At 56.7% G+C, this 57671-nt stretch carries 54 protein-coding genes and 1 tRNA gene (2 of these 55 running past the window's edge); 32 read left to right on the top strand and 23 right to left on the bottom strand.

Going from position 1 to position 57671, the window contains the following annotated elements; genetic code table 11:
* On the bottom strand, positions 1 to 492 hold the 5' end (the start) of the coding sequence (locus CJF39_RS07540; protein ID WP_094992842.1) for an aminoglycoside phosphotransferase family protein. 534 nt of this gene lie to the left of the window's left edge; only the first 492 of its 1026 coding nucleotides appear in the window; its start codon is at positions 490 to 492; its stop codon lies beyond the left edge, outside the window.
* A 130-nt stretch (positions 493 to 622) separates the two neighbouring features.
* Here CJF39_RS07540 and CJF39_RS07535 point away from each other — a divergent pair, with 130 nt between their 5' ends.
* The 11 genes from CJF39_RS07535 (at position 623) to CJF39_RS07485 (ending at position 14739) form a co-directional block, all read left to right on the top strand.
* The gene (locus CJF39_RS07535) at positions 623 to 3412 is read left to right on the top strand and encodes an LPS-assembly protein LptD (protein WP_094992841.1); all 2790 of its coding nucleotides are present in this window, start codon (positions 623 to 625) and stop codon (positions 3410 to 3412) included.
* On the top strand, positions 3387 to 4727 hold the full coding sequence (gene surA, locus CJF39_RS07530) for a peptidylprolyl isomerase SurA (protein ID WP_170942650.1): 1341 nt from the start codon (positions 3387 to 3389) through the stop codon (positions 4725 to 4727). The genes CJF39_RS07535 and surA overlap by 26 nt, the downstream gene beginning before the upstream one ends.
* Before the next feature lie 17 nt (positions 4728 to 4744).
* The gene (gene pdxA / locus CJF39_RS07525; RefSeq protein WP_170942651.1) at positions 4745 to 5713 is read left to right on the top strand and encodes a 4-hydroxythreonine-4-phosphate dehydrogenase PdxA; all 969 of its coding nucleotides are present in this window, start codon (positions 4745 to 4747) and stop codon (positions 5711 to 5713) included.
* A complete protein-coding gene (gene rsmA / locus CJF39_RS07520; RefSeq protein ID WP_094992839.1) occupies positions 5710 to 6528 on the top strand; it encodes a 16S rRNA (adenine(1518)-N(6)/adenine(1519)-N(6))-dimethyltransferase RsmA in 819 nt (272 codons plus the stop codon). The genes pdxA and rsmA overlap by 4 nt, the downstream gene beginning before the upstream one ends.
* Positions 6529 to 6643: 115 nt before the next feature.
* Positions 6644 to 7024 carry a Co2+/Mg2+ efflux protein ApaG gene (gene apaG, locus CJF39_RS07515; RefSeq protein WP_094992838.1) on the top strand — a complete coding sequence of 127 codons (381 nt, stop codon included), beginning with the start codon at positions 6644 to 6646 and terminating at the stop codon, positions 7022 to 7024.
* Positions 7024 to 7908, top strand: coding sequence for a symmetrical bis(5'-nucleosyl)-tetraphosphatase (locus CJF39_RS07510; protein WP_094992837.1), 885 nt, complete (start codon positions 7024 to 7026; stop codon positions 7906 to 7908). The genes apaG and CJF39_RS07510 overlap by 1 nt, the downstream gene beginning before the upstream one ends.
* 20 nt (positions 7909 to 7928) lie before the next feature.
* Positions 7929 to 8258: a thiosulfate sulfurtransferase GlpE gene (gene glpE / locus CJF39_RS07505; protein WP_094992836.1), complete on the top strand. Its 330-nt coding sequence runs from the start codon at positions 7929 to 7931 to the stop codon at positions 8256 to 8258.
* Between the two features lie 300 nt (positions 8259 to 8558).
* Positions 8559 to 10481, top strand: a complete 1923-nt coding sequence (locus tag CJF39_RS07500; RefSeq protein WP_094992835.1) for a PrkA family serine protein kinase — start codon at positions 8559 to 8561, stop codon at positions 10479 to 10481.
* A gap of 114 nt (positions 10482 to 10595) precedes the next feature.
* Positions 10596 to 11870 carry a YeaH/YhbH family protein gene (locus CJF39_RS07495; protein WP_070411368.1) on the top strand — a complete coding sequence of 425 codons (1275 nt, stop codon included), beginning with the start codon at positions 10596 to 10598 and terminating at the stop codon, positions 11868 to 11870.
* Entirely contained in the window at positions 11867 to 13429 is a 1563-nt protein-coding gene (locus tag CJF39_RS07490) for a SpoVR family protein (protein WP_094992834.1), read from the top strand. Before CJF39_RS07495 ends, CJF39_RS07490 begins: the two co-directional genes overlap by 4 nt.
* A gap of 62 nt (positions 13430 to 13491) precedes the next feature.
* A complete protein-coding gene (locus CJF39_RS07485) occupies positions 13492 to 14739 on the top strand; it encodes a multifunctional CCA addition/repair protein (RefSeq protein ID WP_094992833.1) in 1248 nt (415 codons plus the stop codon).
* Positions 14740 to 14810: 71 nt separating this feature from the next.
* Here the strand turns inward: CJF39_RS07485 and folK are convergent, their stop codons facing one another.
* Positions 14811 to 15329 carry a 2-amino-4-hydroxy-6-hydroxymethyldihydropteridine diphosphokinase gene (gene folK / locus CJF39_RS07480; protein ID WP_094992832.1) on the bottom strand — a complete coding sequence of 173 codons (519 nt, stop codon included), beginning with the start codon at positions 15327 to 15329 and terminating at the stop codon, positions 14811 to 14813.
* Positions 15320 to 15673, bottom strand: coding sequence for a dihydroneopterin aldolase (gene folB, locus CJF39_RS07475; RefSeq protein ID WP_094992831.1), 354 nt, complete (start codon positions 15671 to 15673; stop codon positions 15320 to 15322). Before folB ends, folK begins: the two co-directional genes overlap by 10 nt.
* A 74-nt stretch (positions 15674 to 15747) precedes the next feature.
* Between folB and plsY the strand changes: the two genes are divergently transcribed.
* Complete coding sequence (plsY, locus tag CJF39_RS07470) at positions 15748 to 16317, top strand: glycerol-3-phosphate 1-O-acyltransferase PlsY (RefSeq protein WP_094992830.1); 570 nt, start codon at positions 15748 to 15750, stop codon at positions 16315 to 16317.
* 53 nt (positions 16318 to 16370) lie between these two features.
* Here the strand turns inward: plsY and tsaD are convergent, their stop codons facing one another.
* On the bottom strand, positions 16371 to 17396 hold the full coding sequence (gene tsaD, locus CJF39_RS07465) for a tRNA (adenosine(37)-N6)-threonylcarbamoyltransferase complex transferase subunit TsaD (protein ID WP_094992829.1): 1026 nt from the start codon (positions 17394 to 17396) through the stop codon (positions 16371 to 16373).
* 198 nt (positions 17397 to 17594) lie between these two features.
* Here tsaD and rpsU point away from each other — a divergent pair, with 198 nt between their 5' ends.
* The 8 genes from rpsU (at position 17595) to CJF39_RS22980 (ending at position 27112) form a co-directional block, all read left to right on the top strand.
* Positions 17595 to 17810: a 30S ribosomal protein S21 gene (gene rpsU, locus CJF39_RS07460; protein ID WP_002551877.1), complete on the top strand. Its 216-nt coding sequence runs from the start codon at positions 17595 to 17597 to the stop codon at positions 17808 to 17810.
* A 470-nt stretch (positions 17811 to 18280) separates the two neighbouring features.
* Positions 18281 to 20230, top strand: a complete 1950-nt coding sequence (gene dnaG / locus CJF39_RS07455; protein WP_094992828.1) for a DNA primase — start codon at positions 18281 to 18283, stop codon at positions 20228 to 20230.
* A gap of 67 nt (positions 20231 to 20297) precedes the next feature.
* Positions 20298 to 22148 (top strand): RNA polymerase sigma factor RpoD, encoded by a 1851-nt coding sequence (gene rpoD, locus CJF39_RS07450; RefSeq protein ID WP_047278039.1) that lies wholly within the window; start codon positions 20298 to 20300, stop codon positions 22146 to 22148.
* Between the two features lie 122 nt (positions 22149 to 22270).
* On the top strand, positions 22271 to 25642 hold the full coding sequence (locus tag CJF39_RS07445) for a bifunctional diguanylate cyclase/phosphodiesterase (RefSeq protein ID WP_094992827.1): 3372 nt from the start codon (positions 22271 to 22273) through the stop codon (positions 25640 to 25642).
* 15 nt (positions 25643 to 25657) lie between these two features.
* Positions 25658 to 25734: transfer RNA gene (locus tag CJF39_RS07440), tRNA-Ile, on the top strand.
* Between the two features lie 182 nt (positions 25735 to 25916).
* A complete protein-coding gene (locus CJF39_RS07435; protein ID WP_094992826.1) occupies positions 25917 to 26282 on the top strand; it encodes a hypothetical protein in 366 nt (121 codons plus the stop codon).
* Between the two features lie 30 nt (positions 26283 to 26312).
* On the top strand, positions 26313 to 26516 hold the full coding sequence (locus CJF39_RS22985; RefSeq protein WP_094992825.1) for a hypothetical protein: 204 nt from the start codon (positions 26313 to 26315) through the stop codon (positions 26514 to 26516).
* A 62-nt stretch (positions 26517 to 26578) separates the two neighbouring features.
* Positions 26579 to 27112 carry a hypothetical protein gene (locus CJF39_RS22980; RefSeq protein ID WP_094992824.1) on the top strand — a complete coding sequence of 178 codons (534 nt, stop codon included), beginning with the start codon at positions 26579 to 26581 and terminating at the stop codon, positions 27110 to 27112.
* 65 nt (positions 27113 to 27177) lie between these two features.
* Here the strand turns inward: CJF39_RS22980 and CJF39_RS07420 are convergent, their stop codons facing one another.
* The 9 genes from CJF39_RS07420 to CJF39_RS07385 all read right to left on the bottom strand — a co-directional run bounded on the left by CJF39_RS07420 (position 27178) and on the right by CJF39_RS07385 (position 34574).
* Positions 27178 to 27438, bottom strand: coding sequence for a hypothetical protein (locus CJF39_RS07420; protein ID WP_094992823.1), 261 nt, complete (start codon positions 27436 to 27438; stop codon positions 27178 to 27180).
* Between the two features lie 49 nt (positions 27439 to 27487).
* On the bottom strand, positions 27488 to 28012 hold the full coding sequence (locus tag CJF39_RS07415) for a hypothetical protein (RefSeq protein WP_094992822.1): 525 nt from the start codon (positions 28010 to 28012) through the stop codon (positions 27488 to 27490).
* Positions 28009 to 28146 carry a hypothetical protein gene (locus CJF39_RS22975; protein WP_169997964.1) on the bottom strand — a complete coding sequence of 46 codons (138 nt, stop codon included), beginning with the start codon at positions 28144 to 28146 and terminating at the stop codon, positions 28009 to 28011. The genes CJF39_RS07415 and CJF39_RS22975 overlap by 4 nt, the downstream gene beginning before the upstream one ends.
* Positions 28146 to 28439, bottom strand: coding sequence for a hypothetical protein (locus CJF39_RS07410; RefSeq protein WP_094992821.1), 294 nt, complete (start codon positions 28437 to 28439; stop codon positions 28146 to 28148). The genes CJF39_RS22975 and CJF39_RS07410 overlap by 1 nt, the downstream gene beginning before the upstream one ends.
* Positions 28440 to 28727: 288 nt before the next feature.
* On the bottom strand, positions 28728 to 31433 hold the full coding sequence (locus CJF39_RS07405; protein ID WP_094992820.1) for a hypothetical protein: 2706 nt from the start codon (positions 31431 to 31433) through the stop codon (positions 28728 to 28730).
* Positions 31430 to 31693 (bottom strand): helix-turn-helix domain-containing protein, encoded by a 264-nt coding sequence (locus CJF39_RS07400; protein ID WP_094992819.1) that lies wholly within the window; start codon positions 31691 to 31693, stop codon positions 31430 to 31432. The genes CJF39_RS07405 and CJF39_RS07400 overlap by 4 nt, the downstream gene beginning before the upstream one ends.
* A 111-nt stretch (positions 31694 to 31804) precedes the next feature.
* Complete coding sequence (locus CJF39_RS23645) at positions 31805 to 32011, bottom strand: helix-turn-helix transcriptional regulator (RefSeq protein ID WP_094992818.1); 207 nt, start codon at positions 32009 to 32011, stop codon at positions 31805 to 31807.
* 560 nt (positions 32012 to 32571) lie between these two features.
* Positions 32572 to 33189 carry a hypothetical protein gene (locus CJF39_RS07390; protein ID WP_141232169.1) on the bottom strand — a complete coding sequence of 206 codons (618 nt, stop codon included), beginning with the start codon at positions 33187 to 33189 and terminating at the stop codon, positions 32572 to 32574.
* Positions 33186 to 34574 (bottom strand): tyrosine-type recombinase/integrase, encoded by a 1389-nt coding sequence (locus CJF39_RS07385; RefSeq protein ID WP_094992816.1) that lies wholly within the window; start codon positions 34572 to 34574, stop codon positions 33186 to 33188. Before CJF39_RS07385 ends, CJF39_RS07390 begins: the two co-directional genes overlap by 4 nt.
* Positions 34575 to 34914: 340 nt before the next feature.
* Between CJF39_RS07385 and CJF39_RS07380 the strand changes: the two genes are divergently transcribed.
* The 10 genes from CJF39_RS07380 to CJF39_RS07335 all read left to right on the top strand — a co-directional run bounded on the left by CJF39_RS07380 (position 34915) and on the right by CJF39_RS07335 (position 45840).
* Positions 34915 to 35367 carry an Lrp/AsnC family transcriptional regulator gene (locus CJF39_RS07380; RefSeq protein WP_094992875.1) on the top strand — a complete coding sequence of 151 codons (453 nt, stop codon included), beginning with the start codon at positions 34915 to 34917 and terminating at the stop codon, positions 35365 to 35367.
* Between the two features lie 171 nt (positions 35368 to 35538).
* Positions 35539 to 37221 (top strand): flavin monoamine oxidase family protein, encoded by a 1683-nt coding sequence (locus tag CJF39_RS07375; RefSeq protein ID WP_094992815.1) that lies wholly within the window; start codon positions 35539 to 35541, stop codon positions 37219 to 37221.
* A 36-nt stretch (positions 37222 to 37257) separates the two neighbouring features.
* Positions 37258 to 38052, top strand: a complete 795-nt coding sequence (locus tag CJF39_RS07370; RefSeq protein WP_094992814.1) for a carbon-nitrogen hydrolase family protein — start codon at positions 37258 to 37260, stop codon at positions 38050 to 38052.
* A gap of 48 nt (positions 38053 to 38100) precedes the next feature.
* Positions 38101 to 40545, top strand: a complete 2445-nt coding sequence (pqqF, locus tag CJF39_RS07365) for a pyrroloquinoline quinone biosynthesis protein PqqF (RefSeq protein WP_094992813.1) — start codon at positions 38101 to 38103, stop codon at positions 40543 to 40545.
* A 154-nt stretch (positions 40546 to 40699) separates the two neighbouring features.
* Positions 40700 to 40774, top strand: a complete 75-nt coding sequence (pqqA, locus tag CJF39_RS07360) for a pyrroloquinoline quinone precursor peptide PqqA (RefSeq protein ID WP_003444522.1) — start codon at positions 40700 to 40702, stop codon at positions 40772 to 40774.
* Between the two features lie 85 nt (positions 40775 to 40859).
* A complete protein-coding gene (gene pqqB, locus CJF39_RS07355) occupies positions 40860 to 41771 on the top strand; it encodes a pyrroloquinoline quinone biosynthesis protein PqqB (protein WP_094992812.1) in 912 nt (303 codons plus the stop codon).
* Positions 41772 to 41876: 105 nt separating this feature from the next.
* Complete coding sequence (pqqC, locus tag CJF39_RS07350) at positions 41877 to 42629, top strand: pyrroloquinoline-quinone synthase PqqC (RefSeq protein WP_094992811.1); 753 nt, start codon at positions 41877 to 41879, stop codon at positions 42627 to 42629.
* Complete coding sequence (pqqD, locus tag CJF39_RS07345) at positions 42626 to 42901, top strand: pyrroloquinoline quinone biosynthesis peptide chaperone PqqD (RefSeq protein WP_094992810.1); 276 nt, start codon at positions 42626 to 42628, stop codon at positions 42899 to 42901. Before pqqC ends, pqqD begins: the two co-directional genes overlap by 4 nt.
* A gap of 7 nt (positions 42902 to 42908) precedes the next feature.
* A complete protein-coding gene (pqqE, locus tag CJF39_RS07340; RefSeq protein WP_432760235.1) occupies positions 42909 to 44039 on the top strand; it encodes a pyrroloquinoline quinone biosynthesis protein PqqE in 1131 nt (376 codons plus the stop codon).
* On the top strand, positions 44005 to 45840 hold the full coding sequence (locus CJF39_RS07335; RefSeq protein ID WP_094992808.1) for a S9 family peptidase: 1836 nt from the start codon (positions 44005 to 44007) through the stop codon (positions 45838 to 45840). The genes pqqE and CJF39_RS07335 overlap by 35 nt, the downstream gene beginning before the upstream one ends.
* An 88-nt stretch (positions 45841 to 45928) precedes the next feature.
* On the opposite strand, the gene CJF39_RS07330 is transcribed toward CJF39_RS07335, so the two are convergent.
* Positions 45929 to 46087 carry a YqaE/Pmp3 family membrane protein gene (locus tag CJF39_RS07330; RefSeq protein WP_047278059.1) on the bottom strand — a complete coding sequence of 53 codons (159 nt, stop codon included), beginning with the start codon at positions 46085 to 46087 and terminating at the stop codon, positions 45929 to 45931.
* Between the two features lie 191 nt (positions 46088 to 46278).
* Entirely contained in the window at positions 46279 to 47562 is a 1284-nt protein-coding gene (locus CJF39_RS07325) for an aspartate aminotransferase family protein (RefSeq protein ID WP_094992807.1), read from the bottom strand.
* Positions 47563 to 47791: 229 nt separating this feature from the next.
* On the opposite strand from CJF39_RS07325, the gene CJF39_RS07320 reads away from it, so the two are divergent.
* The gene (locus CJF39_RS07320; protein WP_094992806.1) at positions 47792 to 48691 is read left to right on the top strand and encodes a LysR family transcriptional regulator; all 900 of its coding nucleotides are present in this window, start codon (positions 47792 to 47794) and stop codon (positions 48689 to 48691) included.
* Between the two features lie 273 nt (positions 48692 to 48964).
* Here the strand turns inward: CJF39_RS07320 and CJF39_RS07315 are convergent, their stop codons facing one another.
* The 3 genes from CJF39_RS07315 to CJF39_RS07305 all read right to left on the bottom strand — a co-directional run bounded on the left by CJF39_RS07315 (position 48965) and on the right by CJF39_RS07305 (position 54236).
* Positions 48965 to 50743, bottom strand: a complete 1779-nt coding sequence (locus tag CJF39_RS07315; protein ID WP_094992805.1) for an acyl-CoA dehydrogenase C-terminal domain-containing protein — start codon at positions 50741 to 50743, stop codon at positions 48965 to 48967.
* Positions 50744 to 50869: 126 nt separating this feature from the next.
* Entirely contained in the window at positions 50870 to 52162 is a 1293-nt protein-coding gene (locus CJF39_RS07310) for a GGDEF domain-containing protein (RefSeq protein ID WP_094992804.1), read from the bottom strand.
* 268 nt (positions 52163 to 52430) lie between these two features.
* A complete protein-coding gene (locus tag CJF39_RS07305; RefSeq protein ID WP_094992803.1) occupies positions 52431 to 54236 on the bottom strand; it encodes a phenylacyl-CoA dehydrogenase in 1806 nt (601 codons plus the stop codon).
* Between the two features lie 30 nt (positions 54237 to 54266).
* Between CJF39_RS07305 and CJF39_RS07300 the strand changes: the two genes are divergently transcribed.
* Positions 54267 to 54461: a hypothetical protein gene (locus CJF39_RS07300; RefSeq protein WP_094992802.1), complete on the top strand. Its 195-nt coding sequence runs from the start codon at positions 54267 to 54269 to the stop codon at positions 54459 to 54461.
* A 61-nt stretch (positions 54462 to 54522) separates the two neighbouring features.
* Here the strand turns inward: CJF39_RS07300 and CJF39_RS07295 are convergent, their stop codons facing one another.
* The 5 genes from CJF39_RS07295 to bioF all read right to left on the bottom strand — a co-directional run.
* A complete protein-coding gene (locus tag CJF39_RS07295) occupies positions 54523 to 54819 on the bottom strand; it encodes a pyrroloquinoline quinone biosynthesis protein PqqE (protein ID WP_094992801.1) in 297 nt (98 codons plus the stop codon).
* A gap of 120 nt (positions 54820 to 54939) precedes the next feature.
* Positions 54940 to 55620, bottom strand: a complete 681-nt coding sequence (gene bioD, locus CJF39_RS07290) for a dethiobiotin synthase (protein ID WP_094992800.1) — start codon at positions 55618 to 55620, stop codon at positions 54940 to 54942.
* The gene (gene bioC / locus CJF39_RS07285) at positions 55617 to 56417 is read right to left on the bottom strand and encodes a malonyl-ACP O-methyltransferase BioC (RefSeq protein ID WP_094992799.1); all 801 of its coding nucleotides are present in this window, start codon (positions 56415 to 56417) and stop codon (positions 55617 to 55619) included. Before bioC ends, bioD begins: the two co-directional genes overlap by 4 nt.
* Positions 56410 to 57129 carry an alpha/beta fold hydrolase gene (locus CJF39_RS07280; RefSeq protein WP_094992798.1) on the bottom strand — a complete coding sequence of 240 codons (720 nt, stop codon included), beginning with the start codon at positions 57127 to 57129 and terminating at the stop codon, positions 56410 to 56412. The genes bioC and CJF39_RS07280 overlap by 8 nt, the downstream gene beginning before the upstream one ends.
* A protein-coding gene (gene bioF / locus CJF39_RS07275; protein ID WP_094992797.1) for an 8-amino-7-oxononanoate synthase crosses the window boundary here: on the bottom strand, positions 57122 to 57671 show its final stretch. 623 nt of this gene lie beyond the right edge of the window; the window shows 550 of its 1173 coding nt (coding positions 624-1173); its start codon lies off the right edge, out of view — the gene reads right to left on this strand; its stop codon occupies positions 57122 to 57124. Before bioF ends, CJF39_RS07280 begins: the two co-directional genes overlap by 8 nt.

The following is a 57671-nucleotide window of genomic DNA, read 5'->3' as shown; positions in this document are numbered from 1 at the left end:
ACGGCGAACGTACCATTCAGGGAACAATTCGAGCTCACGGCGCAATAAAGCCGCGTCATAGCTGGGCAACGGCGCGATCATGGGCAACTGCTGAAAAGCCAGCAGTGCTTTGATGGCATCGTCGAACAGCTTATCGCCGTTGTGGTCATTAATGACGTCGAGAAAGGTTTTATTGCCCAAGTCATTGAGCAAAAGAAACCCGCGCTCGAGGTCTTGAGCAAAAATTTCCGGCACATTTATCTCGCTGATACGCAGTAATTCAGCGATATCGACGAAAGGTTTGCAGTTTTCCTGGGGCGGCGGGGCGTCCATAACAATAAAACTGCGCCCCTCACCTTCCCAGCGAAAATACCGCCGAAAACTCGCATCACTGCTGGCTGCAGTCAGCGTGGCCGGGGGTACGGCGCCCCATCCGTTGTTTAAAAATAGGGCTGACAATTGCTCATCGAGCCAAACTTTAAGGTGTTGCAGGCGTACATCTTGGTCAGGCATTACGTGGGTCTCCGACGGCCCTAGCCGTCAAGCGGGTCATGCTTTATTATCCAGCATCTTTTCCAGACCATCGAGAGGCGTGCGGCCCCCACCGCGGGCTGATGGCACGCAGGAAGCCCGGACTAATAAGATGGCATTGAAATCCCCCGCGTTTCGTAAAAAATTTCCGTTGCTGGTAACCGGCAGTTTGCTGGCCATGCAACCTCTAGCCACGCCTTTCGCTGTTGCCGAGGAGCAGTATGACTGTTCTGTGTCGGCTACGGGCGGCTGGGACTGCGCACCGAAAGCGACCACGGCTCAATTGCCGCCGCGTCCGGTTCACAGCGGCAACTCGGTGGGCGCCAGTGGCGAAACCGTCGAGCAGGTCGCTCAGACCCCATTGGTGACAGAAGCCAAAGGCCGTGGTCTGAAAGCGCGCAGTGCTGACTACAGTCACCTCGACTGGGTTCCGCGAGACAAGCTGACCCCCGCACAACTGGCCGAAACCGGCCCGTATTGCGCGGGCGCTTACGTCGAGCCGATCCGTCCGGGCATGAACGACCCGACCAGCAAAAGCGACGCGCCTACCTTTATTGGCGCCAAGGCCTCGCGCTATCAGCAAGAAGAGCAGATCGCGACGCTGGCCGGTGACGTTGTCATGCGTCAGGGCAGCATGCAGATCGAAGCCGACGAAGCCAGCCTGTATCAGGCTGAAAACCGCGGTGAGCTTAACGGCAAGGTCCGCCTGCGCGACAACGGTGCACTGATCGTGGGCGACCACGCCGACGTTCAACTCGACACCGGTGCGGCCAAGGTCGACAACGCGGAATACATCCTGCACAAGTCGCGCATCCGCGGCAGTGCGCTGTACGCCAAGCGTGGCGAAAACGCGATCATCCGCCTCAAGGATGGTACGTACACCACGTGCGAACCGAACAGCAACGCCTGGCAACTCAAGGGCAACAACATCACGTTGAACCCGGCCACCGGTTTCGGTACGGCGACCAACGTGACGTTGCGGGTCAAAGACATTCCGGTCTTCTACACCCCGTACATTTATTTCCCGATCGACGATCGCCGTCAGTCCGGTTTCCTGCCGCCGTCGTTCAGCAGCAGCACCGACACCGGCTTTATGCTCGTGACCCCGTACTACTTCAACCTGGCGCCCAACTACGACGCCACGTTGTACCCGCGCTACATGACCAAACGCGGCTTGTTGATGGAAGGCGAATTCCGCTACCTGACCGAGTCCAGCGAAGGCCAGTTCGGTGCTGCTTATCTGAACGACAAGGATGACAAGCGCAAAGACCAAACCGACTACAAAGACACCCGCTACATGTTCAACTGGCAGCACAAGGGTGGCCTGGATTCGCGCGTACTGACTGAGGTCGACTACACCAAGATCAGCGATCCTTATTACTTCCAGGATCTGCAAAGTGACCAGATCGGTGTTGAGAGCCGGGAATACGTAAATCAGCAAGGTTCCGTGACTTACCGTGGCGACACGTTCAACGCCAGGTTGAACGCGCAGGCCTATCAAATGGCCACCGTGACGCAAATCACGCCTTACAACAAGTTGCCGCAAATCACCTTCAATGGTGCGCTGCCGTACCACCCGGGCGGTCTGAATTTCAAATACGACACTGAGCTGGTGCGGTTCGATCGCGACCTTGAAAACGGGATGTACGTCAATGAAGACGGCACTTCTGCTAAACGTCTTGACACTAACGTTACAGGTCTAGCCCGCGCCAACGGTACACGTCTAAATCTTGCGCCAAGCATGAGCCTGCCGATGACAGCGAGCTATGGCTATGTCACGCCAACGCTCAAGTACATGTACACCCAGTACGATCTTGATCTGGATGGCACTGGGAAAAGTGACATCGTACGAGCTCAAGCCAACGCGGCAAAAAATGGAACGATTTACAACGGGGGCGTTTATAAAGGTTCCCAAAACCGCAGCGTTCCAATTGCCAGTATCGACAGCGGCCTGTACTTCGATCGCAACACTCAATGGTTCGGCACCAATTACCGCCAGACCCTGGAGCCGCGTGCGTTCTATCTGTATGTGCCTGAGCGCAATCAGCAAGACATCCCGGTGTTTGATACCAGCGAAAGCACTTTTAGCTACTCCTCGCTGTGGCGCGACAATCGCTTCTCCGGAAGCGACCGTGTAGGCGACGAAAACAAGCTGTCGCTGGGCGTGACCAGCCGCTGGATCGAAGAAAATGGCTTTGAGCGTCAACGGGTCAGCGTTGGCCAGGCGTACTACTTCAAGGATCGCAAGGTTCAACTGCCGGGCATTTCCGACGACCGTAAAGATGCCACCTCCAGCGTTTCGCCGTATGCACTCGAGTACGCCTACCGTTTCAACCGCGACTGGCGCGCAACTGCTGACTACAACTGGGACCCGGAAACCCGCAGCCCTCGTTCTGGCAGTGCGATGATGCACTATCAGCCCGAAGACAACCCGAACAAGGTGGTCAACGCAGGCTTCCGCTACCGCAATGACCAAGTTCGCTATGACCAGTACACCGGTAAGTGGACAGTCGGCGGTGGTGACTACCTGTCGCCTGGTCAGCCTGGCTATATCAAGGATTACTATAAGATCAAGCAGCACGACTTCTCGGTTATCTGGCCGATCGTGCCGCAGTGGAACGTCATCAGCCGCTGGCAGTACGACTACAACCGTAACCGTACGCTGGAAGCCTTTGGTGGCTTCGAGTACGACAACTGCTGCTGGAAACTTCGTCTGATCAACCGTTACTGGGTCTCCAACGACGAATATACCCAAGAAGCCCCTCAAAACGAGAAGGGCGACCATGGTCTCTTCCTTCAAATTGTGCTGAAAGGTCTCGGTGGCGTTGTTGGCACCAAAGTAGAGAGCTTCCTCGACAAAGGCATCCAAGGTTATCGTGAACGTGAAGATCAAGCTTTCTGAGTGTTTGCGCCCGCTAGTGCTGGGCGCGTTGTTCCTGGGTACTGCGGCTCACGCCGCGGTTCAACCCCTGGATAGTGTTGTGGCCATCGTCGACAACGACGTGATCATGCAGAGCCAACTGGACCAGCGTGTTCATGAAGTTCAGCAGACCATCGCCAAGCGCAATCAGGGCGTTCCGCCCAAGAGCGTGCTGGATCAGCAAGTGCTTGAGCGCCTGATCGTTGAGAACCTGCAATTGCAGCTCGGCGAACGCATGGGTATTCGTATTACCGATGAAGAGCTGAACGATGCTGTCGCCACCATTGCCCAGCGCAATGGCATGACCGTCGACCAGTTCCGCAAGGCCCTGGCGCACGACGGTCTGTCTTATGAAGACGCCCGTGAGCAGATCCGTCGTGAAATGACGATCAGCCGTGTGCGCCAGCGTCGTGTCGCCGAGCGTATCCAGGTCACGGATCAAGAAGTGCAGAACTTCTTGAAATCCGACCTGGGCAAGATGCAGATGTCCGAAGAGTTCCAGTTGGCCAACATTCTGATTCCAACGCCTGAAAGCGCGAATTCGGAAGCCATCCAGAACGCCTATAAGCAAGCGGTTGATGTATATAACCAACTGAAGAAAGGCGCTGACTTCGGCCAGATGGCCATTGCCCGCTCCGGCAGCGATACCGCATTGGAAGGCGGCGACATGGGCTGGCGTAAAGCCGCTCAACTGCCACCTCCGTTCGATCGCCTGCTCAGCGAAATGCCGGTTGGCGGGATCACTGAGCCTATCCGGACACCGGGCGGCTTCATCATCCTCAAGCTCAATGACAAGCGCGGTGGCCAGTCTGTGGTTGTGGACGAAGTGCATGTTCGCCACATCCTGATCAAGCCAAGCGAAATCCGCACTGAAGCGCAGACCGAAGCCCTGATCAACAAAATCCACGACCGCATCGAAGCGGGCGAAGATTTTGCCACCCTGGCAAAAACCTACTCCGAAGACCCCGGTTCGGCACTCAACGGTGGCGATTTGAACTGGGTAAACCCCAACTCACTGGTTCCCGAGTTCCGTGCTGCCATGCTCGATACGCCTCAAGGTGTATTGTCCAAGCCGTTCCAGACTCAATACGGCTGGCATGTGCTTGAAGTACTTGGTCGCCGCGCCACTGACAGCACCTCTCAAGCTCGCGAGCAACAGGCCATGAACGCCTTGCGTAACCGCAAGTACGATGAAGAGCTGCAAAGCTGGTTGCGTCAGATCCGCGACGAAGCCTACGTAGAGATCAAACTGCCCGGCGCGACCTCGGACGAGAGCGCAAGCCAGGCGGCACAGTGAACACCCAGCGGTTTGCAATGACACCCGGCGAACCGGCAGGCATAGGTCCAGATCTGTGCCTGCTGCTCGCCTCGCAACACCAGCCCCATCCCCTGATTGCCATTACCAGCTGCGACCTGCTCTCTGAGCGGGCCGCCAGGCTGGGTGTGGCCGTCAACCTGCTGCCCGTCACGCCGGGGCAGTGGCCCAAGCAACCGGCACCCGCAGGCAGCTTGTATGTATGGGATACCCCGCTCAGCGCACCGGTTACGCCCGGTGTACTGGACAAAGCCAATGCGGCCTTTGTGCTGCACACCTTGACCCGTGCGGCTCAAGGCTGCCTGGACGGCGACTTCGCAGGCATGATTACTGCCCCTGTCCATAAGGGCGTCATCAACGAAGCCGGCATCCCGTTTTCCGGCCATACCGAATTTCTCGCCGACCTGACGCGCACCGAGCACGTGGTAATGATGCTCGCCACCCGCGGCCTTCGCGTGGCGCTTGTCACCACGCACCTGCCGCTGCGTCAGGTTGCAGATGCAATCACCCCCGAACGCCTGATGCGGGTGACGCGTATTCTGCACGCCGACCTGCAGCAAAAGTTCGGCATTGCCCAACCGCGAATTCTGGTGTGCGGGCTCAACCCCCATGCTGGTGAGGGCGGGCATTTGGGCCGTGAAGAAATCGATATTATCGAACCCACCCTGGAGCTTCTGCGCAGCGAGGGCATGGACCTACGTGGCCCGCTGCCTGCCGACACTCTGTTTACCCCCAAATATCTGGAGCACTGTGACGCAGTGCTGGCGATGTACCACGACCAAGGCCTGCCCGTGCTGAAGTACAAAGGGTTTGGTGCCGCCGTCAACATCACCCTTGGCTTGCCGATCGTCCGCACCTCTGTTGACCATGGCACTGCCCTGGATCTGGCGGGCAGCGGCAAGATCGACACCGGCAGCCTGCAAGTCGCCCTGGAAACCGCCTACCAGATGGCCGAGACCCGTTTATGAACGAGCAATACCAACACAAGGCGCGTAAGCGTTTTGGTCAAAACTTCCTGCACGATGCTGGTGTTATTGACCGCATCCTGCGCGCCATCAATGCCAAGGCGGGCGACCGCCTGCTGGAAATCGGCCCGGGCCAGGGTGCATTGACAGAAGGCATCCTCAACAGTGGCGGCCAGCTTGATGTGGTCGAACTGGACAAAGACCTGATCCCGATCCTCAATCAACAGTTCGCAGGCATGAGCAACTTCAACCTGCATCAGGGCGACGCCCTCAAGTTCGACTTCAATACACTGGGTGCGGCGCCCCGCACCCTGCGTGTGGTCGGCAACCTGCCGTACAACATCTCCACACCGCTGATTTTCCACCTGCTGAAAAACGCCGAGCTGATCCGCGACATGCACTTCATGCTGCAAAAAGAAGTGGTAGAGCGCATGGCTGCTGGCCCAGGCGGCGGCGACTGGGGCCGGTTGTCGATCATGGTTCAGTACCATTGCCGTGTGGAACACCTGTTCAACGTAGGTCCGGGCGCATTCAACCCGCCACCTAAAGTCGACTCTGCCATTGTGCGCCTGGTGCCACACGAGACCCTGCCACACCCGGCCAAGGATCATCGTCTGCTAGAGCGCGTCGTGCGCGAAGCTTTCAACCAGCGTCGCAAAACCTTGCGCAACACCCTCAAGGCCTTGCTGAGTAATGCGCAAATCGAAGCAGCCGGGGTCGATGGCAGCAAGCGTCCCGAGCAACTCGACCTGGCAGCATTCGTGCGTCTGGCCGACAAACTGAGCGAGCAAGCCGTCGCAGCGCCCGCTGCCGACTGACCGTCCTTACAAATCGGGTACTGGCCGCATCTGGCCTAGTACCCGTGACTTGGCCTAGACTCAGGCATCAGTTTTATCCCGAGCTGTGTCTCTGCTTTCAAGTAAGGCCTTCCGCATGTCCGAACCCCGCTATCAGGTTGACGTCAGCGTCGTCACCCGTTACTTGCCAGAACAATCTCAACCCGAGCAAGACCGCTTCGCCTTCGCCTACACCATCACGGTGAAGAACAACGGCTCAATCCCCGCAAAATTGCTGTCACGGCACTGGATCATCACCGACGGTGACGGGCACACCGAAGAAGTGCGCGGTGCAGGTGTCGTCGGACAACAACCGGTGATCGAACCGGGTCAGGTGCACACTTACAGCAGCGGCTCCGTGATCACCACAAAAGTCGGCACCATGCAGGGCAGCTACCTGATGCAGGCGCAAGACGATCATCAGTTCAAGGCCATCATTGCGCCCTTCCGCCTTGCTGTCCCCGGAGCGCTGCACTGATGGCGGTGTACGCAGTCGGTGACCTTCAAGGTTGCCTGCAACCGCTCAAGTGTCTGTTAGAGCGGGTTGCGTTCGATCCTGCAAAAGACACCCTGTGGCTGGTGGGCGACCTCGTTAACCGGGGACCCGAGTCGTTGGAGACGCTGCGCTTTCTGTATGGCATGCGTGAATCACTGGTTTGCGTGCTGGGCAACCACGACCTGCACTTGCTTGCGGTCGGCAACAATATTGAGCGCCTGAAAAAGGGTGACACGCTTCGCGAAATCCTCGAGGCACCGGACTGTGACCAATTGCTGGACTGGCTGCGCCAGCAACCTCTGTTGCATTACGACCTCGAACGAAATACCGCACTGGTTCATGCCGGTATTCCCCCGCAATGGAGCCTGAAAAAAGCCCTCAAATATGCGAGCGAAGTGGAACACGCATTGCGCGATGACAGCCTTTTGGGCCCTTTCCTCGATGGCATGTATGGCAATGAGCCTGCCAAATGGGACAGTGACCTGACGGGCATTGAACGCCTGCGGGTTATTACCAACTACTTCACCCGCATGCGGTTTTGCACCCGCGACGGCAAACTCGACCTTAAAAGCAAAGAAGGCGTGGGCAGCGCTCCGCCCGGTTATGCACCGTGGTTCAGCTATAAAGAACGCAAAACCCAGGACCTCAAAATCATCTTCGGTCACTGGGCTGCACTCGAAGGCAACTGCAAGGAGCCCGGCATCTACGCACTCGACACTGGCTGCGTATGGGGCGGCGCCATGACCCTGCTCAACGTCGACAACGGGCAGCGCTTGAGCTGCGACTGCGATGACCTGCACCTTAAAGCCCCTGCCAGCCCACAACCGTCTCCCCAACCTTTGGGCGTCACAACCCCACGCCCGTAGTCAGGCCAGAGGAATTTCCCATGACCGATTTCAAACGTATCGCTCCCGAACAGGCCCACACACTGCGTCAAAAAGGCGCCGTAGTAGTCGACATTCGCGACCCGCAGACTTATGCCGCCGGGCATATCACTGGCGCAACGCGCCTGGATAACCACTCGCTTCACGATTTCATTGCCAAGGCAGATCTGGATGCACCGTTGATCGTCGCTTGCTACCACGGTAATTCCAGTCAGAGCGCGGCGGCTTACCTGGTAGGCCAAGGATTCAGTGATGTGTACAGCCTCGACGGTGGTTTCGAATTGTGGCGTTCGACTTATCCGGGCGAAATCGCCCAAAGCCCGGAGGAATAATTTTTTAATGCACGCCAAGCCCACGTATTCAGTGGGCTGGCGCCCTGCCTGACCAACGGTCAAACACAACAATTCGCGCATCTCGCCTTGACCTCTCCCAGAACCAACTATCCTTTAGCTCAGGCCATCCGAATCTGGGGAGAGCCGGTACACCGGCGTGAGGATCATCAGTAGTAACTTCAAAGGGTTAGCCCCTTTGATGGTGTCCTGGGGGGTACACAGCAACTGCAACGTTGCCGCATGCCAGCACTCGAACTGACCGATCAATCGCCGGCTCCACGTATCGAGCGAGGTGACGTCATGAGTATTTTTAGCCACTTCCAACAGCGCTTTGAATCCACGCGCCAGGAAGAACTTACGCTCCAGGAATACCTTGAGCTGTGCAAAAACGATAAAAGCGCATACGCCTCGGCTGCCGAACGGCTGCTGTTGGCCATTGGTGAACCGCAACTGCTGGACACCTCGACTGACTCTCGCCTCTCGCGAATCTTCTCCAACAAAGTGATTCGCCGCTACCCGGCTTTTGCCGACTTCCACGGAATGGAAGAGTGCATTGAGCAAATCGTTTCCTACTTCCGCCATGCAGCCCAAGGGTTGGAAGAAAAGAAACAAATCCTCTACTTGCTGGGCCCGGTGGGCGGCGGCAAGTCGTCCCTGGCTGAAAAGCTCAAGCAATTGATCGAGAAAGTCCCTTTTTACGCCATCAAAGGTTCGCCAGTTTTCGAGTCGCCGCTTGGCCTGTTCAACGCCACGGAAGATGGCGCGATTCTTGAAGAAGACTTCGGGATCTCCAAGCGTTACCTGAGCACCATCATGTCGCCCTGGGCCACCAAGCGCCTGGCTGAATTTGGCGGCGATATCAGCCAGTTCCGGGTGGTCAAACTCTACCCGTCAATCCTTAACCAGATTGCAGTGGCCAAAACCGAACCCGGCGATGAAAACAACCAGGACATTTCGGCACTGGTGGGCAAGGTCGATATCCGCAAGCTAGAAGAATTCCCGCAAAACGATGCCGACGCCTACAGCTATTCGGGCGCGCTGTGCCGGGCCAACCAGGGTCTGATGGAATTCGTCGAAATGTTCAAGGCACCGATCAAGGTGCTGCACCCATTGCTCACGGCTACTCAGGAAGGCAACTACAACAGTACCGAAGGACTGGGGGCGATTCCTTTTACCGGGGTTCTGCTGGCGCACTCCAACGAATCGGAGTGGCATACCTTCCGTAACAACAAAAACAACGAAGCGTTTATCGATCGGATTTACATCGTAAAAGTGCCGTACTGCCTGCGGGTCAGTGACGAAGTCAAAATCTACGACAAACTGCTTTATAACAGCTCGCTGGCCAAAGCCCATTGCGCACCTGACACCCTGAAGATGCTCGCGCAGTTCACGGTGCTGTCACGCCTCAAAGAACCTGAAAACTCCAACATCTACTCCAAAATGCGTGTCTATGACGGCGAAAACCTCAAAGACACCGATCCGAAAGCCAAATCCATTCAGGAGTACCGTGACAGCGCTGGCGTCGACGAAGGCATGAACGGTTTGTCGACCCGATTTGCCTTCAAAATCCTGTCCAAAGTCTTCAACTTCGACCCGCACGAAATCGCTGCCAACCCGGTGCACTTGCTCTACGTGCTTGAACAACAGATCGAACAGGAACAGTTCCAGCCAGAAACCCGCGAGCGTTATCTGCGCTTCCTGAAAGAGTACCTGGCGCCCCGGTACATCGAGTTCATCGGCAAGGAAATTCAGACCGCTTACCTGGAGTCCTACAGCGAATACGGGCAAAACATTTTCGACCGCTACGTTCTGTACGCCGATTTCTGGATTCAGGATCAGGAATACCGTGACCCCGAAACCGGCGAAATCCTCAACCGCATCGCCCTTAACGAAGAACTGGAGAAAATCGAAAAACCGGCTGGCATCAGCAACCCGAAAGATTTCCGCAACGAAATCGTCAACTTCGTCCTGCGTGCCCGCGCCAACAACAATGGCAAAAACCCGACATGGCTCAGCTACGAAAAACTGCGGGTGGTCATCGAGAAGAAAATGTTCTCCAACACTGAGGACCTGCTGCCGGTCATCAGCTTCAACGCCAAGGCGAGCAAAGAGGATCAACAAAAACACAACGACTTCGTGACCCGAATGGTTGAACGCGGTTACACCGACAAACAAGTACGACTGCTCTCCGAGTGGTACCTGCGGGTCAGAAAATCGCAGTGAGGCAGCGGCAAGCGCCCGGCTACACGCTGCTAGCACCCGACGAAACTCCCGAACCCGGGAGCTCGCGGTGGCTTGCAGCGTGCAGCTCACCTCTTGAAGCGGCCCGGAGGGCTTATGAGCTATGTGATCGATCGACGCCTTAATGGCAAGAACAAGAGCACGGTAAACCGCCAACGTTTTCTGCGGCGCTATCGCGACCACATTAAAAAGGCCGTCGAAGAAGCCGTGGGCCGGCGTTCCATTACCGACATGGAACATGGCGAACAGATCAGCATTCCCGGTCGCGATATTGACGAGCCGGTGCTGCACCACGGGCGCGGCGGCAAACAAACGGTCGTGCATCCGGGTAATAAGGAGTTCACCAGCGGCGAACACATTCAACGCCCTCAAGGCGGGTCCGGGGGCGGAGGCGGCCCGGGCAAGGCAGGCAATTCCGGCGAAGGCATGGATGAGTTTGTGTTTCAAATCACCCAGGAAGAATTCCTCGAATTCATGTTCGAAGACCTCGAACTGCCAAACCTGGTCAAACGCCACCTGACGGGCACCGACACGTTTAAAACCGTGCGTGCTGGCATCAGCAACGAGGGTAACCCCTCACGAATCAACATCATCCGTACCTTGCGTTCCGCCCATGCCCGGCGCATTGCCCTGACCGGCAGCAGCCGCGCACGACTCAAAGAAGCAAAAATCGAACTTGAGCGTTTAAAACGCGAAGAACCTGACAATTTCGGCGATATCAAAGACATCGAAGCTGAAATCGAAAAGCTCAGCGCCCGCATTCATCGTGTCCCGTTTCTCGATACTTTCGACCTCAAGTACAACTTGCTGGTTAAACACCCCAACCCGAGCTCGAAGGCGGTGATGTTCTGCCTGATGGACGTTTCAGGCTCCATGACGCAAGCCACCAAGGACATCGCCAAGCGATTCTTTATCTTGCTGTACCTGTTCCTGAAACGAAATTACGACAAAATCGAAGTAGTGTTCATTCGCCACCACACCAGTGCCCGGGAGGTAGATGAAGAGGAGTTTTTCTATTCGCGCGAGACCGGCGGCACCATTGTCTCCAGCGCACTCAAGTTGATGCAGGAGATCATGGCCGAGCGATATCCCACTAACGAATGGAACATTTATGCCGCCCAGGCTTCCGACGGCGACAACTGGAACGACGACTCACCCATTTGCCGTGACATTTTGATCAACCAGATCATGCCATTCGTGCAGTACTACACTTATGTGGAAATTACCCCGCGCGAACATCAGGCGCTCTGGTACGAATATGAGCGTATCAACGAGGCTTTTCCCGACACCTTCGCTCAACAGCAACTGGTCTCGGCCGGCGATATTTACCCGGTCTTCCGTGAACTCTTCCAGCGCAGGTTAGTGACATGACCGCCAAAGAGAATAAACGCCACCCCATCTCCACTGGCTCCGAGTGGACCTTTGAACTGATCCAGGCCTACGACCGGGAAATCGGTCGCCTGGCCGAACGGTATGCACTGGACACCTACCCCAACCAGATTGAAGTCATCACCGCCGAGCAGATGATGGACGCCTACGCCTCTGTCGGGATGCCATTGGGCTATCACCATTGGTCCTACGGCAAACATTTCTTGAGTACCGAAAAGTCCTACAGCCGCGGGCAAATGGGGCTGGCGTATGAAATCGTCATCAACTCAGACCCGTGCATCGCTTACCTGATGGAAGAGAACACCATCTGCATGCAAGCCCTGGTGGTGGCCCATGCCTGCTATGGCCACAACAGCTTCTTCAAGGGTAATTACCTGTTCCGAACCTGGACTGACGCCAGTTCGATCATTGATTACCTGGTGTTCGCCAAGCAATACATCATGCAGTGCGAAGAGCGCCACGGTATCGACGCGGTGGAAGACTTGCTGGACTCTTGCCATGCACTGATGAATTACGGCGTAGACCGCTACAAACGGCCTTATCCGATTTCGGCCGAAGAAGAGCGTCGTCGTCAGAAGGAGCGCGAAGAGCACCTGCAAAAACAGATCAATGATTTGTGGCGCACCATCCCCAAGAACGCTGACAAATTCAACGAAAAGGACAACGCACGTTTTCCGGACGAACCTCAGGAAAACATCCTGTATTTCATCGAGAAACACGCGCCGCTGCTGGAACCCTGGCAACGCGAAGTGGTGCGTATCGTACGCAAAATCGCCCAGTACTTTTACCCACAGCGCCAAACCCAGGTCATGAACGAAGGCTGGGCAACTTTTTGGCATTACACCCTGATGAACGATCTTTACGATGAGGGGCTGGTGACGGACGGCTTCATGATGGAGTTCCTGACCTCGCACACCAGCGTGGTGTTTCAACCGGGTTTTGACAGCCCCTACTACAGCGGGATCAACCCGTATGCCTTGGGTTTCGCGATGTACCGCGATATCCGGCGCATGTGCGAAGAACCCACCGAGGAAGATCGTCGCTGGTTCCCCGAGTTGGCGGGCAGCGACTGGTTATCGAGCATCAAGTTCGCCATGAGCAGCTTCAAAGACGAAAGCTTCATCCTGCAATACCTGTCCCCCAAGGTTATTCGCGACCTCAAGCTGTTCAGCATCATGGATGACGATCAGAAAGACGATTTACTCGTACCCGCTATCCACGATGAAAACGGCTACAGGATCATTCGCGAAACCCTGGCAGCGCAGTACAACTTGGGGAATCGCGAGCCTAACGTGCAAATCTGGAGTATCGACCGTCGCGGCGATCGCTCGCTTACCCTGCGCCATCAACAGCATGACCGCAAACCGCTGGGCGACTCCACTGACGAGGTACTTAAACACCTTCACCGCCTGTGGGGTTTTGATATTCACCTCGAAACCCTGCAAGGGGATCAAGTGATGAAGGCCCATCATGTCCCGCCAAAAAGTGAACATGGCGATGCTGAATACGGACGTTTGGATTTGAGCGCCATTCACTTGTGATAGACGTGAACCTCCGTTTGCGCGACGCAGCGGTTATCCTGTCGCGCTAACGGAGGTTTTTTATGCAGATTTATAAAGTCGGCGGTGCAGTCCGCGATCGCTTGCTTGGCAAACCCGTCACAGACATCGACTGGGTCGTAGTAGGCGCGAGTGCCGAACAAATGCTGGCCAAGGGCTTTCGTCCCGTAGGCTCCGACTTCCCGGTCTTTCTCCATCCTAAAACCGGGGAGGAATACGCCCTCGCCCGCACCGAGCGCAAAAGCGGACACGGTTATGGGGGCTTTGTATTTCATGCCAGCCCTGACGTAACCCTCGAAGAGGATTTGATCCGCCGCGATCTGACCATCAATGCGATGGCCGAAGATGATGCGGGCAATATTACTGACCCCTACCACGGCCAACGAGATCTGGAAGCACGCATATTGCGCCATGTTTCTCCAGCATTCGCCGAAGATCCCCTGCGGGTGCTGCGCGTTGCGCGCTTCGCTGCACGTTATGCCGGGCTCGGGTTCAGGGTGGCAGACGAAACACTGGAACTGATGCGTCAACTGTCAGCCTCAGGCGAACTCCAAGCGCTAACACCGGAACGTTGCTGGAAGGAAATATCCCGCGCCCTGATGGAAGACCATCCCCACGTTTTTATTGAAGTACTCAGACGTTGCGGCGCACTTGAAGTGCTATTGCCCGAAGTCCAGGCATTATTCGGCGTACCGCAACCGCCAGCTCACCACCCTGAAATCGACAGTGGCATTCACACCCTGAGCGTGCTTGAACAAGCGGCGCGGCATCACCAGCCTTTGACCGTACGCTGGGCGTGCTTGCTGCATGACGTGGGAAAAGGCCTTACGCCGGAATCGAAATGGCCACGCCATATCGCCCATGAGCACACCGGATTGCGCCTGATCAAAGCCGCAAACGAGCGGTTCAAAGCACCTCGAGATTGTCAGGAACTTGCATTGCTGGTCGGCGAATACCACACCCACGGGCATCGGGCCTTTGAGCTGAAGGCCTCGACCTTACTGGAATTGCTGCAACGATTTGACGTTTACCGTCGACCTCAACGCTTCGAGGAATTTATCGTCGCTTGTGAGATGGACGCCAAGGGTCGCTTGGGGCTTGAAGAACGGCCATACCCTCAGGCTGACTATTTGCGTGGCGCCGCGAAAGCAGCCCAGGCAGTCGACATCCAGCCGCTGCTGGCACAGGGGTTCAAGGGCCCGGCGCTGGGGGAAGCCCTTAAGCGCGAACGGCTCAGCGCTTTACAAGCCTACAAAGACGCGACCCAAAAGCCAGCATCGCCCACAGCCTAACCGCTTGCGAACTGCAGCTGCTGCGCTGCCACCACTCGGTTGTGAGCGGCGGCAGCGCATTTACAGCAGCCTCAAAGCATCTCTTTCGGTGTCAATTGCTCGCCACGCCATTCAAACGCCGCGGGGGCAAGCACTTGATCAATCTGAGCCTCTGCCCAGATCTGACCAAGTGTCATGCCCACACTCGGATGTAGCTTGTCAGGGGCGATCAGCGAAAGCGGCCACAGCACAAAGGCATTTCTGAGTATCTCGGCGCGCGGCAAGACCAAACCGTCAAAATCGCCCACCCAGTCACCGTAAAACAACACGTCAATATCGAGCGGCAAACCTTTGCGATCCTGCGCGTATCGTCCGTTATCGGCTTCGATCAGCTTCAAACGTCGGGTCAAATCCGCCAATGGTAAATCTGTGTTGGCCACCACCACCAGATTGAAGAAAGGCCCGCTTTTTATTCCCACAGGCTGACTTTCAAACACTGCCGAACACTGCATGTTTTGCAGGAAGCCAGCCAGCGCATCGAGCCCCGCATGCAAATGCTTTTCGCGCTCGACATTACTGCCCAGCCCGAGAAAAACCTGAGTTAGCGACATCCGCGCTCAATCTCCACGCCCACCCCTGTGGCGGCCGCGACAGCGCCCGGCTTGGTCAACTTGAGGTGAAGCCAGGGAATATTAAATTCACTCATCAGCACTTCAGCCAGACGCTCGGCAAAAGTTTCTACCAATTGGTATTGGGTCTGCTCGGCAAAAGCCTGGATTCTGGCCGAGACACTGGCGTAATCCAGCGCCAGAGTCAGATCATCCCCTGCTGCGGCCGGGCGGTTATCCCACGCAAAACTCAGATCAAGGCGCAAACACTGACGGATGCCACGCTCCCAGTCATAGGCACCGATTACGGTGTCAACTTCCAGGCCTTCGATAAACACTCTGTCCAAGCACTTTTCTCCGCAGCACGACAAGGGCGCAATGCGCCGTTAGAATCAGGGCGTCCTCGCCCGGAATAGTTAGCATGTTTTGGTTACTGGCGATTATCGCCTACCTGCTTGGCTCGCTGTCCTTCGCCATTTTGCTCAGCCGCCTGACGGGTCATCCCGACCCGCGAATGAGTGGCTCAGGCAATGCTGGCGCGACCAATATGTTACGTCTGGCCGGTAAAAAACTGGCCGTCCTGACCTTGCTCGGTGACCTGTGCAAAGGCCTGCTGCCCGTCCTGCTCGCCAACCAACTCAACCTGCCACTCCAGCAACAAGCCTGGATTGGTGTCTGTGCCGTCATCGGGCACATGTATCCGCTGTACTTCCGATTTCGGGGCGGCAAAGGTGTCGCGACCGCTGCCGGCATGTTGCTAGGGCTTTACCCCCCCGCCGCCTTGCTGGCTGTCCTGGCCTGGTTGCTGACCTTCCAGCTAACCCGTACCAGTTCACTTGCTGCGCTGATTGCCACACCCTTGACCCTGCCTTTACTGGCCTGGCAAGAGCCTGCCGCGCTGCTGCCCATGTGCGGATTAACCGCACTGATTGTCTGGCGCCACCGCGGCAATTTACGCGACCTGATGGCCGGGCGCGAACGGCATTTCTGATTCGCCCGCATGAAAATGCCTCATGACGGTCTGAAAACGTCTGAACGCCCCCATCACAACGGCTTCAACTGCTCCATCGGCCAGCGCGCCTGCACACTGATTGCCAGGCTTTCATGCTGCCCCGCCTGCAAGCGCTGACACCCGGCAAAAGCGATCATCGCGCCGTTGTCGGTACAGAACTCAGGGCGCGCATAAAACACCTGACCGTTCATGCCACCGAGCATGGTCTCCAGCGAAGCGCGCAACGCCTTGTTTGCACTCACACCACCCGCAATCACCAGACGCTTCATGCCTGCTTGCTTGAGGGCACGCTTGCACTTGATGGTGAGTGTTTCGACCACCGCTTGCTGAAACGCCAAGGCGATGTCACTGCGAGCCTGCTCGTTGTCGTCACCCGCTGCCACGCAGCGCTGCCAAGTGTTCAAAGCAAAGGTCTTGAGGCCACTGAAACTGAAATCCAGACCAGGGCGGTCGGTCATGGGCCGCGGGAAGACAAAGCGCCCCGCCACACCCTGCGCCGCAAGACGGGCGATTTCGGGGCCACCCGGGTAGTTAAGCCCCATCATCTTCGCCGTTTTGTCGAAGGCTTCGCCCGCAGCATCATCCAGCGTCTCGCCAAGCAACGCGTATTGACCAATGCCATCCACACGAACGAGCTGCGTATGGCCTCCGGAAACCAACAAAGCGACGAACGGGAACTCGGGGGGCTGCTCTTCCAGCATCGGCGCCAGTAGATGGCCTTCCATGTGGTGCACGCCCAACGCAGGGATACCCCATGCGAACGCTAACGCTTGAGCGCAGGAAGCCCCGACCAGCAAGGCCCCGACCAGACCCGGGCCTGCCGTGTAGGCAATCGCATCGATTTCTGTAGGCACACAGTCAGCTTCAGCCAGCACCTGACGAATCAGGGGCAGCATGCGTTTGACGTGATCCCGTGAGGCCAGCTCCGGCACCACGCCGCCATAGGCGCGGTGCAGGTCGATCTGGCTGAACAGTGCATCGGCCAAAAGCCCGCGCTCACTGTCGTATAGCGCGACGCCGGTTTCGTCGCAGGAGGTTTCTAATCCCAGTACTAGCATGGGTTTGCGCCTTGTAGAGGCTAAATTCGAAGGCGCGCATAATAGTCGCCACCACCGCCCCCGGCCAGCGGTTTTCGATCAGAGGCTTTGCATTCCGGGCGATGAGGGGTTAACATCCGCAACCCTTAAAAACCGACGTCTTCCAACGCGATTTTGCCTTGAGACGTTGACCCCGGTAATGAATGAAGGTAGCTCTGGATGCCAGCCGTCAAAGTAAAAGAGAACGAACCCTTCGACGTAGCTCTGCGTCGTTTCAAGCGCTCCTGCGAAAAAGCCGGTGTACTGGCTGAAGTTCGCAGCCGCGAATTTTACGAGAAGCCGACTTCCGAGCGTAAGCGCAAAGCAGCAGCCGCTGTTAAGCGTCACGCGAAGAAAGTTCAGCGCGAGCAGCGCCGCGCCGTTCGTCTGTACTAATACACAGACGTTCGTTGCAAGCTTCTGCCAAGCCCGGCCTAAAGCCGGGCCGTAGGCAGTTGCAGCAAGTTACATGCTTTACCGTCAAGGCCGCAGATGCGACCGCGACAAACTGCTACATCACGTCAGACCTGGCCTTTAAGCCAGCTGTGCACGTCTTTACTGACGAGCCTTCAAGGCTACCGACGAGCACACACCTCTGATTTTCCTAAAAGACGATCAGCCCAAGGCATTTCTCCCATGCCTGCTTATGAGCTATCCGAGACCAGCCATTGGTCACTGCCGGACTCAGAGCGTGATATTTCGAACCCATTTACTCTGATTTAAATACGAGTCTGCGGAGCTTCGACAGATACACTTCCCGAGATGATTGAGCAGACGTCACACGTACGAGCAGCGCTTTCGCCTGCACGCCGCCACGACCAAACCTTTCTATACGGCTTTTTTTGCGCTGAGATGACGAGAACGCCATGGCCGGGTTAATCCCCCAGAGCTTTATTGACGACCTTCTGAACCGCACCGATATCGTCGATGTCGTCAGCTCGCGCGTGCAAATGAAGAAAGCAGGCAAGAATTACACCGCCTGCTGCCCCTTCCACAAAGAAAAAACACCGTCTTTCAGCGTCAGCCCTGACAAGCAGTTTTATTATTGCTTCGGTTGCGGCGCAGGCGGCAATGCCCTCGGCTTCATCATGGACCACGACAACCTGGACTTCCCCCAGGCTGTCGAAGAACTGGCCAAAGCCGCGGGCATGGAGATTCCCAGAGAAGAAAGCGGTCGCTCGCACAAACCGCGACAGCCGACCGACTCGCCGCTCTACCCGCTGCTGACCGCCGCCGCCGACTTTTACCGCCAGGCCCTGAAAAGCCACCCGGCGCGCAAGGCTGCCGTGGATTACTTGAAAGGCCGCGGCCTGACCGGCGAAATCGCCCGGGACTTCGGCCTCGGGTTTGCACCGCCCGGCTGGGACAACCTCTACAAGCACTTGAGCAGCGACACACTGCAGCAAAAAGCCATGATCGATGCAGGCTTGCTTGTAGAGAACGCGGAAACCGGCAAACGCTACGATCGCTTTCGCGATCGCGTGATGTTTCCGATTCGCGACAGCCGTGGCCGCATCATCGCATTTGGCGGTCGCGTGCTTGGCGATGACAAACCCAAATACCTGAACTCCCCCGAAACACCTGTCTTCCACAAAGGGCAGGAACTGTACGGGCTGTTCGAAGCACGCAAATTCAATCGCAGCCTCGACGAAATCATCGTGGTTGAAGGCTATATGGACGTCATTGCCCTCGCCCAACAGGGCCTGCGCAATGCCGTCGCAACACTGGGCACCGCGACCAGCGAAGAACACATGAAACGTCTTTTTCGCGTCGTACCCAGCGTATTGTTTTGCTTTGATGGCGATCAAGCTGGCCGCAACGCCGCCTGGCGCGCCCTGGAAGCTACGCTGCCCTGCCTGCAAGACGGCCGGCGCGCCCGCTTCCTGTTTCTGCCCGAAGGCGAAGATCCCGACACGCTGGTGCGCTCTGAAGGCACCGATGCGTTCAAGGCACGAATTAACCAGCACGCGCAGCCGCTGGCCGATTATTTCTTCCAGCAACTGACCGAAGAAACCGATCCGCGCTCGCTCGAAGGCAGGGCCCACATGGCCACGCTGGCAGCACCGCTTATCGACAAAGTGCCTGGCGCCAACCTGCGCAACCTGATGCGCCAACACTTGAGCGAGATCACAGGCCTTAACAGCGAAGCGGTCAGCCAACTGGCTCAAAGCGCCCCACCACCCTCGCAACCCGCCTACGATCCCGGCATTGATTACGATGCCATGCCCGACTACAGCGACTTCCAGCAGCCGGACACGTACCTCCCCCAACAGGAATGGACACCGAAAAAAACGGGCGCAGGTGGTAAAAAATGGGAAAACAAACCTTGGGACAAAAAAGGCAAGCGCGGCGGCGAGCGTGAGCAGGCCTGGATTCCGGTCGGCGTTGAACCTCCGACATTAACCGCCCTACGAACCTTACTGCACCATCCGCAACTGGCCAAGAAAGTAGAAGACGCAGGCCACTTTGCAGCTGAAGACCAGACGAACAACCAGCTATTGATCGCGCTGGTCGAGGCCGTACAGAAGAATCCTAAGCTAAGCTCTATACAGTTGTTGTCCCGCTGGCACGGCACTGAACAGGGTCGTTTGCTGCAAAGACTGCTGGAAAAGGAATGGCTAATTGACGCCGACAACCTTGAACAACAGTTTTTCGACACCATAACTAGCTTGTCAGCTCGCCAACGTGAGCGAAACCTGGAACAACTTCTTCGAAAAGCACGTCAAGGCGAGCTAAGTAGCGAGGAGAAAAATCAGTTACGCGACCTTCTGAGTCGCAATAATCCCGCATCAAACCCGACCTCAACTGGCGCGTGAGGTCATAGCTAAGGTATAATCCTCGGCTTGTTTTTTGCCCGCCAAGACCTTCAGTGGATAGGGTGTTATGTCCGGAAAAGCGCAACAGCAGTCTCGTATCAAAGAGTTGATCACCCTCGGCCGTGAGCAGAAGTATCTGACTTACGCAGAGGTCAACGACCACCTGCCCGAAGATATTTCAGATCCGGAGCAAGTGGAAGACATTATCCGCATGATTAATGACATGGGGATCCCCGTACACGAGAGTGCTCCGGATGCGGACGCCCTTATGTTGGCCGATGCTGACACCGACGAAGCCGCTGCTGAAGAAGCAGCTGCAGCGTTGGCGGCAGTAGAAACCGATATTGGTCGCACTACCGACCCAGTGCGCATGTATATGCGTGAAATGGGCACGGTAGAACTGCTGACACGCGAAGGCGAAATTGAAATCGCCAAGCGTATCGAAGAAGGCATCCGTGAAGTGATGGGCGCAATCGCGCACTTCCCTGGCACGGTTGACCATATTCTCTCCGAGTACACTCGCGTCACCACCGAAGGTGGTCGCCTTTCTGACGTCCTGAGCGGTTATATCGACCCGGACGATGGAATTACGCCGCCTGCAGCCGAGGTTCCACCTCCTGTCGATCCTAAAACGGCCAAGGCCGAAGGTGATGACGAAGAGGAAGAGAAGGACGACGCTACCGATGACGAGGAAGAGGTCGAAAGCGGCCCCGATCCAATCATCGCAGCACAGCGCTTCGGCGCCGTTTCCGATCAGATGGAAATTACTCGCAAGGCACTGAAAAAGCACGGTCGCGACAGCAAGCAGGCAATTGCCGAGCTGGTTGCCCTGGCTGAGCTGTTCATGCCGATCAAGCTGGTGCCGAAGCAATTCGAAGGCCTGGTTGAACGTGTTCGTAGCGCTCTGGAGCGTCTGCGTGCACAAGAGCGGGCCATCATGCAGCTGTGTGTACGTGATGCACGCATGCCGCGTACCGACTTCCTTCGTCTGTTCCCGGGCAATGAAGTCGACGAAAGCTGGAGCGACGCGCTGGCCAAAGGCAAAAGCAAATACGCTGAAGCCATTGCCCGCTTGCAACCGGACATCATCCGTTGCCAGCAAAAGCTGTCTGCTCTGGAAGCCGAAACCGGCCTGAAGATTGCCGAGATCAAGGACATCAACCGTCGCATGTCGATCGGTGAGGCCAAGGCCCGCCGCGCGAAGAAAGAGATGGTTGAAGCCAACTTGCGTCTGGTGATCTCCATCGCCAAGAAGTACACCAACCGTGGTTTGCAGTTCCTCGATTTGATCCAGGAAGGCAACATCGGCTTGATGAAAGCGGTAGACAAGTTTGAATACCGCCGCGGCTACAAATTCTCGACCTATGCCACCTGGTGGATCCGTCAGGCGATCACTCGCTCGATTGCCGACCAGGCACGCACCATCCGTATTCCGGTGCACATGATCGAGACGATCAACAAGCTCAACCGTATTTCCCGCCAAATGCTGCAGGAAATGGGTCGCGAACCGACCCCGGAAGAGCTGGGCGAACGCATGGAAATGCCTGAGGACAAAATCCGCAAGGTATTGAAGATCGCTAAAGAGCCGATCTCCATGGAAACCCCGATCGGTGATGACGAAGACTCCCATCTGGGTGACTTCATCGAAGACTCGACCATGCAGTCGCCAATCGATGTTGCCACCGTTGAGAGCCTTAAAGAAGCGACACGCGATGTACTCGGCGGCCTTACAGCACGTGAAGCCAAAGTACTGCGCATGCGTTTCGGTATCGACATGAATACCGACCACACCCTTGAGGAGGTTGGTAAGCAGTTCGACGTTACCCGTGAACGGATTCGTCAGATCGAAGCCAAAGCGTTGCGCAAGCTGCGCCACCCGACGAGAAGCGAGCACTTGCGCTCCTTCCTCGACGAGTGATACCAAAACCCCCGGCCCTGCCGGGGGTTTTGCTTTATACCTACGCAACCTTTCCAGCGCCTGACGTCCATATCCCACAGCCCGTCTACACTCGTCACATTCGCGAGTAGAACGAGCCCCGCATGCCACGACTGCCTGCTTTCATCCTCTTGCTGCTAATCGCTTTTTCTACAGCGGCCAACGCCCTGACGTTGACCGACGAGGAGCAACAGTGGCTCGCCCAACATCCCGAACTGCGCCTTGGGGTTGATGCATCATGGCCTCCTTTTGAGTTCCGCGACGAAAAAGGCCTCTACACCGGACTGGCCGCTGATTACGTGGAGCTGATCAAAAACCGTCTGGGCGTGAGCATCAAGCCGGTTGAGCCCTACGATTGGAGTAACGTCCTTGAACTCGCCAAAGAAGGGAATCTCGACTGGCTACCCGGCATCATGTCGACCCCTGAGCGCCAGAAAAGCCTGGCCTTCACACGTCCTTATCTCGACTTCCCAATTGTCATCCTCGCGCACAAAGGCGGCCCCACCCCAAAAAACATTGATGAGCTGTACGGGCTTAAAATCGCCGTGGTCGAAAACTATGCCCCGCACGAGCTGCTTCATGCCCAACACCCGGACCTGAATCTTGTCGCCCTGCCCAATGTCAGCTCCGCGTTGCAGGCACTGGCGACTGATCAAGTAGGCGCCATGGTCGGCGACTTGGCATCCAGTGTCTGGAGCCTGCGCCAGCTCAAGCTGGATGGGTTGTACGTCAGTGGCGAAACACCTTATCGCTATCAACTGGCGATGGCCGTACCCAAAGAGCAAACCATCCTGCTACGCCTGCTGGACAAAGTCATGGCCGACATGAGCCCCGCAGAGGTAGAAGCCATTCAAGCGCGCTGGATCGGCAGCGCGGGCAATTATCAGGGGTTATGGCGCGGTTTTTTACTGTACGTGCTGCCGGGCATCTTGCTGCTCGTTACCGTATTGATCGTGGTCGTGCGCATCAACAGGCGCTTGAGCTCCGAAATAGCCCGTCGGGTTGCCCTCGAACAGGAACTGCGCAGCAGCGAATACCGCTACAGAGGTCTGGTAGAAAGTCTGTCAGCCATCGCCTGGGAGGCCCAACTGGAGGATTACAGCTACACCTATGTGTCCCCCCAGGCCGAAACGCTCATTGGCTACCCGCTGGCAGAGTGGCTGACGCCTGGCTTCTGGGAGCGAATCGTCCACCCCGATGACTTGCCCCGTGCCAAAGCGTTCTGCGAGGGTGAAATCAAGGCCGGACGCGATCACAGCATCGACTACCGCGTCATCACCGCAGAGGGCAAAACACTGTGGCTACGCGACATCATTACCCTCACCACTTATAACCAGACGCCCGTACTGCGCGGGTTGATGATCAACATCAGCGAAACCAAACAAACCGAAGAAGCCCTTCGCCTCTCTGAAGAGAAATTTGCCAAAGCCTTTCACGCGTCGCCAGACGGATTGTTGTTGAGCAGGCAAAGTGATGGCTTGCTTATCGAAATCAACGAAGGCTTCAGCCGCTTGACTGGCTACGACAAAGCCAGCGCGCTGAAGCGTTCGTCTCTGGACCTCAACATTTGGGTCGACGTGCATCAGCGCAGTGAGTTGCTCGCGCTGCTGACCCAGAACGGATTTGTGCGTGATTTCAGGTGCCACCTACGGCACAAAAGCGGACGCATCCGCCTCTGCGAAGTGTCTAGCCGACCGCTAAAAATTGGCGATGAAGACTGCATGTTGACCATTGCGCGGGACATCACAGAACGCCAACAGATGCAGGAGAAACTCCTGCAAACAGCCACCGTATTTGAAAGTACCGCTGAAGGCATTTTGTTCACCGATCCGGCGCAAACAATCACCGCCGTCAACCGTGCATTCACTGAAATAACAGGCTACAGCGAGGCCGAAGCCTTGGGCCAAACACCCCGGATTCTGGCCTCCAGTCAGCACGACAGCGCATTCTTTGCCGCCATGTGGCATCAGCTGTCCGGAGAAGGTCACTGGCAAGGGGAGATTTATAACAAACGCAAGAACGGAGAGGTCTACCCCTCCTGGATGACAATCAGCGCGGTGCACAACCCCGAAAATATCGTCACTCACTTTGTGGCCGTATTCGCCGACATTTCCAGCCTCAAGCACGCACAGGCGCGTCTGGACCATCAAGTTCATCACGACCCGCTGACCGGCCTGCCCAACCGCTTATTGTTCGAAAGCAGACTTGACCAGATCATCAACCAGCAAAAGGCGGAAGGCCAACACGCGGCGGTACTGTTTCTAGACCTTGATCGCTTTAAAAACATCAACGACAGCTTGGGCCACCCGGTTGGCGATCTGTTGCTCAAAGGCATTACCGTACGCCTCAAGGTTCAATTACGCGACATTGATACCGTCGCCCGCCTCGGCGGCGATGAGTTCATTATCTTGCTACCCGGCCTCCAGCAGCCCCGCGATGCAGAGGTGATTGCCAACAAGCTGCTGGCCTGCTTCAGCGCACCGTTTCCCGCCGGCGAACACGAACTGTTTATCAGCGCCAGCATCGGCATCAGTGTGTACCCGCATGACGGCACGGACGTGGCCACACTGGTTAAAAACGCCGACGCCGCCATGTACCGCTCCAAGCTAAAAGGACGCAACCGCGTAGAGCGCTACACCCATGACCTTACGTCACAGGCGAGAGAACGAGTGATCCTCGAACAAGAGCTGCGACGCGCACTGGAGCGCAATGAACTATCACTGTTCTACCAACCCAAAATCAGCCTACCCGACCTGGGCCTGGTCGGTGCCGAGGCCCTGATTCGCTGGACCCACCCCACGCTGGGCGTCATTGCGCCAGAGCGCTTCATTCACTTGGCGGAAGAAAACGGCATGATCATCCAGGTGGGCGACTGGGTGCTGGAGCGTGCCTGCATGCAATTGAATGAATGGAACCAGGCATACGAACCATTTGGCCCCGTGTCCGTGAACCTTGCCGGTGCTCAACTGCATCAACCCCGACTTGTAGCCCGTATCCGGCAACTGCTGAAGAAATACAGCCTCACGCCTGGCTGCCTGCAATTGGAAATTACCGAAAACTTCATCATGAACCAGACCGAAGAAGCGCTGGACGTCCTGCACCAGCTCAAGCGGTTAGGCGTGCAACTGGCCATTGATGACTTCGGCACCGGATATTCCTCACTCAGCTACCTCAAACGCCTGCCACTGGACACCTTGAAAATAGACCAGTCATTCGTCCGCGGCTTACCCCACGACCCCAATGACGAAGCCATTGTGCGCGCCATCATTGCGTTAGGTCACAGCATGCAATTCACCGTCATTGCCGAAGGCGTTGAGAACGAAGCCCAGCAAGACTTCTTGGCCAAAGCAGGCTGCGAGCAGATTCAGGGGTATATAGTCAGCGTGCCTTTATCAGCGGAAGAATTTGCAGCGACCTTTCTTCGTATCTCTATTTCGGATTTTTCGGATAGCACTGCCGAGAAACCATCGTTATAATCCGCGACCTACTGAGGGCCTATAGCTCAGTTGGTTAGAGCAGGGGACTCATAATCCCTTGGTCGCAGGTTCGAGTCCTGCTGGGCCCACCATGCAAAACAAAGGCTTACGCTTAACGGCGTAGGCCTTTTTTGTTTTCCAATGGAAAATCTTAACGAATTGCTAAACGAATGCGGTCTGTGCCTCCGCACCACCTGTTAGACGTGCGCTAAACAGTGGCCTTTCGATTTCATCCGAGCGTATGCTGTGAAAAATCACGTCATCAAGGATCGATATGAGAAAGGTACTGGCAGTACTGGCAATGAGCCTGACGCTTAGCGGTTGCGCTACCTCCCACTACACTAGCGGTAGAGATTTCCCATCTGAGAACGTAGCTAGCATCATCAAAGGAAAGACGACAACAAAAGAGCTTAAAGCCCTGTTTGGCGACCCCTTCAGTAAAAGCCCAGTCAACGACACCGATGAAAAGTGGGTCTACACCTACGCAAACGGCTCTGCTCACGCACAGAGCTATATCGTCACCATGAAAGTCACCACCACCGGCACCCAGAAAACTCTAGACGTGCTGATTCGTAACGACACAGTAATTAACTTTACGTTCAACGAGGGACAAAACCCTTACAACTCAACCACAAACTAATCAACAACCACATAGCCAAGGAAGCCTCTCATGCCCATAAAGAGAACAGGCAATTTCGACCTCGCAAAAGAAATGAAAATCCGAGCACGAAAAATGATTTCTCAGTTCCTCAGCGAAGAGGAGCTTTTGGAAGTGACCATCGAAATCAACAAAACCACATCCAAACTTTCCTTCCACGCCCCGGACGCAATTTCCGAGAAGATAACAATAAACCTAGCCAAACTTGACCAATAGCCGCAAAACCAGTTCCAAATGGAAAAACACAGCTGATGCCAGCATAAAAATGGAAACCCACAATGGTCTCTACAAGAACAATACTAGCTCTAACAACTGCATTACTCATAAGCATATTTCTGACAGGATGCGCTGAAAGCCCATTCCAAGCATACAGAGCGGCACCAGACAATTTCAATCCAGGCTCAGAGCACCTCTTTAGCTCACCAATTGATATACAGCCAAACACGTTTGGCGGCAACGGATCGGCGTGGTTCAGATTTAACACTTTCAAAAAAGGCACTAGCAACAGCTGGAACATAGAGACGTACTGGCTAGGAAAAGATTGGCTTTTCGTCAACAATATCGCATTCAATATTGACGGGAAAATAACCAACTCCCCTTCAACAAACAACAACAGAGAAATTGTCCATTCAGTCGGAGTATCTGAGCGCCAGTTTAGCCCAGCACCACAAGAACTGATCACCGCACTGACTCACGCGCAAACCGTCATAGTTCGATTATCTGGGCAAAACTACTACCTAGAAAAGCAGCTAACCGCTCAAGAAGTAACCAATATAAAGTGGTATATAAGCTTCATTAAGGAAGGAAAGTAACTTCTCATGCGTGCATCATCGACGCTGCACATCGGCAAGGATGCCTCTCTCCAAAATAATTACGATCAAGCCCACATCACTCCCGGATAAGGCGTGGCCTCCCGGTCTGGCACTGGTTTAGTGGCCTTCGCTATGCCCTTCACTAAATCGTTGTAGCGCTGCTTTGTCTTACCATTGCACCGGTACATGCGAGGAGTCAGGAAACCGCCCCAACGTGCCAGCCAGCGCCTTGGCGGCATTACTTCTGCCGCCTCGATAGCCCAGATAAGCAACTGCTCATCGCTCGGCTGATCGTCTTCAAATTCAAACTCATCGATTGCCTGCATCTCCCGCCCCCTTGGTATTGCCCGACCGGATTAGGATCGGGCGTCTAAATCAGATATGCCCAGCGGTTGCCAGCCCCATAGCTAGGGTCTGCCGAGTGCCAATCAGATTGTTTAGCGCGCTTACATTTCCCAATTCCAGATCCTGGATTTGCTCCAACGCAGAACGAACACCAGCAAGCGGGACATAGCGCCCGGCTGCCTGAGCTGAATTGAAAGCTAAGGTGAACTCATCGGTATGAGCCTCGATCAATGGCTTTAACTTGGCGACCAAAGCGGAAATAGCCTTGCGATGATTTACTAGCCGTTCGAGAGCTGCGATTGCATCAGCGGCTTGCTCATTGGCTTTATCGACTTTCGCTTGTTGCGCCTCGACCTCGGCTTGCAAATGCAGGGCTTCCAGGCGAAGGTTTAGGCGTTTGGTTAGCCGTGCTGTGCTATCAATTTGATCCTCTAGCGTCGCTACGTCTTCACCGGCTCGGCAAGCTGACTCCCATTGCTCATTGAGGGATGCTAGCAACAGTTCGGCGTCGATTAGTTGCTGTTCATGGCTGGCAATCAATTCGACAGTGCTCATGCGCGGGCCTCCAAGCGAACCATGATGATCCCCAGGCTGGCCTCGATTAGAGCCATACGGTGCAACAGGCTTTGCAGTAGGTTGCGGTTACTGGTGCCCACAGGACGCCCAGGCTTACGGATTTCGGCAGCCATTAGCGAGCGCTCCCAGCAAAGTACTCATTGAAGTCAGGGGTGAGCCTTTCAATGATTTGCGCAGGCTGGCTTGCAAGTTTGGCTAACGCTTTTGCGTTGTGCTCCATACCTTTAGCCACTATTTCACCGAACTTATCGCTAACAATTTTTCGATTAGCCGCCATGTTTTCTGACTTAAGAAAAGCCAGGTCTGCCTTGATAGATGCAACGTCTTTTGTCAAACCTTCAAGAAGTCCAACCAACGACTCCAGATCGCTCGGATTAAGCGAAGCGTTTACAAGCTGTCGAGCCATGTTGTTTTACCTGCATATAATTAATTAAGAGCGCTTATTATATCGCAAACAAAAACACACTCTCCCAGCAATGAAACACACGCAAAAATGCTTAGCAAGCTAAGCATTAGGCGACATATTGGTCAGTGCCTCCCATGCACAAAATAGGGGACATCCATACACACCTTTCTGAACAAAGGTGGTTATATGGGTTGTGGTGGTTGTTTTTTACTGATAGCCCTAAAGTGTCAACTGACAGTTTAAACATGCAGGGAATAAACAACCTTAACAACCACCACAACCACCTTTTTAAGCTACTTCACTTTTCTCTCTAGATACCAGAACACGCCATACAGCCGTACCACCGCTTTTTGCGCCTTGTTCCAATCGCAAACCTTCCACAATAACGCCTGCATTTCGTCTCAACCATGCTGCAAACGCCCGCGTGTTGAATCGCCCATTATGGAATGCTACTTCCTCAAGGATTGCGTTTAGTGCCTGTTCCTCTGTCGTCGCACTGGTGAAATGCCCAACATCAGCAAAACGCCCCATTGCCTCACAATTAGTTTGCAGCTCCTTTAGAAAAACACGGTTGCTTCCGTGCACAGAATGCCAAGCGCTCAGTAGCTGGGTTAGCTTCTGGTGCTCTGGATCTTCAGCCCGCGACAACTCCAGCACCCCAGCAGGATCAGCCATAGGCGCCGGACAAACGCCCTCACTGATTAGCCAGCATAAGCACTGCCGCACAAGAGATTCCCATTGCTCAAAGCTACCGAGGCCACCAGCCGCAACCACTGGCGCTCCTGCCCTTTGATAAGTCGAGAGAACACTCAATAGATCAGCTCTATATTCAGCTAACCGCGATCTAATCAGAGCACGCGGGTTAAATCCAAAGCGACGCCGCTCAGGGTTTTCCGGCGAGTCGAGGGATATAGGGAGCAAACGACGGAAAGTGTCACCCCCAGCCCCTACGTTATTACCATTCAATACCCACAGCGCCCGATTTTGTAATGTCACCACTTCAGAACGCCCCAGAATGCGAACCTCCGGGCTTGAACTGGTTAGCATCGAGCAAAGCGCCGCGTTATCGATTGACCCAACAAGGTTATCGAGGATTAGCCCGGAACAACCCGTCAGTAGTTTTGCTGCGAGGCGTTTCTCGATTTCTTCAGGGTTTTTCTCCGGTAGCGGCAGCGCAGCGGTGCTGGCTCCGGCAAGGATCATCAAGCATTCAGAAAGCAAAGTTTTGCCTGTACCAGGGGAGTGCGCTCGAACCAGAAAGCCCGGGGCAGTATCAAGCGCAGCTCGGCAAACCGTTGTCAGTAATGCCGACATGAACACTCCTCGCGCTAGATCATCAGCAAAAGGAAATTGCTCGAACGGCTCCCAGACCCTGCGCAAGGTATCTATCAGCGCATCACGGCCTAGAATGCGAACAGGCGGCAAACCGGGATCGTCGCTAAGATACAAAAGGCCCGTGGCATGATCGTGTCCCGGAACCTCCAGAATAGAGCCATCTGGACGCATAACTGGTGAATGAATAACGCCAGCGACTACCGGCACGCCCCATGCCCCTCGCGCAGCCATAATTCGCGCGGACAAATCTCCAGGACAGTCGGTTGCCACGTAATCACCAGTGCGACGATCAAACCGCTGGAACTGAAACTGTTCTTCTAGATGATTGCGTAACCATGCTGGTTCGACAGCCATAAGCTCACCACCTGCCACACGGACAAGCGCCCCCGCACGCTCAAAAATGACTCCATCAGCGCGCACTACCGCCAACGCATCATTCATTACACGCGGCAAATCTCCTGCCGCAGTTTTGAGGGTGCGAACGGCACGATGTAGCGTAAACCGCTGCCCGCCGTGCGCATGACTGTAAAGTGTAGGCTTGCCACCACTGCGCAGATTTACTTGTGCAATGCGATGGTCATTACTGCTGTACTCCGGCTCTAGAGGATCAGCAAAACGCTCGCCATGCCATTTATTCGGATTATCTAGTATCTGCCCAACAGTTACAGAATCACCGCTTGAGTGAGTTAACTCGAAGTCACCGAATAACTTGTGCTCGCAGACCGCCCGCTCGAAGGTTGCGCGCCTGACCTCACGCTCAGACTCCGGCAGTTGATTGAGTGCGTCCATGCGCTTGTCAATCCAAGCCACTTGCACATCGTGCAGTTCTTGGGCCATTTTTGAGGCCGCGTCGCTCATCAGATCCTTAAGCTGCATGCGCTCGCCGCTATTTAATGACGGAATTGCACTCAAGGTTATGACCGGATCAGCGCCACCATTCAGCACTAATGATGCTGGGCGACGGGCTTCAACCGGAAACACACACACAGGAGGTGCTGCAAAGTCGAGGCGGTGCGGTTGCCATACACTCGAATCAATCGGAGCACGCTTCAGCAAGGCGCCCGATTTGCTTATTGCAATATAACCAAAGCCAGCCAACCAAAGACGCTCAAACAGCACACGACCCGCACGCTCAATATCACGAGAGTCAGCGACTTGAATATACAGTCGCTGCCCACGGATGCCCGCCAGTTGCTGACCATCAGCAAACAACATACTTGAGGATGAGCAACCCCAAACCGATGGAGCATTGCGAAGTGCTGGTGCTGCCGAATAAATAGCCTCTCTGAACTGTTCAGGTGTAAGTGCCTCACCACTAAGTGCCGGATCGTAGTCGAGCATCAGCCAGCCTGCCGCGCGAGCCCATTCAAAATGCACGGCAGTACGGGAAATAGTCCCAGGAGCAGCTTTATCTAGATTGCAGGCAGTGGTAATTGGCGCAGACCCGGCGATAGGCAGACCGTAGCAAAGCGCCTGACTTTCTCGTAGCTCCGACAAAATCGCCACCAAAGCGTTAGGCGTTGCGGCCTCTATTACATTCGCGTGGCCTTCAACCATTTGTCCGGCGCCTTGCTTCACCAGTTTTCCATCTTCCACTAGGAATTGTTTAGTCAAACGAACAGGGTTAGAGCTTGTGATAAGGGTTAGATGCGCGTTCATACGGGTGAGCCCTCCCGGATCAACACATAACGTCCAACACCTCTATGAGGACGTCCAAACGCGTCTCGAACGGTTTCAGGAACTGTGGCAATTTCCCACCCCAGCTCATGTCGCAATGTGTAAATGCGCGCCGCCGGGGCCATGATATTCCAGTAATCACGCAACTCAACAGTAGTCGGCTTGTGTTCGCGCAAGATCTCCCCCACGCGACGCACTTGGGCCTCGGTGCTGGTGTCTAGAAGGGTGATGGCTTCAGACATAGCTAGTTACTCCCAGTAGAACTACGAACGCGATGTTTTCGATCATCGGAGCAAAATTCAGACAAGCCGGTGTCATCCCGCCAAGGAGGCGGGTTAATGTCTTCACCATGATTAAGCCCCCTCAGTTTTAGCTAAGAAGGCTTCCACGACCGACGATCTCCAGGCGATACGCCTAGGGCCCAACTGAATAGCTTTTGGAAAGTGCCCGGAACAAACCCAGCGCCAGAGGGTGACAGGCGAAACGCCCAACCGCCCGCAAACTTGTTTTTTTGACCACAGCTGAAGCGCCAGGTCTGGGTGCAGGTTATAATCAACCATATTGTTGTTGCTCCTTGCTCGGAGCTGGGCTAAGATCCCTTAAGAAATTTGTAGGACGCCCAGCGTGGGTGTTTGCCCCGTCCGATGGTTGCGAGCCATTGAGACAAAGCGTTTAACGAAACGGTCTAGAGCGAAATGTTCTAGACCTTTTTATGCTTATATGATACCACATGAAATTTGGTCGATTTTAAAGTTAAGAAACATCCTTAACTTCAACCTATTAGTCCCTGATTTAGATACCCATTCTTCGCCATCCATTGGCTTTTTCGTTACCCGCGCCTCCCCGCATGATTCACAATTCAGCACGCCAAGAATCAGCAAGATCTCCCACGCGGTAGCGCACCAGACGACAAACCTTGAGATACAGCAGAGCATAGCCGCCAGTCGAACTGACCAGATGGTGAGGGCGGACGCTTTCACATCAAGCGCATAGCCGAACTGATTGGCGATTCAACCCTGGCAGTTGCGGTCATGGTCATTCGGAAAGCCCCGTGTAGATTGATTCGACAGGGACATTCTCAATAAAGTGGCGGGAAATAGCGAAGGGGGGAAATCGGCGATTAATCCCCCACAAGCAGACGCTCCAAGTGGAGCTCCCAGCTCGCTTGCACATATAGGTGTCTCTTCCGCTGCTTCCAAATATCGACATAAGCAGAGGTATCGCGCCCCAATGTTGCGGCTAGGATGTCGCAGCCTGATTGCACATCTTCGGTGGCTTCGTTGCGAGTGGGCTTTATGCCTGCACGGCTCAGCGCCTCCAGTCCCAGGCAGATTGCAAAGTTCCGGTTCGGGTCGGCTGGTTTTCCTCGGCGAGCTGGTCGTGGTCGCCCCCCGCGCAGTACCTCGGCAGTAAACACGCGCAGGAACTCAGGAACCGCCTCCCCCTTCTCAATATATTGAGCCGCGAATCGCGCAGCCTCATCCCATGCATTACGGTTGGTCGCGGCAGCGTCGATCAAATCCACGCCATCGACGTATGCACGCGTGACACCCTCAACTTTGCGCCACGAGATAGACCGGACATGCATCGGATAACCGTCCCAGTCCACGGGCTTACTGGGAAGAACACGGGAGAACATCGCCAGGACTCGAGCGGTAACTGCTACTGGATCAAACGGCTGTTCTAGCAGCTTCTGGCGCTCCTGCATGCGCGCCAACTCCTCAAATCGCCAGCTCATTGATTTACCACGCTGCGGGTCGGTAACTGCACCACTTCCGCACTCTGCGGCATTCCCGACAATTCATCCAGATAACGCGCCCACCTATCCAAATCCCCACGCTTCTCCGGTAGATAATTCCACCTATCGTAGTGTTTTGCCTGCACCCCTGACCGACCATGTGACAGTAACCATGCTCGGCGCTCCTGATTCACACCCAAGGACGCTAAGTGAGTCTCTATAGTTGCGCGCAACGTGCGCCAAGTGAAACGGCGAGTTTCCCCCTTTGTCGAAAGCTGATCCCCAAGCGCTGAGAAAATATCCAGTGCAGTACCGGGTGTGATGCTGACTTTTCCACGCAGAGAGAATGGCCCAGGTGCTTTGCCTGCCCCTTGAAGCGCTAGTAGCGGCGACAGGATCTCACGGAGTCGCTGAGTCATCGGCAACAGATGCTCACGTGACGGCGTACCTTTTCCGCCCTTGAGGTCGATTAACCGCATCACTTCCCCATGCTCACCATCGTCATAGATGTCTGCCCAAGTGACCCGACAAAGCATTTCTACACGCTGCCCAGCGAGATAAAGCATCGCCTTTGCAATTGCACTACGCCGAGCAGGTAGACCTTCAACGGCCAGAACAACCGCTTTCAGCTCTTCTTTTGTAAGCGCCCAGGTGTTCGCCTGATTGGCGCCTTCAATCGTTGGCACGTCACGCGCGGGGTTTGATTTGAGACCATATTGAACAGCGTCACCAGCACGGAGCGGGTTTAGATCGCTAGCAAGGCCAAACGAAAAAGCCGCCTGAAGGTAAGAGCGCAATTTATCTGCCTGTCGCTTTTTACCATTGGTTGCTGATGCCTTGGTCAAGCGGGCGCCCCGTCCTTTACTGGCGACTGATCGAGTTAGGCAGCGACGCAGGATGTTCGCAATATCGCTAGGTTCGACTTCCTTGGCCTTGCATTTCGACAGATCAGGGAATGGATCGAGAACATCCAGCTTTAGCGCACCACGCACGGCCCTGGCACTGGACTTGCCCCTACGCTCCATATCGTCAACGTAGGCATTCAGCATTTGAGCCAACGTTCCCTGCCTTGCCTCAACATCCGCAGCACGTTGGGTTGAGCGTTGACGCTCCTCTTCCGCTTTTTGATAGTCATCAATACTCGGGAAGGCTCGAATCTCTAACGACTTCGCAGCGGCATAGGCTCGCCACTCAACCAACGTTTTTTCGGAATAGTTCCCAAGTTTTAGACGCTCCTGCTTTTTCTCTCGGCGCAGACTCAGATAGACCAAAACGCCCGTAGCTCGGCGTTCAAAGAGAAGAGAACCCGTCCCTTTCCCTTCCAAGGCCTCAGAGAGCGTGGCTTTCAATGCTGTTATCTTGCTGTGAACCAGTTTCTGCGCCATTCCTAGCTCCAAGATCGTCTTAACGAATTGCTCAACGAATCATAGCAATATTGAGAGATAAGAAGAAACGTCACGAAACGCTAAATCAGCCTGAAAGCCTTGTTTTATCTGAAACCATCGTTTCATGAGCTGTCATTTAATTTCCAATCTTGTGACTCATAATCCCTTGGTCGTAGGTTCGAGTCCTACTGGGCCCACCATACTCAAAGCCGCGCACTGCGCGGCTTTCGTATTTCTGGCATTGGAACGCCTCACTGTCCACGTTCTGCCTCACTGGACGCCCCGCCCCTCAAGCGCTGTACCATGAGCGTCCACTTTGATGATGCCACTGGAGCTTCTCTTGCCAGACTCTCGCCCGCCCGTGCTGGATGAAATCGATCGTCAGTTGATTGCCGCCCTGCAGCTCAATGCCCGTGAAAGTGTCGCCATGTTGGCGCGTCAATTGGGGATCGCGCGCACCACCGTGACGTCTCGGCTGTCGCGTTTGGAAAGAAACAACATCATCACCGGTTACGGCGTTCGACTGGGACAGCGCTTGATTGATGGCGGGCTGCAAGCGTATGTCGGGATCACTGTGCGGCCACGCTCAGGCAAGGATGTGGTCAGGCGCCTGAGCGCGATGGCGCAGGTGCAGCAGTTGTGCGCCGTCAGTGGCGAGTTCGATTATGTCGCCTGGCTGCGCAGCGATTCGCCAGAACGACTGGATCAATTGCTGGACCAGATCGGCAGTGTTGAGGGCGTTGAGAAAACCACAACGTCGATCATTCTCAGCAGCAAAGTCGACCGCGGCTAAGTGGCTACGCCCAACTCATACAACACTTTGCACACAACCTTCGTCAGATTGTCCAAAGACAATACGAAACGACGACACTTTGCGTCTTAAGAACGTGTTCTGCACTCCTTATGATGATGCCTGTCTTTTCCTATACTCAGCGTAAAGCGCGGGTCGCCAGCAAGGTCAGCCATGAATAAGAACAATCGCCACCCTAATGACGGCAAAAAACCGATCACCATTTTCGGCCCAGACTTCCCTTTTGCCTTCGACGACTGGATCGAACACCCCGCAGGTCTGGGCAGTATTCCCACGCATAAACTGGGCGCAGAGGTCGCGATTGTGGGTGCAGGGATGGCGGGAATGGTCGCCGCGTATGAGCTGATGAAACTCGGCCTCAAGCCTGTGGTGTACGAGGCCTCAAAAATGGGGGGCCGTTTGCGCTCACAAGCGTTTGAAGGCAGTGAAGGCGTCATCGCTGAGTTGGGCGGCATGCGCTTTCCGGTGTCCTCAACGGCCTTCTACCACTATGTCGACAAGCTCGGGCTTGAGACCAAACCCTTCCCCAACCCACTGACACCCGCCTCCGGCAGCACTGTGATCGACCTCGAAGGCCAAACCTTCTACGCACAGAAACTATCTGATCTGCCTGCGTTGTTTCAGGAAGTGGCTGACGCATGGGCGGACGCACTGGAAGAAGGGTCGCATTTTGGCGACATCCAACAGGCAATCCGCGACCGCGATGTGCCGCGCTTGAAAGCGTTGTGGAATACCCTTGTCCCACTGTGGGACGACCGCACCTTTTATGACTTTGTCGCCACCTCCAAAGCCTTTGCCAAACTCTCGTTCCAACACCGCGAAGTGTTTGGTCAGGTCGGGTTTGGCACAGGTGGCTGGGACTCTGACTTCCCGAATTCAATGCTCGAAATCTTCCGCGTGGTCATGACCAACTGCGATGACCATCAACACCTGGTGGTTGGCGGGGTTGAGCAGGTGCCGCTAGGGATCTGGCGTCACGCGCCGCAGCGCTGTGCGCACTGGCCTGAAGGCACCAGCCTCAGTTCGCTGCACCACGGTGCTCCGCGCACAGGGGTCAAGGCGATTTCCCGTACAGAAGACGGTCAGTTTTCTGTCACTGATAACCTCGGCGTGACCCGCCCATTCGAGGCCGTGTTGGTCACCTGCCAAAGCTGGTTACTGACGACCCAGATCGAGTGCGAAGAAGCGCTGTTCTCGCAAAAAATGTGGATGGCCCTCGACCGCACGCGTTACATGCAATCGTCCAAAACCTTCGTCATGGTCGACCGCCCGTTCTGGAAAGACAAAGACCCCGACACCGGCCGCGACGTGATGAGCATGACCCTCACCGACCGCCTGACCCGTGGTACTTATTTGTTCGATAACGGCGACGACAAACCGGGCGTTATTTGTCTGTCGTACTCATGGATGAGCGATGCGCTGAAAATGCTTCCGCACCCTGTCGAAAAGCGCGTGAAGCTGGCCTTGGACTCGTTGAAAAAAATCTACCCGAAAGTGGACATCGCCAGTCGGATTATTGGCGACCCGATTACCGTTTCGTGGGAGGCCGACCCGCACTTCCTGGGTGCCTTCAAAGGCGCACTGCCCGGTCATTACCGTTACAACCAGCGTATGTACGCGCACTTTATGCAGCAGGAAATGCCTGCAGAACAACGCGGGATTTTTATCGCCGGCGACGATGTATCGTGGACACCCGCTTGGGTGGAGGGAGCCGTGCAGACTTCGTTGAATGCCGTTTGGGGCATCATGACCCACTTTGGCGGGCGCACACACGCCGACAATCCCGGGCCGGGTGATGTGTTCAACGACATTGGCCCGATTGCCCTGCCGGACTGAACGGCGCGCCTACAACCCCAAAGACAGGAGAACCCCATGCGCGTCGCCCTTTACCAATGCCCGCCCCTGCCCCTGGACGTCGCAGGCAACCTGCAACGCCTGAATCACATCGCGCAACACAACCCCGGGGTTGACCTGTTGGTCCTGCCGGAGATGTTCCTCACGGGGTACAACATTGGTCCACAGGCCGTGGCGCAATTGGCGCAACCTCTGGACGGCGACGCGGCACGGCAGATTGCCCGGATAGCTCAGGCCTGCAACATGGCCATTGCCTATGGTTACCCTGAGCTAGGCCCCGACGGGCTCATCTATAACAGCGTGCAACTGATCGACTCCCACGGCAACCGCCTGCTCAATTACCGCAAAACTCACTTGTTCGGGGCGCTCGATCACAGCCTGTTCAGCCCCGGCCCGGATGCATTCCCCGTCATCGAGCTCAACGGCTGGAAGGTCGGCATGCTGATTTGTTATGACCTGGAGTTCCCGGAGAACACGCGTCGTCTGGCGCTGGCAGGTGCGCAATTGATCGTCGTGCCCACCGCCAACATGGCACCTTATGACTTCATTGCCGATGTCACCGTGCGCAGCCGCGCCTTTGAAAATCAGTGTTATGTGGCCTACGCCAATTACTGCGGCAGCGAAAGCACCATTCACTACTGCGGCCAGAGCAGCATCGCGGCGCCTGATGGCCAGCAAGTTGCATTGGCTCAGCGGGACGAAACCCTAATCAGCGCCGTGCTTGACCCACAAAAACTGACGGACGCAAAAGCTGGCAACAGCTACTTGGCCGACCGCCGTCCGGAACTTTACGGTGCGCTGAGCGCGCGCTGATTGCCAGTAATCCGCTAGCATGAGCGCTTCTCTGTAACGGAAGTGCCCATGCCCGCGTTGAACACCCCTGACGTCGTTCACCTGACTACCCGCAACGGTCTGACGCTGAGCGCACGCCACGCCCCTCGACTCAAGCGCAGCGCAGCCTATTTGCGGGTAGCGGCAGGCAGCCATGACGTGCCCGCCGACTGGCCGGGGCTGGCTCATTTTCTGGAGCATTTGTTGTTCCTTGGCACCGAGCGCTTCCCCGCAGCTCAGGGCCTGATGGCCTATGTGCAACAGCACGGTGGGCACATCAACGCACGCACCAGCGAACGCCATACCGACTTCTTCTTTGAGTTGCCCCCAGAAGCCTTTGCAGGCGGGCTGGACCGCCTGTGCGACATGCTAGCCCATCCGCGTTTGCATCCGGACGATCAACGACGCGAACGCGAAGTCCTGCACGCGGAATTCATTGCCTGGGCACGCGAGCCTTCGGCGCAACGGGAACTGCAGCGGCTTCAACCGCTCAACGCCGCACACCCGCTGCGGGGCTTCCACGCGGGCAATCGTTACAGCCTGCCCGTGCCATGTGCAGCCTTTCAGCGCGCCTTGACGCATTTCCATGAACAGTTTTATCAAACCGGGCAGATGACCTTGAGCCTGGCTGGGCCACAATCGCTGGACACACTGACTGCACTTGCCGAGCGTTACAGCCTTGAGCTGCGTCAGGGTACGGCCGTCTCGCAACAGCCCCCGCCGCCGCTGATGAGCGAAGGTTCGTCACAGTACGTGCAGGTCGAGGGTTCAAACGTGAACCTGATGTTTACCCTGGAACAGTTACCGCCTGCATCAGAAGAAGCGTTGGCATTTCTGTGTCACTGGATCAACGCTGACAAACCGGGCGGACTTCTGGCTCACTTACGTCAGCAGCAAGTGAGCGACAGTCTGCACGCCAAGCCGGTGTACCAGTTCCAGGGCCAAGCCCTGCTGGGCTTGACCTTCACAGGGTCGTCAGACATGACGGCCAAGGCTCAACCCATCCGTGACATCGTCTACGACTGGCTGTCTTTTTTCGTTGCGCAGCAGCCCTGGGCGGGGCTGCGCGACGAATACCAACGCTTGCAGCAGCGTCAGCAACAGGTCAGCAGCGCACTGGAATTGGCCCGCCGCGATATTCAGCAATATCCGCCAGGGTTGTCAGACCAAGGCGTTGAAGCCCTGGCGAGGGTCCTGAAACAGATGCAACCCGAACGTCGGCCTGCCTGCCAGCACACTTGGCAATTACCCACACCCAATCCATACCTCAAATCGGAGAAACACCCCGTGACCGCTGGCCTTATTCGCGGACAAACCAGTGCCCACCGTGGCTTGCGCACTTTTGCCCAAGACCGCTTGCGCAGCCGCCGCGAGGTGTCGGCCATGACGTTCAGCACTGCACTCGCGACCCACAGCGGCGAAGCGGCGTTGTACCTGCGCTGGCACTTGGGCGTGATCCCTGCGCCCTCGCTATTACCGGCGCTGCAACACCGCCTGCTGACACTGCAACAAGATGCGCGCGAAGCAGGCATTGAATTGTCGCTCACGGCGCAGGGCAATGACTGGCTGCTGAAGCTGCATGGCGTACAAGAACCGTTGCCCGCCATCCTGGAACATGCGTTGCATTTGCTCGCCACGCCCACGAATGATGCGCCGGTGCCTCAGCCGCAAGCGCCACAGATGCCGATCCGCCAATTGCTCAAGCGCCTGCCGGAGCTACACACCCACTTGGCAATGCCTGCTGCTGAAACTGCCCAGGACCTCTGGCAATCAGCCCGATGGCACGGCATGGCTGTAGGCTGTACCCCGGCCAGCCATACATTGATCACAAGCGCGCTGAGCAAAGCCCCCGGCACCCCGGACCCGCTGCTGACGCACCCCGTCCAAGCGACAGCAGAACGCCACTGGCACACCGAACCTTGTGAATCGAGCGAACAGGCCGTGTTGCTGTTCTGCCCTGCACCACGGGCTGACCTTACGCAAGAAGCCGCCTGGCGCTTGCTGGCCCATTTGGTGCAAACCCCGTTCTATCAGCGTCTGCGCGTGGAGTTGCAACTGGGTTACGCCGTGTTCAGCGGCTTGCGTCAGCTTGGCGACAGAACCGGCCTGCTACTGGGGGTGCAATCGCCTCAAGCCACGACGGCAGACATCTTCGAGCAGATCCGAACTTTCCTGAGGCAATTACCGCAACAGATTGCAGCCCTTGATGAAGCTTCTTTCATCGAGTCGCGCAATGCTCTGGCAGAGCAGTTCACCCTCGGCACGCTCAGCCTGCCTCAAGCCGCCGATCTGTTATGGCACGCGCAACTGGCGGGCCACTCGTCGGATTACCTTAAGGCGCTCTACAACGGGCTTATAACGCTCGATCAAGCCACTACACTCAGAGCAGCCGAGTGCCTCAATGACCCGGATAGCGACTGGCTGTGTGCGGCCACAGGGCCTGAAACTGAATCGTTTTATCTGCGTAGAAGCTGATTTTTACCAACCATGTAACGAGCTTTCTTCGTCTTTGGTCGTTCAATCCCAGTCAAATTTAGTAACATAGCCACCTAAGCATCTGAACATCTCCCCCGGGAGCTGGACTAAGTTAAAGACACCCCACCCACCCCCACTGCTAAGGAGTCACCTCATGGCTTGGACAAAACCGGCTTACACCGATCTGCGCATTGGCTTTGAAGTCACCATGTACTTCGCAAGCCGTTGATCTGCCGCTTTATTGAGCAGAGCAACCCAACGCCTCGGTTCGCCGGGGCGTTTTTATTTCCAGATTTGCAAGAGAACAGTCGCCCATGTTCGTCCAGATTCTAGGTTCCGCCGCTGGCGGTGGTTTCCCGCAGTGGAACTGTAACTGCGTCAACTGTGCCGGTTTTCGTGATGGCACCTTGCGCGCCACGGCCCGTACCCAGTCCTCGATTGCGATCTCCGATGACGGCGTGAACTGGGTGCTGTGCAACACCTCGCCCGACATCCGCGCCCAGCTTCAAAGCTTCGCCCCGATGCAGCCTGGCCGTGCCCTGCGTGACACCGGGATCAGCGCCATCATCTTGATGGACAGCCAGATCGACCACACCACCGGCCTGCTGAGCCTGCGCGAAGGCTGCCCGCACGATGTGTGGTGCACCGACATGGTTCACGAGGACCTGAGCACCGGCTTCCCGCTGTTCACCATGCTCAAGCACTGGAACGGCGGCCTGAACTGGCACCGCATCGAGCTGCAAGGATCGTTCACCATCCCGGCCTGCCCGAACCTGCGCTTCAGCCCGTTGCCGCTGCGCAGTGCCGCGCCGCCGTATTCGCCACACCGCTTCGACCCGCACCCGGGCGACAACATTGGCCTGATCGTTGAAGACCTGCACACCGGCGGCAAACTGTTCTACGCACCGGGGTTGGGCAAAGTGGATGCGCCCCTGCTCGACATCATGGCCAGCAGTGATTGCCTGCTGGTGGACGGCACGATGTGGGATGACGACGAAATGCAGCGCCGCGGTGTAGGCACGCGCACCGGCCGAGAAATGGGCCACCTTGCACAAAATGGCCCCGGCGGCATGCTCGAAGTGCTTGAGCAATTGCCCCAACAACGCAAAGTGCTGATACACATTAACAACACCAACCCGATCCTCGACGAAGACTCAGCCGAACGTGCCGAACTCGCCCGCCGTGGCGTAGAAGTCGCCTTCGATGGCATGAGCATCGAGCTGTAAGCCGCCCCCCTGCTGCTGCCGCACACGGCGATAAGGGGCGCGGCGCTCAGGCTGGCGCCACAACCTGCGCCAACAACGACAAACCGTATTTTCTGGAGGCACACGATGACCCAAGCCCCACTGTCCAAAACCGAGTTCGAAGCCGCATTGCGAGCCAAGGGCGCGTATTACCACATCTACCATCCGTATCAGGTGGCGATGTATGAAGGCCGCGCCACGCGCGAACAGATACAGGGCTGGGTCGCCAATCGCTTCTACTATCAAGTCAACATCCCGCTCAAGGACGCCGCGATTCTGGCCAACTGCCCTGACCGCGAAGTTCGCCGCGAGTGGATTCAACGCATGATCGACCACGATGGCGCCCCCGGCGAAGATGGCGGCATCGAAGCCTGGTTGCGCCTGGGGCAAGCCGTCGGCCTGGACCCGGATCAACTGCGCTCTCAGGAACTGGTGTTGCCCGGCGTACGGTTTGCCGTGGATGCCTACGTCAACTTCGCACGCCGCGCCAGTTGGGAAGAAGCCGCCAGCAGCTCGCTGACCGAAATGTTTGCCCCGCAAATTCATCAGTCGCGCCTCGACAGCTGGCCACAGCACTACCCATGGATCGACCCGGCGGGCTACGAATACTTCCGCACCCGTTTGGGCCAGGCCCGCCGCGACGTCGAACACGGGTTAGCCATTACCTTGCAGCACTACACCACGTGGGAAGGCCAGCAGCGCATGCTGGAAATTCTCCAGTTCAAACTGGACATTCTTTGGAGCATGCTCGACGCCATGACCATGGCTTACGAACTGGACCGCCCGCCGTACCACAGCGTGACCGACCAACGCGTCTGGCATAAAGGAATCACCCTATGAGCTTCGATCGCAGCAAAATCCCGACCTGGCGCCCCGGCTATCGCTTCCAGTACGAGCCTGCGCAAAAAGGTCACGTGCTGCTGTACCCCGAAGGCATGATCAAACTCAATGAAAGCGCCGCGCTGATCGGCGGCCTGATTGATGGCCAGCGCGATGTCGCGGCCATCATTGGCGAACTGAACTCACAGTTCCCCGGCGTGCCCGAGCTCGGTGATGACATCGAGCAATTTATGGAGGTCGCTCGTGCAGAGCACTGGATCGAACTTGCCTGACAACCTGATGCCGCCCACGCCCGAAATCGGGCTGCCGCTGTGGCTATTGGCGGAACTGACCTACCGTTGCCCGCTGCAATGCCCGTACTGTTCCAACCCGCTGGACTTCGCCCAACAAGGCAAAGAGCTGACCACAGAACAGTGGGTAAAAGTGTTTCGCGAAGCACGGGAAATGGGTGCGGCTCAACTGGGCTTCTCGGGAGGCGAACCGCTTGTGCGTCAGGACTTGGCTGAACTGATTGGCGAGGCGCGCACATTGGGGTTCTACACCAACCTCATCACGTCCGGCATTGGTCTGACCGAGCAGAAGATCAGCGACTTCAAAAAGGCCGGGCTGGATCATATCCAGATCAGCTTTCAAGCCAGCGACGAGCAAGTGAACAACTTGCTGGCCGGGTCAAAAAAAGCCTTCGCACAAAAGCTGGAAATGGCCCGCGCCGTCAAAGCCCACGGCTACCCGATGGTGCTGAACTTTGTGACCCATCGGCACAACATCGACAAAATCGACCGCATCATCGAGCTGTGCATTGCGCTCGAAGCCGACTTCGTCGAACTCGCCACTTGCCAGTTCTACGGCTGGGCGCAGCTCAACCGCGTGGGCCTGCTACCCACCAAAGAACAACTGGTTCGTGCCGAACGCATCACCAACGAATACCGCGCCAAACTGGAAGCCGAAGGCAATCCCTGCAAGCTGATTTTCGTCACACCGGACTATTACGAAGAGCGCCCCAAAGCGTGCATGAATGGCTGGGGCAGCATCTTTCTGACTGTGACCCCGGACGGCACCGCTCTTCCCTGTCATGGTGCACGTCAAATGCCGGTTGAATTCCCCAACGTGCGTGACCACAGCATGCAGCACATCTGGTACGACTCGTTTGGGTTCAACCGCTTTCGCGGCTATGACTGGATGCCCGAACCCTGCCGCTCCTGCGATGAGAAGGAAAAAGACTTCGGTGGCTGTCGCTGTCAGGCCTTCATGCTCACGGGGGACGCCAGTAACGCCGACCCGGTGTGCAGCAAGTCGCCGCACCACGACCTGATTCTCAAGGCGCGCGAAGAAGCCGAACACGCCACCCAAACCATTGAGCAACTGGCCTTCAGAAATGACCGAAACTCACGACTCATCGCCAAAGGCTGAACCCTTCAGCGCCGACCTCGCCGTCGCCGCCGGTGTGGATTTTGCCGAACTGAAACTCGGCCCCCACGGCCTGTTCTGGAACGAATACCGCCCACAGGATGCAGCCTGCCGCATCTGGCATTGGCGCGACGGTCAGGCGCACTGCCTGACGCCGGACGGCTTCAGCGTGCGCAGCCGCGTGTACGAGTACGGCGGCGGGTCGTTTTGCCTGAGCGATGACGGCATTGTGTTCGTCAATGAGTCCGATCAACAGGTGTACGTGCAAGCGCTGGAGGGCACAGCACCTCGCGCCTTGACGCAAGGCACCTGCCGCTATGGCGATGTGCAGTTTGCTGACGGGCAAGTGCTGGCGGTTGAAGAGGACAAGGACCGGCATCGTTTGGTCAGCATTGACCCTGCCTCGTCAGCGCGCCACGTACTGGTCGAAAACGCTGATTTCTATGCGGCACCAACGTTGAGCCCTGATGGCCGGCGTTTGGCGTGGATCGAGTGGAGCCGTCCGCATCAGCCATGGACCTCAACGCGCTTGATGGTCGCGCAGCGCAGTCCGGAACACCGCTGGCAAACGCCACGGTGCGTTGCGGGCGATGCGGGCGAAGAGTCGCTGCAACAACCGCGTTTCGATCAGCATAACCGCCTGTACTGCCTGACAGACCGCGAGGGTTATTGGCAACCGTGGATCGAATCGGCGGGCGGCCTGAATAAATTACCGGGCGAGTCTGCCGACCACGCGCCGGCACCCTGGCAGTTGGGCGGCAGCACCTGGCTGCCGCTGAATGACAATGCCTACGTCGCCACATGGACACAGGCAGGGTTCGGACGCTTGGGCATACGCACCTCTGACGCCAGCCTTGAAGAATTCACGGGGCCATACAGCCGTTTCCGCAGTCTGGCGCTGGATGAGCAGGCGATCTATTGCATCGCTGCCTCACCGGTCAGTCCCTCGGCCATCATTCGTATCGCCCGCAACAGCCGACACGTCACCGTGCTGGCCGGCGGTGTAGCACCGTTGCCGGCTGACCGCGTCAGCCGCCCGCAAACGTTGCGCTACCCCTCGTCGGGTGGCGACGCCCACGGCTTTTTCTACCCGGCCATGCACGGCGAAAAACAGCCGCCGCTGGTGGTGTTTATCCATGGCGGCCCTACATCGGCGTGCTATCCAATGCTCGACCCGCGCATTCAATACTGGACGCAACGCGGCTTTGCAGTCGCTGACCTCAACTACCGTGGCAGTACCGGTTATGGCCGCGAGTACCGGCAAACACTGCATCTGAAATGGGGCGAAGTGGATGTGGAAGACGCCTGTGCCGTGGTCAGTTATCTTGCCGATCAAGGGCTGATTGATCGTCACAACGCTTTCATTCGCGGTGGGAGTGCTGGCGGTTACACCACGCTCTGTGCACTGGCGTTCAAGAATGTGTTCCGCGCGGGCGCCAGCCTGTATGGCGTCAGCGATCCCGTTGCACTGGCGCGCGATACCCATAAGTTCGAAGGCGATTACATGGACTGGCTGATTGGCGATCCCGACCGGGATGCCGAACGCTACGCAGCGCGCACGCCTTTGCTGCACGCTGCCAACATCCGCGTACCCGTCATTTTCTTTCAAGGTGAACTGGACGCGGTCGTCGTGCCGCAACAAACCCGCGACATGTTAAGCGCCCTGCAAAAGAACGGTATTCCTGCCAAAGCGTATTACTACCCGGACGAGCGCCACGGGTTCCGCAAAGCCAGTAATCAGGCCCACGCCCTGGAGCAGGAATGGCTGTTTTATCAGGAAGTGATGCAATCAACCCCTGACTGAACCGCTGAAGTCACCGCCGGAAAACGAAGCTGCGACTGGCGCAGCTTCGACTGCTTGGCAACTGTTGGAGATCAGGGCGAGGGGAACGTTATCGCTTGGCGATGATGTACACCGCATGGATCACACCCGGGAAATAACCCAACAGCGTCAACAGAATATTCAGCCAGAAAGCTCCGCCGAAACCGACTTGTAAAAACACACCCAGCGGCGGCAGCAGGATGGCGATGATGATGCGAATGATGTCCATGTGTTCAGTCCCCAATCAATGATGGGCTCAATCAAGCCCTACGATTAATCGACTCTGAGCGCTGTCAAAAGGTTCACTCAGTACGTTTCTACGGACAAAAAAACGCCCCGTGCCGAACGAAACAGGCACGGGGCGATGCGTTATACCGCGAGACGGTTCTTTAAATTCTGTGTGCGCCGGTAAGTCAGCCGTTACACCAACACGGCACGCCGACACTGCAACTGCGCAGTCCTGACCCTGGAAAAAGCACGGGCCAGACGCAGCAGCATTTCATCAATATTGCCTTTGCTGACGCACAGCGCCGGGGTGAACCGCAGACAATCGGGTTGCGGGGCCGTGATTAGCAAACCTTCATACAACGCCGCTTTTACGACTTCATCTGCCGAATCATCGGACAGTGTCAGGCCCCACATCAGGCCTTGCCCACGCAGTTCTCCCTGCGCATAACGATTGGCCAAGCGCCCCAGTCCCTCGTGCAAGTGTTGCCCTGCGTCGCGAACCTGTTGCAAAAAGCCTTTTTCCAATACGGTTTCCAGCACTGCGCTGCCGGCCGCTGTCATCAGCGCATTGCCGTGATGCGTGCCGCCCAGCTCGTCAGCTTCCAAGCAACATGCTTTGCCTCGTGCCAGCAATGCCGCCAGTGGCACGCCGCCACCAAGGCCTTTACCCAGCGTGATGACATCTGCACGAATGCCGTAATTCTGTTCCGCCAGCAGGGTGCCGCAGCGCCCAATGCCGGTTTGGACTTCATCGAGAATCAGCAAAATACCCAACTCCCGACACAGCCGTTCCACGCCTTTGAGGTAATGCTCGGTTGCCGGGATCACCCCCGCTTCGCTCTGCACCGGTTCCAGCATGATGGCCACGGTTTGAGCATCGACTGCGGCGTGCAACGCGGGTAAATCATTGAACGGCACATTGATGAACCCCGGCAGTTGCGGCTCGAAGCGGTTATCAAACGTGCCACTGCCCGACGCTGACATCGCGCCAAAGCTACGGCCGTGACAACTGCCGGTCGCCGTAATAATCCGGTAAGCGCCGCCACGATGCAGCTGGCCCCATTTACGCGCCAGCTTGATCGCGCCTTCATTGGCCTCGGCCCCGGTGTTCAGAAAATGCACCTGATCGCTGCCGGTGCTGTGGCACAAGCGCTCAGCCAGGTTCAGCATGCCGCGATTGAAGAACCCGGAACCGGGGTTCATCAATGACTGCGCCTGTTCTACGATCGCCCGGGTCAACGCGGCCGGGCTGTGGCCCAGACTGTTGGCAGCCCCGCCCTGGGTAAAATCCAGGTAAGCCCGACTGTCGCTGTCCCACATCCATGACCCCTGGCCACGCACAAAAACTTGCGCTGGCCGCTCTACGCTGGGCATTAAACATTCGCGGGAGACACCGTGATTCATAGGCAAAGACTGAGGCTCAATCGCCAGCTCATCAAGGCTGGGGGATTGGCGACGCAGGTTAAACAGGTTCATGCACGCTGACCTTGTGACCATAAGCCGTTTCGATTTGCAACCGGGTGCTGGGTTTAGTCAGGGTAAATCCCTCTGCGGGGTTTTCTGCCTTGCCTATGCAAAGTAACGCTACACCCTTGCACTTTCTCTGGCTCTGTGACGCTACGAGCCCTTTGGAATGGGCGTAGACTAGGCGCCTGGCGGCTTTAGGGCCATTTCGTTTTTTAAGCATTTTCGATAAGTAATACTTATGGATTTCAAGCAACTGCGTTATTTCGTTGCGGTGTATGAAGAAGGCCATGTGGGGCGTGCTGCCGAACGTCTTTCCATCTCGCAGCCGGCCCTCTCGCAACAGATCCGCCAACTCGAACACAACCTTGATGTAAGCCTGTTCGAACGCAGCAGCAAACGCCTGTTGCCCACGCTGGCGGCGCACACCCTGTATAACCACGCGCTGCCACTGCTCGACGGGTTACAGCGGGCCAAAGAAGCCTTGCGCAACTTTCAGGGCCAGGCCCTGCGCACGATTGCGATTGGTGTACTGCAAACGGTACACACCAGTCTGGTGCCGCAGATGTTGGAGCGCGTGCGCCAGGCGCAACCGCACTTGGTGGTGCAGATTTACGAATTGACAGGGCTGGAGATCGAGCGTCGCCTGCTCAACGGCTCGCTCGACATCGGCATCAGCTACCTGCCGCCGCGTCAGCCGGGGTTGCACGGCATGCTGTTGTACGAAGATGAGCTGCAACTTGTCATCCCGGCAGATCACCCGCTGCGTGAATTCAAGAAAGTCTCACTGACTCAAGCGGCAGAGTTACCAATGCTGCTGTTAGGAGAAGAGTTTCAGGTGCGCCAAATCTGGCAGAGCCAATTGGCCAATCTGGGCCGCCGCCCTCAGGTACAGGCGGAGCTCAACAACATGGCCGGCATTCTCGACAGTTTGCCGCACACCAAATTGGCCACGGTTCTGCCGGGACGCTCGCGTCATGAGCACGATGACAAGGCGCTATTGTGGAAACCGCTCAGCGAACCGCGGGTGCCTTTGAAAGTGGGGTTGGTGTGTCGCGATGTGCAACGTCAGCAAGCCACATTGGGGTTGCTGCGCACGCTGCTTGAGGATGTGATCCAGCAGGAAGAAACGCCGCTCTGACGTGTTTAGATCCGCTAGAGCGCTTGCTCCTACGCGGTGTAAACACCTTTCTGCGCCACAAAAAAGAAAACCCCGCCGAAGCGGGGTTTTGCAGACTGTTTCCCTGACATCCTTTTCACTCCGCCATCCTGGCAGAATCCTACGTGTCCCTGTTGTTGCTTTGAGCTTCCTGCTCGACGTCCATGTGAAGTAGATTACCGCTGGATCCAATTTAGCGATATGGACGATTGGCAGCGCGTTATGTAAGCAAATGCTTACATACACCTAAACAGCTTAAAAATGTGCTTCATCCAGCACGTACAGCGACTCGCTACCGGCCTTGACCGACGCGCTCAGCGAATGAATACGTGGCAGCAAACGCTCGAAATAGAAGCGCGCAGTGCCCATCTTGCTGATGTAGAAGGCGTCTTCGGATTCCTTGCCCTGTGCTGCTTTGGCCATCAGCGCCCACATGTAGGCATACGTTGTGTAACCAAAAACTTGCAGGTACTCGACCGAAGCCGCGCCAATCTCGTTCGGATTGGATTTCGCACGTTCAAGAACCCAGGCAGTCAACGCATCAAGTGTGTCCAAAGCTGACGCCAAAGGCGCCGTGAACGCATTCAGATCGCCACAGGCCGAAGCGATGAACTGACGAATTTCATCCGCGTACAAGCGGTAATAGGCGCCGTTGTTACCCACGATCTTGCGACCCATCAAGTCCAGCGCCTGGATGCCGTTGGTGCCTTCGTAGATTTGAGTGATGCGTACATCACGCACCAATTGCTCCTGACCCCATTCACGGATGTAACCGTGACCGCCAAACACTTGCTGGCCGTGGACCGTGGTTTCGAGCCCCAGATCAGTGATGAACGCTTTGGCCACCGGCGTCAGCAATGCCACCAGGGCATCGGCCCGTTCACGGGCGCCCGGGTCATCGCTGAACTTGGCAATGTCCAGCTGATTGGCCACGTAGGTGGAAAAGGCACGACCACCTTCGTTCGACGCTTTCATGGTCAGCAGCATGCGACGCACGTCGGCGTGGACGATGATCGGGTCTGCGGCTTTGTCTTTGGCTTGAGCGCCAGTGGCAGCGCGACCTTGCAGGCGGTCGCGTGCGTATTCCACAGCGTTCTGGTACGAGCGTTCGCCCGACGCCAGCCCCTGAATACCGACCCCCAGACGCTCGTAATTCATCATGGTGAACATGGCCGCCAGGCCACGGTTGGGCTCGCCCACCAGGTAGCCGACAGCCTCATCGAAGTTCATCACGCACGTGGCCGAGGCCTGAATGCCCATTTTGTGTTCGATAGAGCCGCAGGTGACCGTATTGCGCTGACCCAGGCTGCCATCGGCATTAACCATGAATTTCGGCACCAGAAACAGCGAAATGCCTTTGGGCCCCGCCGGTGCATCCGGCAGCTTGGCCAGTACCAAATGGATGATGTTTTCGGTCAGGTCGTGTTCGCCGCCGGTGATGAAAATTTTAGTCCCGCTGATGGTGTAAGCGCCGTCAGCCTGTGGCTCAGCTTTAGTCCGGATAATCCCCAGGTCAGTACCGGCATGGGGCTCGGTCAGGCACATGGAGCCGGCCCATACGCCAGCGTACATATTCGGTAGGTAAGTGGCTTTCAGCTCGTCGCTGGCATGGGCATTAATCGACACGCACGCACCGGCCGTCAGCATCGGGTACAGGCCAAATGCGAGGCTGGAGGAGTTAATCATCTCTTCGACTTGAGCCGACACCGCCTTGGGCATGCCCATGCCGCCGAACTCGGGATCCCCGCCGACGCCTACCCAACCGCCCTCGGCGTAGGTTTTATACGCGTCGACAAAGCCAGCTGGCGTGGTTACGACAGTGTCGTTCCAATGACAACCCTCTTCATCACCGCCACGGCTCAAGGGCGCAATGCTTTTGGCTGTCACCTTGCCTGCTTCTTCAAGAATGGCTTCAACCGTTTCTGCGTCTACGGTCTCTGCCAGTGCCGGCAGTTTTGCCCACAGGGAGGCGACATCGAACACTTCATTGAGGACGAAGCGCATATCGCGCAGGGGCGCTTTGTAATCAGCCATGGCAAACCTCGTAATCGCTAACGGTGAAAGCCCGGACGGGCCACGTACAGAAGTGGCCCAGTCTAACTTAACAACGAGAGCGATACATAGGGTCGCCTAGTGACTATATGCATAAAAATAGTCACATCAAGCCGGGACTTCGCTGGTCCTGACCGCACCCCGGCGGGTTTGGCCGTAGGCAATGACGCAGTTGCGGCCAGCACTTTTCGCACTGTAGAGCGCCTTGTCCGCCGCTTTGAGCACCTCTTCCGCCGTACGCTGCTCTGGCATGCGCTCGGCGACGCCGATACTCACGGTGACCGACACACTGCTGGCCCGCGTGCCTGCACGGCGCTGGCGGCCTTGTTGGTCATCTTGCGGGCGGCTTTCCTGATTACGTAATTGAATGTTGTAGCTGGCGATGGACTCACGCAACTCATCGAGATGCGGCATGCACTCGTCCAGCGTTTTGCCTGCGAAAACCAGCGCGAACTCTTCACCGCCGTAGCGATAGGCACGCCCCCCGCCGCCGACCTTGGACAGCTTGCTGGCGACCAGACGCAAGACCTGATCGCCGACATCGTGACCGTGGGTGTCGTTGAATTTCTTAAAATGATCGACGTCGCTCATGGCCAGTACGTAATTACGCCCCAGCCGTTGCAAGCGTTCGTTCAGAGCCCGACGCCCCGGCAAGCCGGTCAATTCGTCACGGAACGCCATTTGATACGCCTCATGCGCCACCGCGGCCGCAATCATCAACATCACCTGACTGCACATGATGTTGAGCGTGAACGGCAAGATGAAGGTTTGCGGCAACATCCAGAACAACCCTAGCAACCCCACCAATTGCGCAGCATGCAACGGTCGGGGATTGCGCCAGTACTGCCAGCCCAGCAACACAAAACCGATAAAAAACACCGGGTAAGACAACTGGATCAGGCTCATCCAGCTGCCATGCAGCGCGGGCCAGCGAATTTCGGCCAGCCAGTTCAGCAGGACCTGTGGGTAACTTTGCTCCAGCCCCAGGGCGACACTGCCCACGGCCAACAACACCGCAAATCGCGCCACCAAGTCTTGAAACAGGTGGGTGCGCTCTTCCCAGGCCGCGTACAGGCTGTACAACAGCGGCAATAACAGTGAGCACAAATGGAACACCACGGCGGCATCTGTGCGCACATGCCCGTTGTCACGGTAGTAATCGGTCTGGGTATCAAGCAGGAAATAGGCGATGTACACCGTCAGCATTAAAAACAGTTCGCGCTGACGCCGGTAGACCGCGCAGTAAGCACCGCCCAATAACAACACAAGGGTGGGGAGCACGTTAAACAGTGAGGTGAAAAACACATTGAGGTGTTTGACATACGCAGCCGCAAGGCCCGCTGTGAGCAGCAGAAGAGACGGTAAAAAATGACTGAAACGTGCAGCAGAAGGACGCGACAAAAGTAAAGCTCCGACCTGAACAACCAAGTAGTGGCATTGTGCCTGCTTTTACCGCAGTTAAGCACACCTGGTGACGTCCCGTTCGCCTCGGCCATAGGTTTTAACGGCCGTCAACGTAAAAGCCTTAGGGGATTTGTCGGGTTTAAATGTTGCAGGACGCGTCCGGCATCTCCTCGTCATTGCCGAGCGTGGTGCAGGCTCGGCCCACAACGAAAAAAGCCGCTTCCCCCGAAGGAGAAGCGGCTTTCAGACTGCGACCCGGCGGGGCTTAGTAGCCCAGGTCGAAGTCTTCTTCTTTCATGTCCATCAGGTTGGCAGCGCCCGACAGCATGGCCGCAACATGAGTGCGAGTGCGTGGCAGGATGCGCTGGAAGTAGAAACGGGCAGTCTGCAATTTAGCTTTGTAGAACGCCTCTTCCGACGTGCCGGCAGCCAGTTTCTCAGCAGCCAGACGCGCCATGTCAGCCCAGAAGTACGCCAGGCAGGCATAACCCGAATACATCAGGTAGTCGACCGAAGCCGCGCCCACTTCTTCACGGTCCTTCATGGCTGCCATGCCGACCTTCATGGTCAGTTCACCCCATTCTTTGTTCAGCGCAGCCAAAGGTGCGATGAACTCCTGAACGCCTTCGTTACCTTCGTTGTTCTGGCAGAACTTGTGCACGATCTTGGTGAAGCCTTTGAGGGCTTCGCCTTGAGTCATCAGCACTTTGCGGCCCAGCAGGTCGAGTGCCTGAATGCCGGTGGTGCCTTCGTACAGCATCGAAATACGGCTGTCGCGAACGTTTTGCTCCATGCCCCATTCAGAGATGAAACCGTGGCCGCCGTAAATTTGAACGCCGTGGTTGGCGGCTTCAAAACCCACTTCGGTCATGAACGCTTTTGCAATCGGCGTCATGAACGCCAGCAGGGCGTCGGCCTTCTTCTTCTCTTCTTCATCAACGCCGTATTTCACGATGTCGACTTGTTTGGCAGTGAAGTAGACCATCGCGCGGTTGCCTTCGGCGAATGCCTTCATGGTCAACAGCATGCGACGTACGTCCGGGTGGACGATGATCGGGTCAGCGGCTTTTTCCGGGAATTTAGGACCGGTCAGCGAACGCATTTGCAGGCGATCACGGGCGTATTTCAAGCCGCCCTGGAAACCGATTTCGGCGTGGGCAAGGCCTTGCAGCGCAGTCCCCAGGCGAGCGGTGTTCATGAAGGTGAACATGCAGTTCAGGCCTTTGTTCGGCGGACCGATCAGGAAGCCGGTGGCGCCGTCAAAGTTCATCACGCACGTGGCGTTACCGTGGATGCCCATTTTGTGCTCAAGGGAGCCACAGCTCACTGCGTTGCGCTCACCAATGGTGCCATCGGCATTGGGCACAAACTTGGGCACGATAAACAGCGAAATGCCCTTCGTGCCAGACGGTGCGTCCGGCAGACGCGCCAGTACGATGTGGACGATGTTGTCGGCCATGTCATGTTCACCGGCCGAGATGAAAATCTTGGTGCCGGAAACTTTGTAGGAACCATCAGCCTGAGGCTCGGCCTTGGTGCGCAACATGCCCAGATCGGTGCCGCAGTGCGGTTCGGTCAGGCACATGGTGCCGGTCCATTCGCCGGTCACCAGCTTGCTCAGGTACGTCTCTTGCTGCTCGGGAGTGCCGTGCTCAGAGATGGTGTTCATCGCACCGTGAGACAGGCCGGGGTACATGCCCCACGACCAGTTGGCTTCACCGACCATTTCACTGACCGCCAGACCCAGCGACTCAGGCAGACCCTGGCCACCGTGCGCGACGTCATGGGCCAGGCTTGGCCAGCCGCCTTCCACAAATTGTTTGTAGGCTTCTTTGAAGCCAGTCGGGGTTTTAACGCCGGACTCGCTCCAGGTGCAGCCTTCGGTGTCACCCACACGGTTCAGAGGTGCCAGCACCTGCTCACAAAACTTGGCGCCTTCTTCAAGAATGGCGTCAACCATGTCAGGCGTAGCGTCCTGGCAAGCCGGCAGGCTCTGATAGTGCGCTTCGTAACCGAGCAGTTCGTCACGTACGAAGCGAATATCACGCAAGGGGGCCTTGTAATCAGGCATAGCGATAAACCTCTGCTGATGAATCCGGGAATGAACAACCGCGTAGAATTTGTTATTGCGGTCAAACAGGTGTTTGAAACATACGTTTACGCCCATTTATTGTCAAGCAGGCGCAATACGCCGTTCGTCCCGACGGACACACAGCAACCTGCCTTTGAAAAAAGCCATAAAACAGATGAGCGCAACAATGCCGGGGTGGCGTCTGGCTGCTTAGAGCAGCCTTGAGGATGATCCGGGGCAGACGTCGACACAGCCCGAAGCTGCGCCTATATCAGCACCCGCAAAATCAGGCGTAGGTATCGATCAACGTGCCAACCATTTCGTCAGCCGTGCGTACCACTTTGGCGCCGAGTTCGACTTGTGCTTTGCCTACGCTTAAATCAGCCACATCACTGGCAATATCAGAAAGCTGGCTACGATCAACGGCGCGCATGCGGTTGACCTGAGTATCGGAGGATTGGCTACCCAGCGAGCGATCAACCGTGGCATTGGCAATCTGCCCGGCGGCTTGATCAACCCGGTTCTGCCCGGCCTGAACGGTGCTCAGACCCGCGTAAAACGCAGTGCTTCCTGAGATTTCCATGGCGGCATGATCCTTTGAGGAGGTAATCGACCTTTATTCAAGCAGACCCGATGGCAAAAGGCCCGTCAAAAAAGCTCATGGCTACTGGCCAGTCGATAGGCCACAGCAATAGGGTCAGGCTCAGTCGAGCAGGTCCAGCTGCAGGTATTGCGCGACTGCCTCGGCGGTAGGTGACTTGAGCTTCGGCACGCGTCCCAGGCAGGGTGCAGGCAAACGCTCGGCCAAGGTGGCGAGGTTCTCTTCAAGACGTGAGGTTTTCGGGTCAATGATATTGGCCACCCAGCCAGCCAGTTGCAGGCCATCCTGAGCAATGGCTTCGGCCGTGAGCAAGGCATGGCTGATGCACCCCAGCCTCACACCCACCACCAGAATCACCGGCAACCCCAGCCCCCGAGCCACATCCGACAAACTGTCCTGCGCCGACAACGGCACGCGCCAACCGCCCGCGCCTTCTATCAGGGTGAAATCGGCTTGCTGATTGAGGATGCGCTGCATCGGTTTCAATAAGGCCTGCACCGTCAACGCCACGCCCGCCTCGCGGGCCGCGATGTGCGGCGCGATGGCGGGTTCAAACGCGACCGGGTTGATCTCCTCATAGCTCAATGCAACGGTGCATTGCGCCATCAGCGCCAGCGCGTCTGCGTTGCGCAGCCCCTCAGGCGTAGCCTCGCACCCGGAGGCCACCGGCTTACCCGCTGCTGTGCTTAAACCCGCCGCGCGCGCTGCCTGTAACAGGCCTGCCGCGACCGTGGTTTTGCCCACATCGGTGTCCGTACCGGTTATGAAATAAGCAGGACTCATCGCGCTTTCTCCAAAATGCCGTAGACCACCTGATACGTCGCCGGAAGCCCTTGGGGCTGACGGAATTGTTCGTAAGCCGCCATCAGTGCCTGAAGCCGCGCCCTGCCGGTCAAGCCTTCAGGCCGACCCGGATTGAGGTTATGGGCGCCCAGGGCTTTGAGTTCATGGGTCAGATTACGCACCTGAGGGTAGTGCAGCACATGGGGCTGAGTCTGCAAGCTGTGCACCTGAAAACCACTCTCGGCGCAGAGGCACTGGTATTGGTTGAACGCTCGAAAACGGTTCACGTGGACTTGCCCGTCAACCGCCTTCCAGCTGTCCCGCAATTCGCTCAACGTACCGACACACAAGCTGGCAAAGGCAAACACCCCGCCCGGTCTGAGCACGCGCTGCGCCTCCTTGAGCACAACGTCAAAATGCTCGCACCACTGCAACGCCAGACTGGAAAAAATCACGTCGCAACTGTTGCCTTGCAACGGCAAACATTCAGCGTCCCCGGCAATGAAGTGCTGCGCCCCACCCAACGGCCGCGCATACGTCAACATGCCCTGCGCGATATCCAGTGCCACACCTTCACTGCCCGCAAACTGCTGACCCAGCACGCGACTGAAATAGCCGGTGCCACTGCCCACATCCAGCCAGCGCCGAGGGTTCAAATGAGGGGGTAATCGCCCGACCAATTCATGACCGACCGCACGCTGAAGGTCAGCCACGCTGTCATAAGAGGCTGCTGCACGCGAAAACGAAACCGCAACCAGACGTTTGTCCGGCAGGTTGCCCACACTCAGATCAGTCATCACCCAACTCGTTTAAAAAACTCTGAATCGCCGCCGCCAGTTCGTGGGGTGCTTGCAGAAGAAACGCGTGACAGGCCTGTTCCATCAGACCCACTTGGACATCGGGCAATAACGCCAGCAAATCGCTGGCCGCTTGCGCGGGCACCAGCCCGTCTTGCCCGGCGAAAACGTGAAACTGCGGCCCGTTAAACGCTTTAAGCGCCTGGCGCGTGTCCAGCGTAGCGAGCAACTCGAGCCCCGCCAGCAAGGTGTCCGGCTGCGCGTTCGGTGCTCCGTTGAGCAGCAGGCTGGCCATGGCTTTGCCGTCACTGCACAACAAAGAGAAACGCTTCAACGTTGTGTTCGGCGCTTCACGAAATCCGTTGATAAACGCGTCAAACGTGGCCGGTGGCATGGCGCCTGGCCATTCTTCGGTGCTGACAAAACGCGGATTACTGGCCAGCGTCACCAACCCGCAACAACGTTCTGCTCTGCGCGCAGCCAACTCACTGGCGAGCATACCGCCCAACGACCACCCCCCCAGCCAGACGTCTTGAGGCACAGCAGCATCGAGTTCATCGAGCCAGTCGTCCAATTGCGCGGACGCAAGCACAGGCAAGGGTTCAATCTCGACCCGCAGGTGCTCGTTCAGCCCTTGCAAGGCGGCCGCCAAAGGCTCCAGCGGCGACACACCCAGCCCCCAGCCCGGCAACAAAATCAAGCGGTCACGCATGGTCCGGCTCCACGGTTGGGCAGCAGTCGTTTAATGCGTCTAACAGTAGCTGCACGTGGGCTTCTGTGTGCGCGGCCGACAGGGTGACGCGCAAACGCGCACCGCCAACGGGCACGGTCGGCGGGCGAATGGCGGTCACCAGCAAGCCGCGCGCACGCAATTGCTGCGATACCTGCACGGCCTTCGCGCTGTCACCGATAAGGATGGGTTGAATTGGCGTAATGCTGTCCATCAGTTGTAGGCCAATCTGCTCGGCCCCTTGACGGAACTGACGAATCAACAGGTTCACGTGCTCACGTCGCCAGTGTTCACTGCGCAGCAGTTCGAGGCTCTTTAACGTCGCGCACGCCAGGGCAGGCGGCTGACTGGTGGTGTAGATGTAAGGACGGGCGAACTGAATCAGGCTTTCGATCAACGCCTCACTGCCCGCCACAAATGCACCGCTGGTGCCGAAGGCTTTGCCAAGGGTTCCGATCAGCACGGGAACATCGTCCAGCCCCAAGCCGAAATGCTCGACAATCCCGCCGCCGGTTGCCCCCAGC

It is taken from the genome of Pseudomonas lundensis (assembly GCF_002269125.1).
GTDB classification, from domain to species: Bacteria; Pseudomonadota; Gammaproteobacteria; order Pseudomonadales; family Pseudomonadaceae; genus Aquipseudomonas; species Aquipseudomonas lundensis_A.
This window is presented reverse-complemented; position numbering and strand designations above follow the sequence as displayed.

Coding starts and splice junctions, on each gene's coding strand:
- CJF39_RS07535 (WP_094992841.1), top strand. CDS start 623: ATGGCATTGAAATCCCCCGCGTTTCGTAAAAAATTTCCGTTGCTGGTA.
- pdxA (WP_170942651.1), top strand. CDS start 4,745: ATGACACCCGGCGAACCGGCAGGCATAGGTCCAGATCTGTGCCTGCTG.
- rsmA (WP_094992839.1), top strand. CDS start 5,710: ATGAACGAGCAATACCAACACAAGGCGCGTAAGCGTTTTGGTCAAAAC.
- apaG (WP_094992838.1), top strand. CDS start 6,644: ATGTCCGAACCCCGCTATCAGGTTGACGTCAGCGTCGTCACCCGTTAC.
- CJF39_RS07510 (WP_094992837.1), top strand. CDS start 7,024: ATGGCGGTGTACGCAGTCGGTGACCTTCAAGGTTGCCTGCAACCGCTC.
- glpE (WP_094992836.1), top strand. CDS start 7,929: ATGACCGATTTCAAACGTATCGCTCCCGAACAGGCCCACACACTGCGT.
- CJF39_RS07500 (WP_094992835.1), top strand. CDS start 8,559: ATGAGTATTTTTAGCCACTTCCAACAGCGCTTTGAATCCACGCGCCAG.
- CJF39_RS07495 (WP_070411368.1), top strand. CDS start 10,596: ATGAGCTATGTGATCGATCGACGCCTTAATGGCAAGAACAAGAGCACG.
- CJF39_RS07490 (WP_094992834.1), top strand. CDS start 11,867: ATGACCGCCAAAGAGAATAAACGCCACCCCATCTCCACTGGCTCCGAG.
- CJF39_RS07485 (WP_094992833.1), top strand. CDS start 13,492: ATGCAGATTTATAAAGTCGGCGGTGCAGTCCGCGATCGCTTGCTTGGC.
- folK (WP_094992832.1), bottom strand. CDS start 15,329: ATGTCGCTAACTCAGGTTTTTCTCGGGCTGGGCAGTAATGTCGAGCGC.
- plsY (WP_094992830.1), top strand. CDS start 15,748: ATGTTTTGGTTACTGGCGATTATCGCCTACCTGCTTGGCTCGCTGTCC.
- tsaD (WP_094992829.1), bottom strand. CDS start 17,396: ATGCTAGTACTGGGATTAGAAACCTCCTGCGACGAAACCGGCGTCGCG.
- rpsU (WP_002551877.1), top strand. CDS start 17,595: ATGCCAGCCGTCAAAGTAAAAGAGAACGAACCCTTCGACGTAGCTCTG.
- dnaG (WP_094992828.1), top strand. CDS start 18,281: ATGGCCGGGTTAATCCCCCAGAGCTTTATTGACGACCTTCTGAACCGC.
- rpoD (WP_047278039.1), top strand. CDS start 20,298: ATGTCCGGAAAAGCGCAACAGCAGTCTCGTATCAAAGAGTTGATCACC.
- CJF39_RS07445 (WP_094992827.1), top strand. CDS start 22,271: ATGCCACGACTGCCTGCTTTCATCCTCTTGCTGCTAATCGCTTTTTCT.
- CJF39_RS07435 (WP_094992826.1), top strand. CDS start 25,917: ATGAGAAAGGTACTGGCAGTACTGGCAATGAGCCTGACGCTTAGCGGT.
- CJF39_RS22985 (WP_094992825.1), top strand. CDS start 26,313: ATGCCCATAAAGAGAACAGGCAATTTCGACCTCGCAAAAGAAATGAAA.
- CJF39_RS22980 (WP_094992824.1), top strand. CDS start 26,579: ATGGTCTCTACAAGAACAATACTAGCTCTAACAACTGCATTACTCATA.
- CJF39_RS07420 (WP_094992823.1), bottom strand. CDS start 27,438: ATGCAGGCAATCGATGAGTTTGAATTTGAAGACGATCAGCCGAGCGAT.
- CJF39_RS07415 (WP_094992822.1), bottom strand. CDS start 28,012: ATGAGCACTGTCGAATTGATTGCCAGCCATGAACAGCAACTAATCGAC.
- CJF39_RS22975 (WP_169997964.1), bottom strand. CDS start 28,146: ATGGCTGCCGAAATCCGTAAGCCTGGGCGTCCTGTGGGCACCAGTAAC.
- CJF39_RS07410 (WP_094992821.1), bottom strand. CDS start 28,439: ATGGCTCGACAGCTTGTAAACGCTTCGCTTAATCCGAGCGATCTGGAG.
- CJF39_RS07405 (WP_094992820.1), bottom strand. CDS start 31,433: ATGAACGCGCATCTAACCCTTATCACAAGCTCTAACCCTGTTCGTTTG.
- CJF39_RS07400 (WP_094992819.1), bottom strand. CDS start 31,693: ATGTCTGAAGCCATCACCCTTCTAGACACCAGCACCGAGGCCCAAGTG.
- CJF39_RS23645 (WP_094992818.1), bottom strand. CDS start 32,011: ATGGTTGATTATAACCTGCACCCAGACCTGGCGCTTCAGCTGTGGTCA.
- CJF39_RS07390 (WP_141232169.1), bottom strand. CDS start 33,189: ATGAGCTGGCGATTTGAGGAGTTGGCGCGCATGCAGGAGCGCCAGAAG.
- CJF39_RS07385 (WP_094992816.1), bottom strand. CDS start 34,574: ATGGCGCAGAAACTGGTTCACAGCAAGATAACAGCATTGAAAGCCACG.
- CJF39_RS07375 (WP_094992815.1), top strand. CDS start 35,539: ATGAATAAGAACAATCGCCACCCTAATGACGGCAAAAAACCGATCACC.
- CJF39_RS07370 (WP_094992814.1), top strand. CDS start 37,258: ATGCGCGTCGCCCTTTACCAATGCCCGCCCCTGCCCCTGGACGTCGCA.
- pqqF (WP_094992813.1), top strand. CDS start 38,101: ATGCCCGCGTTGAACACCCCTGACGTCGTTCACCTGACTACCCGCAAC.
- pqqB (WP_094992812.1), top strand. CDS start 40,860: ATGTTCGTCCAGATTCTAGGTTCCGCCGCTGGCGGTGGTTTCCCGCAG.
- pqqC (WP_094992811.1), top strand. CDS start 41,877: ATGACCCAAGCCCCACTGTCCAAAACCGAGTTCGAAGCCGCATTGCGA.
- pqqD (WP_094992810.1), top strand. CDS start 42,626: ATGAGCTTCGATCGCAGCAAAATCCCGACCTGGCGCCCCGGCTATCGC.
- pqqE (WP_432760235.1), top strand. CDS start 42,909: ATGCCGCCCACGCCCGAAATCGGGCTGCCGCTGTGGCTATTGGCGGAA.
- CJF39_RS07335 (WP_094992808.1), top strand. CDS start 44,005: ATGACCGAAACTCACGACTCATCGCCAAAGGCTGAACCCTTCAGCGCC.
- CJF39_RS07330 (WP_047278059.1), bottom strand. CDS start 46,087: ATGGACATCATTCGCATCATCATCGCCATCCTGCTGCCGCCGCTGGGT.
- CJF39_RS07325 (WP_094992807.1), bottom strand. CDS start 47,562: ATGAACCTGTTTAACCTGCGTCGCCAATCCCCCAGCCTTGATGAGCTG.
- CJF39_RS07320 (WP_094992806.1), top strand. CDS start 47,792: ATGGATTTCAAGCAACTGCGTTATTTCGTTGCGGTGTATGAAGAAGGC.
- CJF39_RS07315 (WP_094992805.1), bottom strand. CDS start 50,743: ATGGCTGATTACAAAGCGCCCCTGCGCGATATGCGCTTCGTCCTCAAT.
- CJF39_RS07305 (WP_094992803.1), bottom strand. CDS start 54,236: ATGCCTGATTACAAGGCCCCCTTGCGTGATATTCGCTTCGTACGTGAC.
- CJF39_RS07300 (WP_094992802.1), top strand. CDS start 54,267: ATGAACAACCGCGTAGAATTTGTTATTGCGGTCAAACAGGTGTTTGAA.
- CJF39_RS07295 (WP_094992801.1), bottom strand. CDS start 54,819: ATGGAAATCTCAGGAAGCACTGCGTTTTACGCGGGTCTGAGCACCGTT.
- bioD (WP_094992800.1), bottom strand. CDS start 55,620: ATGAGTCCTGCTTATTTCATAACCGGTACGGACACCGATGTGGGCAAA.
- bioC (WP_094992799.1), bottom strand. CDS start 56,417: ATGACTGATCTGAGTGTGGGCAACCTGCCGGACAAACGTCTGGTTGCG.
- CJF39_RS07280 (WP_094992798.1), bottom strand. CDS start 57,129: ATGCGTGACCGCTTGATTTTGTTGCCGGGCTGGGGGCTGGGTGTGTCG.